The sequence below is a fragment of the Streptomyces sp. AV19 genome, assembly GCF_015999245.1.
Classification (GTDB): domain Bacteria; phylum Actinomycetota; class Actinomycetes; order Streptomycetales; family Streptomycetaceae; genus Streptomyces.
Window position 1 is genome coordinate 237819 of record NZ_JAEAMR010000004.1, and the last position, 55674, is coordinate 293492.

A 55674-nucleotide genomic window follows, 5' to 3' on the forward strand; every position below is an offset into this window, starting at 1 on the left:
GGCGAACGTCCCGCGCCGGGGGCGGCGTCGGGACGTTCGCCGGCGCGCAGGGTGGGTGCCCCGGGAGTGCCCGGATCCGCCGCACCCTCCGGCGTTCCGGGCGTGGGACCGCCCATCCCCCGTACCGCCGCGCGGAGTTCGCCTGTGGCCGCCAGGGGCGCCCGGGCCGCGTCCGTGCCCGGCGCGGCCTCCGGCACGCCGGATTCCCCGGCGCCCGCTGCGGGCGTCCCGGGTATCGCCCGGCCCCGGGCGCCCGCCGAGGGCGCCTCCCCGGGGCCGGGGGCCGTACGCCCCGCACCCTCGGGGGCCGCGCCCGCCCCGGGCGCCTCCGCGTCCAGGACCTCGAAGTACCGCTCCGTCGCCGTCGCCGACTCGTTCGCCACCGCAAGCAGGAAGCCCATCGACTCCACCGGCCAGCGCAGGGCCAGGGCCGTCGAGAGGAAGGCCACCAGGGCGCCGGCCGTCAGCGTCCCGTCGGCGACCTGCCGGACGCCGAGGACCAGCGCCGTGCCGATCGCCAGCTCCGGCAGGATCATGATCAGGGCCCAGAGCACGCCCAGCAGGCCCGCCTTGTGGAGCTCCGTCGCGCGGAGCCGGGCGGTCAGGGCGGCGAAGGCGCGCTCCTGCGCGCGGTGCCGGCCGAAGCCCTTGGTGACGCGGATGCCGAGGACGCTCTCCTCCACCACCGTGGTCAGGTCGCCGAGCCGGTCCTGCGCGGTGCGCGCGGCCCGCGTGTAGCGCTCCTCGAAGGAGTGGCAGAGGATGACCAGGGGGACGACCGGGGCGAGCAGCACCAGGCCCAGCGTCCACCGCTGGAGCAGCAGGATGACGAAACCGACGGTGATCGTCAGCCCGTTGACCACCAGGAACGTCACCACGAAGGCCAGGAATATCCGCAGCAGCATCAGGTCGGTGGTGGCGCGGGAGAGCAACTGGCCGGAGGGCCAGCGGTCGTGGAAGGCGACGGGCAGCCGCTGGAGGTGCCGGTAGAGCGCGGACCGCATGGCCGCCTCGACCTCGGCCAGCGGACGCGCCACCAGCATCCGCCGCAGGCCGAACAGCCCGGCCTCCAGCAGGCCGAGCACCAGGATCGCCAGGCCGCCCAGCCACACCCCCGACGGGTCGCGGTCGGCGATCGGGCCGTCCACGATCTGCTTGAGGGCGAGCGGGATGACCAGGCTCGTCGACGAGGCCACCACGGTCACGGCCAGGCTCGCGGCCAGTCTGCCGCGCGCCGGGCGCACGAACGGCCACAGGCGCAGCAGCGAGCGCACGGGGGAGCGGCGCGCGGCGGATCCGGAGGGTTCACTGTGTGCGGTCATCAGGAGCGAGCGTACGGTTCGCCACTGACACCGCTCACTCGGTTTTCCGTCCTGGTCCGCCGGACGGAGGACCCTCCTCCACCGCCCGTCCCGGCAGCACCTTCCACACCGCAACCGACCGTTCCGGAACGGAAATTGACGTCCCCGCGTCGCATTGTGTCCCCGGCCCGGCGTCCTGCTCCTCCAGGGAGGTGTCGACGAGGAGCTCGTACGCGTCCGCCCACGGCGGGCCCGGCAGGGTGACGTCGATCGGGCGGTCACCGGCGTGCAGGACGACCAGGAAGCTGTCGTCCGTCACGGGCCGGCCGTCCGGCCCGCGCTGCGGGATGTCCCCGCCGGAGAGGTACATGCCGAGCGTGGCGGCGGGCGCGTACCAGTCGGCCTCGGTCATCTCCGTGCCCCGCGCGGTGAACCAGGCCAGGTCCCGCAGCCCGTCCACCGACTGCGGGCGGCCGGAGAAGAAGGTGCGGCTGCGCAGGACGGGGTGGGCGCGGCGCAGGGCCAGCAGCCGGGCGGCGAGGCCGGCGAGGGCGCGCCAGCCCGGGTCGTCCAGGAGCGACCAGTCGACCCAACTCACCGCGCTGTCCTGGCAGTAGGCGTTGTTGTTGCCGCCCTGGGTGCGGCCCATCTCGTCGCCGGCCACCAGCATCGGCACCCCGGTGGACAGCAGGAGCGTGGTCAGCAGGTTGCGGATCTGGCGGCGGCGCAGGGCCAGGACGGCCGGGTCGTCGGCGGGGCCCTCGGCGCCGCAGTTCCAGGATCGGTTGTCGTCGGTGCCGTCCCGGTTGCCCTCGCCGTTGGCCTCGTTGTGCTTGCGCCCGTAGCTGACCAGGTCGCGCAGGGTGAAACCGTCGTGGGCGGTCACGAAGTTGACGGAGGCGTACGGCCGCCGGCCGCCCCAGGCGTAGAGGTCGCTGGAGCCGGAGAGCCGGTAGCCCAGGTCCCGTACGTCCGGCAGGGCGCCGCGCCAGAAGTCGCGGACGGCGTCGCGGTAGCGGTCGTTCCACTCGGTCCACAGCGGGGGGAAGGCCCCCACCTGGTAGCCGCCGGAGCCCACGTCCCAGGGCTCGGCGATGAGCTTGACGCGGCGCAGGACGGGGTCCTGGGCGATGACGGCGAGGAAGGGCGAGAGCATGTCCACGTCGTGCATGGACCGGGCGAGCGCGGCCGCGAGGTCGAAGCGGAAGCCGTCCACGCCCATCTCCGTGACCCAGTAGCGCAGTGAATCGGTGATCAGGCGCAGCACGTTGGGCTGGACGACGTGCAGGGTGTTGCCGCAGCCGGTGTAGTCGGTGTAGCGGCGCGGGTCGTCGGCCAGCCGGTAGTAGCGCCGGTTGTCGATGCCGCGCAGCGACAGGGTCGGTCCGAGCTCGCCGCCCTCGGCGGTGTGGTTGTAGACGACGTCGAGGACGACCTCGATGCCGGCCGCGTGCAGGGCCCGGACCATCCGTTTGAACTCGCCGACCTGCTGCCCCCGGGTCCCGGTGGCCGCGTAGCCGGCGTGCGGCGCGAAGTAGCCGATGGAGTTGTAGCCCCAGTAGTTGCGCAGCCCGCGGCGCAGCAGGTGGTCCTCGTGCGCGAACTGGTGCACCGGCAGCAGTTCGACGGCGGTGACGCCGAGGCGCACCAGGTGCTCGACGGCCGCCGGGTGGGCCAGCCCGGCGTAGGTGCCGCGCAGGTGCTCGGGGACGCCGGGGTGGCGCATGGTGAAGCCGCGCACGTGCAGCTCGTAGATGACGGTGTCGGCCCAGGCGGTCTTGGGCCGGCGGTCGTCGGACCAGTCGTCGTCATCGGCGACGACCACGCCCTTGGGGACGTACGGGGCGGAGTCGCGCTCGTCGCGGACGGTGTCGGCCACGTGCTGCTGGGGCCAGTCGCGGACGTGCCCGTACACCTCCGGCGGGAGCGGGAACTCGCCGTCGACGGCGCGGGCACAGGGGTCGAGGAGGAGCTTGGCGGGGTTCCAGCGGGCGCCGGTCCAGGGGTCCCAGCGGCCGTGGACGCGGTAGCCGTAGCGCTGGCCGGGCCGGACGCCGGGCAGGAAGCCGTGCCATATCCCGTGCGTCAACTCCCCCAGGAAGTACCGGGTTTCGCGCTGGCCCCCGGAGCCGTCGTCGTCGAAGAGGCAGACCTCCACGGCCTCCGCCCCGCCGGCCCACAGGGCGAAGTTGGTCCCGGCGACCCCGCGGGCGTCCACCCGGAACCGGGCGCCCAGCGGCTCGGGGCTGCCCGGCCACACCGCCTGGCGGCGGGCGGCGGGGACCGGGCGGCCGTTGACCGCGGCCGCGGGTGTCGTGGTCCCGTCCCCGAAGTGAACGCCGTATGCCGTCTCTTGCTCGGGTGTGCTCGACACGTGTTCGCCTCCGGCGGCTCTCGGACGGCGCGCCGGGCACCCGGCTTCCCGTTCCCGGTGTCTGGCGGTGCGGCCTCGGCCCTCGTCCGGGGGCCTTGTGGGGTTTCCTTCCCACTCCTGCCCGGTTCCGCGCATGCGCTCACACGTGTGATCGGGGACAGCAAGCGAGTGCCCTGTCGTTTCCCGGGAGGAACCGTGTCGTTGGGACGGGTGTGACAGGATTTGCCCCCTCGTATACCCTCCCGCGTACCCTCCGCGGACTGTGCGCGCTCACCGCCCTCGCCGTGCTCTGCGGGTGTGCCGCGGAGGCCCCGCGGGCCGTCGTCCCCCCGCGTACGACGCCCCGGGACGACCCGCGCCCGGCCGTCGCGCCCGCGCTGATCCGCGTCACCCCGCGCAACGGCGCGCGCGACGTCCGCGCGGCGGACCGGTTCGAGGTGCGGGTGCGGGAGGGCAGGCTGGAGAAGGTGCGCGCGGTGCGGATCCGCGGCGGCGTCCGCAAACCGGTCAGGGGGCGGATCTCCCCGGACGGGCACAGCTGGTACCCCAGGGGCCCGGTCGCGCTCGCCGCCCGCTACAGCGTCGACGCCGTGGCCCGGGACGCGGCGGGCCACCGCACCACCCGGCACAGCGAGTTCAGGACGTACGTGCCGGAGCACCGCTTCACCGCTTCCTTCGTCCCGGCGCCGGGGGCCACGGTCGGCACGGGCATGATCGTCTCGTTCGCGTTCAGCCGCCCGGTGGCCGACCGGGTCGCGGTGGAGCGGGCCGTCCGCATCACCTCGCGGCCGAGCACGGAGATCTCCGGGCACTGGTTCGGCTCCTCGCGGCTGGACTTCCGGCCGCGCCGGCGCTGGGCGCCGGGCAGCGTGGTCACCGTCGACCTGCGCCTGCGCGACGTGCGCGGGGCGCCCGGCGTCTACGGGCTCCAGCGCCGGAAGTCCACCTTCGCCGTGGGCCGGGACCAGGTGAGCACGGTGGACGCCGCGGCGCACACCCTGCGGGTGGTGCGCGGCGGCCGGACGCTGCGGACGCTGCCCGTCACGGCCGGCGGCCCGGGCCGCGAGACCTACGCGGGGGCGATGGTCATCAGCGAGAAGTCCCCGGTGACCCGGATGAACGGCGGCACGGTGGGCTTCGGCGGCGAGTACGACATCACGGACGTGCCGCACGCGATGCGGCTGACCGACAGCGGGACGTTCCTGCACGGCAACTACTGGGCGCCGCCCGCGGTGTTCGGGGTCCGCAACATCAGCCACGGCTGCGTCGGCCTCCCGGACACCGATCCCGGCGGCGCCGCCACCCCGGCGGGCTGGTTCTACGGCGTCTCCCTCGTGGGGGACCTGGTCCGGGTGATCAACTCCGGGCAGCGCCGGGCCCTCGCGGACAACGGGCTCGGTGGCTGGAACCTGACGTGGGAACAGTGGCGCGCGGGCTCCGCGCTGGGGGTGGATTGACCCGGTCGGCACGGTATGACCGGGGCCCGCGCGGCACTTGGAATGCAACGGTGACCATCACGAGGCCGGACGTGTCCGATGCGTATGGTTATCTATCGCCATGCGCGGATGCCGCGCTTCGGGGGCGCCGCGGGGCGGCGGGTGCGATAGGAGAAAACCGTAGTGAACGTGCAGCCGATATCCGGAAGAACCAGGACAAGAGGTCGCCGGAGTGTGCTGTCCGCCGTGCTGCTGGGCACGGTGCTGACCGTCACCACCGCCTGTGGCGGTGACGGAGGATCCGACGCCGACGGCAAGAAGGCCGGCGGGAAGACGGTCCCCGACGGGCCGTCGCAGGCCGTGGTGGCGATCGCCGTCAAGGACGGCGCGACCGAGGTGAGGACGAGCGGCGCGCTCAAGGTCACCGCGGAGAAGGGGAGTCTGACCTCGGTCAAGGTCTCCGACGGCAAGGGCCGGTTCGTCGACGGGAAGATATCCGCCGGCGGCGCCAGCTGGGAGCCCTCCATACACCTGGCCTCCGGCACCAAGTACACGGTGGACGCGATAGCCAAGGACAAGGAAGGCCGCGAGTCCGCCAAGCACGCCAGCTTCACCACCCTCACCCCGCAGAACACCTTCGCCGCCTACTTCACGCCCGAGGACGGCAGCACCGTCGGCGTGGGCATGCCGGTCTCGCTCAACTTCAGCCGGGGCATCACCGACCCCGCGGCCGTCGAGCGCGCGGTCAAGGTGACCGCCGAGCCGGCCGTCGACATCAAGCCCCACTGGTTCGGCAACGACCGCCTCGACTTCCGCCCCGAGAAGTACTGGGCCGCCGGCACCAAGGTGACGCTCCACCTCAACCTCGACGGCGTCCAGGGCCGCCCGGGCGTCTACGGCAAGCAGAACAAGACCGTGAAGTTCACCGTCGGCCGCAGCCAGGTCAGCACCGTGGACGCCAAGTCGCACACCATGAAGGTCGAGCGCGACGGCAAGGTCGTCAGGACCATCCCGATATCGGCCGGCGCCCCCGCCAACCCGACCTACAACGGTCGGATGGTCATCAGCGAGAAGTACGAAGTGACGCGGATGAACGGCGACACGGTCGGCTTCGGCGGCGAGTACGACATCAAGGACGTGCCGCACGCGATGCGCCTGTCCACCTCCGGCACCTTCATCCACGGCAACTACTGGTCGGGCTCGGACACCTTCGGCTCGGCCAACGCCAGCCACGGCTGCGTCGGCCTGGAGGACCGGCGCGGCGGCGGCGACCCGTCGGCGCCCGGCGCCTGGTTCTTCAAGAACTCCCTGATCGGTGACGTCGTCGTGGTCAAGAACTCCAATGACAAAACGATCCAGCCGGGGAACGGCCTCAACGGCTGGAACATGAGCTGGGCGGAGTGGACGAAGAGCAGCTGACGTCCGCGCGGACACCGACGGCCCGATGCGTGTGACCGCACGCACCGGGCCGTCGCCGTTCCCCCGCGCCGCAGGGCCCGTGCCGACCCATCGGACACGCCCTAACCTGGCGCCATGACTGTGCATTGTGAGGTCGCGGAAGGCGTCGGCACCGTCCGGCTCGACCGTCCGCCGATGAACGCGCTGGACATCGCCACCCAGGACCGGCTGCTGGAGCTGGCCGGGGAGCTGACCCGCCGCACGGACGTGCGCGCGGTCGTGATCTGGGGCGGGGAGAAGGTGTTCGCGGCGGGCGCGGACATCAAGGAGATGCGGGACATGGACCACGCGGGCATGATCGCCCGGTCCCGCGCCCTGCAGGACGCCTTCACCGCCGTCGCGCGCATCCCCAAGCCCGTCGTCGCCGCCGTCACCGGCTACGCCCTGGGCGGCGGCTGCGAACTGGCGCTCTGCGCCGACTTCCGCATCGCCGCCGACAACGCCAGGCTCGGCCAGCCGGAGATCCTGCTCGGCCTGATCCCGGGCGCGGGCGGCACCCAGCGCCTCGCCCGGCTCATCGGCCCCTCCAAGGCCAAGGACCTCATCTTCACCGGGCGTCAGGTGAAGGCGGACGAGGCCCTCGCGCTCGGCCTGGTGGACCGCGTCGTCCCCGCCGCCGAGGTGTACGAGCAGGCGCACGCCTGGGCGGCGAAGCTGGCCGCCGGGCCCGCCATCGCGCTGCGGGCCGCGAAGGAAGCGGTGGACGCCGGGCTGGAGACGGACATCGACACCGGACTGGCCATCGAACGCAACTGGTTTGCGGGCTTGTTCGCCACCGAGGACCGGGAGATCGGCATGCGCAGCTTCGTCGAGGACGGCCCCGGCAAGGCCAAGTTCGTCTGAGCCCGCCCCGAAGTGGGGCCGGAAAAGGGTGAATTGGCAGGGGCGGGCGGAGCGTGTCCGGAAGGGCGCGCTCCGCCCGTTGCCTCTTGTGGGGGAATTCCCCGGGAAGCGCCGACCCCTTCGGGCGACCCCTCCGCGACCGCCCGGCGATCAGTGGGTGCTCCGTGGTCGCCGCAGGTCAGTTGGGGTTTGCCAGAGGTGGGGGGGCCGCTGGCATATGTCATCGCGGACCCTCGGAGGGATCTCTTCCGGAAAACCGAATCCGAAGGTTCCACTCCCCGGCGGCTGTTCGGCGGCCATCATGGGGGGCATGGCGGGTCTGGAGGGAACGGAGCAGCCACGGCGCGGGGCGGTCACGGCCGCGGTGCGGTGGGCCCCGGCCGTTGACGACGAACTGGCGCTCAAGGCGCTCGAGCTGTACGGCGATCCCACCCTCGGTGAAGTCCGGCTGCCGTCCTGTCCGGAGTCCACGGTCGCGGCCCGGCGGCTGACGCACTGGGCGGTGGTGAGCCACTGGGGCCTCTCGGCGCAACTGGCCGAGCACGCCGTCCTGCTGGTCTCCGAGCTCGTGGGCAACGCCGTCCGGCACACCGGGGCCCGGCACTTCGGGCTGCGGGCGGTGCGCCGGCGGGGCTGGGTGCGCATGGAGGTGCGCGATCCCTCCCGCGGCCTGCCGTGCCTGCTGCCGGTGCGCGGGACGGACACCAACGGCCGGGGCCTGTTCCTCGTCGACCGGCTCTCCGACCGCTGGGGCGTGGACCTGCTGGCGCGGGGCAAGACGGTGTGGTTCGAGATGCGCGTCGCCGACCGCTGACCCCCGTACGCGCGCCGGCCTCCGGCGCCGGTACGCCAAGAGGCCCCTGTCCGCCGGAGTGCGGCGAGTGGGGGCCTCTTCATGGCGCCGCGGAGGAATGGGGTGTGTTCCGCGGCGGTTCGACGACCGAGCCCGGGTCAATGGGGGTCGTGCCACCGACTATGGCAGACGGGACGACGCGGAGCCAAAGCGGATTTGCGGGCATATTCGGGCAAGCCCCCCGATAACTCAGGGTAATCAAAGGTGAGATGTGCCACTCGCCTTGCATTCCATGAATGAATCCACCGCGCCTCTTATCTTTATGCGCCTTGTGGAGGCAATGGCGCGCCGGTGCTTGCGGGGCGGCCCCGACTGTGAGTGTCATGTCCCCGTCTGAGTGTTCCGACGTCCGGACCCGGGAGGCCCCATGGACGAGACGCCTTTGGACGACACTCCCCCGCACGAGCCCGCTCCCTCGCAGGACACCACTTCGTCCCACGACACCACCGCGCCCTCCCTGCCCCGCCGGCTCGCCATCGGCGGCGCCGTGACCCTGCTCGGCGCCGCGGCCCTGGGCGCGGCCACCGCCTTCAGCATCGGCAGGCCGGCGGCCTCCGCGGAGTCCCGGCCGCCCGGCTCCACCTATCCGCCCACCCACTGGATACCGGCCGACCCCGCCAACTACACGGCCTCCAACAGACCGGCCGCCTATCCCGTCGAGTACGTGGTCATCCACGTCACCCAGGAGACCTTCCCCAACACGGTCAAGATCTTCCAGAACCCCGCGGCCAAGGTCTCCGCGCACTACCTGGTCGCGTCCGCCGACGGCTACATCGGCCAGTTCGTCCGCGAACGGGACGTCGCCTGGCACGCCGGCAACTGGAACTACAACACCCGCAGCATCGGCATCGAGCACGAGGGGTGGGTGGACCGCCCCGAGTACTTCACCGACGCCCTCTACCGCTCCTCCGCCCGCCTCACCGCCGCCGTCTGCGACCACTACGGCATCCCCCGCACCCGCGAGCGCATCATCGGCCACGTCGAGGTGCCGGGATCCACCCACACCGACCCCGGCCCGTACTGGGACTGGGACCGCTACATGCAACTGGTGGCCCATCAGCCCCCGGCCGGACGGGGCCCGCAGGGCCGCTAATCTGTGCCGGACATTCGCACGCGGCGCACACAGCACACAGCACCGGCGCAGCACCACCAGGGGAGGCCCACATGGCTGACATCGAGGAAGCCCGCAGGATATTCGCGCGGTTCGACACCGACGGGGACGGCTTCATCACCGCGGCCGAGTACAAGAGCGCGATGGCCCGGCTCGGCGACCCGTTCGTCACCGAGCCCGTGGCCCAGGCCGTCATCAACGCCAAGGACGCCAACGGCGACGGCCTGATGTCCTTCGACGAGTTCTGGAACGCCCGGAACAAGGGCTGACCGCACCATGGCCGCCGCCCCGGGTCAGCGCGAGCCCCTGCGCTGCGCGCTCGCCCGGCGGCGGCCGTCGTTGCACAGCAGGCAGCGGCCCCAGCCCGGCGGCAGCGGGTCGCGCTTGTCGCCGTAAAGCGGATCCACGGCGCCCCGCGGATGCAGCGAGCAGCCCGTGGCGCCGTGCGCGGCGCCCAGGGCGCGCGCCGCGTCCAGCGCGCGGCGCAGGGCGTCGACGATCTGCGCCGTCTCCTCGGGGGACGGGTCGGACTCCAGGGTGTAGACGATGTCCGAGGCGGTGTTGAGCGCGCTGTGGAGCTCGCGAAGTTCTGCGTAACCCATGCCCGCGAGCGTACGCGGGACCACTGACAACGCCCCGGGAACGGCCTGCGGTACGGTCGGCGCCATGCACGGGACCCCGTACCTCACGGTGATGACCACCGCGCCCGGCGAGGACGTCGCCCGGCGCATCGCCGCGGGCGCCGTCGAGCGCCGGCTCGCCGCCTGCGCCCAGATCGACGGGCCGGTCACCAGCGTCTACCGGTGGCAGGGCCGCGTCGAGACCGACGCCGAGTGGCGCGTGCTGTTCAAGACCACGGGCGAGCGGTACGCGGAGCTCGAGGCCCACATCCGCGAGGGCCACCCCTACGACGTCCCCGAGATCATCGCCACCCCCGTCACCGCGGGCGGCGCCGACTACCTCGCCTGGATCCGCGCGGAGACCGCGCCCTAGCGGCGGGACGGCCCTGGCGGCAGAACGGTCAGACGCCCGACGACTCCCCTCCTTTTGTCGTCGGCCGTGTGACACGAGGGAGCGCGAGCCGGACCCCCGTACCCGCCCGCACTCCGTTTCCGCCCGGTCGAGGACAGCAGCCCCGCGCCCCGGACCGCTCCAGGATGAGACACCGGACGCGCCGGGGCATAGGACGCGGTGTGCCAGCCGTGGCGCATCACGTGCCAGCGTCGTCGAAGATGGGGGCATGGCAGATGCGCACACGGCTTCCGAGAACCCCGGCGAGCAGGACTCGATCGTCCTGTCGAAGTTCCTGCTGACGGCGGCCGGGTCGGACGGGGCCGACCCGAACCGGATAGCCCGCGAGGCCGGGCTGCCGGGCTGGGCCCTCACCGACGACGAGGTGATGATCCCGGCCCGCGTCACCATGCGGGTGTGGGAACTGGTCGAACGGGCCCTGGGCACGCCCGATTCGCCCGTCTCCATCGCGGGCTGGTACGACCTGGGCGCCCTGGGCCTGTTCGACTACCTCTTCGCCAACGCCCGAACCCTGGGCGAGGCGTTCGAGAGCAGCACCCGCTACCTGCACTTCGTCACCACCAACGGCAGACTGGCGACCGTGTCCGAGGACGAGCGGGAGACCACGTTCTCGTTCCACTACCGGGAGGGCGAACCGCGCCAGATGGAGCTGGCCGAGCAGTTCGCCATGGCCGTGCTCTGCTCCCGCGCCCGGGGCGTCACCGGACGGCCGGTGCACCCCCTGCACGTCGGCTTCGCCCAGTCCGCGCCGCGCAACCACGCCACGCTCGCCGAGACCCTCGGCGCGGAACGGGGCATCGACTTCGGCCAGGCCCGCGGCTCCATCACCTTCCGCACCGCCGACCTGCACGCGCCCATCCCCGCCGCCGACCCGCGCCTGGCCGCCATCCTGCGCCGCTACGCCGAACTGCTGCCCCCGCCGCCGGCCGCGGACTGGCGCGAGAAGTTCGAGCGCGAGCTGGACGCCTGCCTCGCCGAGGGCACGCCGGCCCTCGACCACGTCGCCCAGCGGCTGCTGATGAGCCGCCGCACCCTGCAGCGCCGCCTCGCCGAGACCGGCACCACCTGGCGCGCCGAACTGGACGCGGCCCGCCGGCGCCGGGCCGACCGCGTCCGCCGCACCGGCGGCAGCCTCACCTCCGGCCTCGCCGGCCAGCTCGGCTACTCCGACCCGCGCTCGCTGCGCCGCGCCATGCGCCGCTGGTCGGCGGAGGGGGAGGGGCCGGGGCCGGCGTGACGGACCCGGTCCGGGGCCCACAGGTGGTGGACCCTGGCCGGGGGCAGATTGCGCCACACCGTGCCCCGGCCGTGGCCGTAGCGGTGCCCGAACCCGTCGAGCACGGCGACCGCCGCCCGGTGCCGCGCGGCTTCCGCCCGGCCGCCGAACGCGGTGCGCAGCGCCCGGGTGCCGAGGCAGGCGAAGCAGGTCAGGTGCCCGCCGGGGACGAGCGCGGCCATGTACCGCTCCAGGACGGAACGCACCACCTCGGGCTCGAAGTTGGTGAACGGCAGGCAGGAGACGATCACGTCGTAGCCGTGCGGGGCCGGCGGCAGGTCCGTGATCGACCCGGGCACGACCCGGACCCGGCCGGACGCGGCCGACAGCACCGGATCGGTGTCCAGCAGACCGGTCAGGACGCGGACGAACCGCGGGTTGAGCTCGACGGCGTCGAGCCGGTCGGCCGGCCCGAGGCGCCGGGCCAGGGCCCGGGTGACCGTGCCCGTGCCGGCGCCCACCTCCAGCACCCTGCGGGGGCGCCCTCGGCCCGGGGGCACCAGCGGCGCGGCGAGGCGGGCGGCCGGCGGGCCGCCGCTCGGGGCGATCGCCCCGGTGGTCCGCCGGGCGAGGACCGCCTCGCGGAGGAACGCCGGACCGCCGGTCCGGGGCCGGGGCAGGGAGGCGGCGGGGCAGGTCGTGCCGTGCGTCAGATCCATGATGGCGACGCTAGGAACCGGAAACGCCCGGGCCATCGGCCGTGCCGACCCGGCGACCCCCGGCGAAAGGAGGGGGTGGGGGCGGCCAACTCGCCGGGGACGGGCCGGGATTGCTCTCCTACGATGTCGGCATGATCGGGTGGATGGCACGGGCGTGGCCGTGGTGGGCCGAGGCACTGCTGGTGGCGGGCGTCGGCGCGTCCTGCGTGCCGGACGCGTACTTCGCGACGGAGGACGGACTGCTGGGCCCGGGGGTCGGCATCGCCGCCGGCGTCCGCCTGGCGCTGCCGCTGCGGCACTGGTGGCCGCTGCCCACCGCCGCGCTCGTGACGGCGGCCGCGGCCGTGGCCGGGAGCGGACCGCCGCTGCTGGTCGTGCTGTTCTTCCTCGCCTCCCGGGGCCGGACGGTCCCCGGCCTGGTGTGCGCGGCCGGCGCGCTGCTGGGCAACGCCCTGGTGGACCCGCGGCCGGGCCTGTGGGCCGTGCGCGCCTACGGACCCCTGCTGCCCTTCGCGGTGGTCCTGGTCCTGGGCCTGTGGGCGGGCAGCCACCGGCGGCTGGTCGAGGCCCTGGCCGACCGGGTCGCGCACCTGCGCAGGGAGCGCGAACTGCGCGCCGAACAGGCCCGGCTCGCCGAACGCGCCCGGATCGCCGCCGAGATGCACGATGTGCTCGCCCACCGCCTGACGGTGCTCGCCCTGCACACCGGCGCGCTGCAGCGCCGTACGGACGGTCTGCCCGGCCACGTGGCCGACCGCATCGGCCTCCTGCGCACCACCTCCACCGAGGCGCTCGCCGATCTGCAGGCCGTGCTCGGCGTGCTGCGCGACCACGAGGGCCCGCGGCCGGGCGGGTCGGGCGTTCCGGGCCGCAGGGAACTGGAGGAGCTGATCGGCGAGGCGCGCGGGGCCGGCCAGCGCGTCGACGCCTCCGTCGACGGCGACCCCTCCGCCGTCCCGGCCGGTCACCGGCTCGCCGTCCACCGCATCGTCCAGGAATCCCTGACCAACGCCCGCAAACACGCGCCGGACGCGGCCGTGTGCGTCGAAGTGCGCTACGGGACACCGGAGTTGACCGTGACCGTCCACAACACCGCCGCCGCCGGCCCCGCGGAGCGGCCGGCCGGCCGGCGGCTACGGCCTCATCGGCCTGAGCGAGCGGGTCACCGCCCTCGGCGGCCGGCTGGAGCACGGACCGGACGCCTCCGGCGGCTGGCGCGTCGCCGCCCGCATCCCCGTCGGCGGCGGCACCGGGGCGGTGGCCGCGTGATCCGCACGCTCGTCGCCGACGACGACGCCCTGGTGCGCCTCGCCCTCGTCGACATCCTGGACGACGCCCCCGGCATCGACGTCGTGGCCCAGGCGGCCGACGGCGTCGAGGCCGTCGAGCGCGCCGCCGCGCACGGCGTCGACGTGGTGCTGATGGACGTCCGCATGCCCCGGATCGACGGGATCGACGCCACCGAGCGGCTGCGGCGGCTGCCCGACCCGCCGAAGGTCGTCGTGCTGACCACCTTCGACCTGGACGAGTACGTGGACGACGCCCTCGCCGCGGGCGCGGCCGGCTTCCTGCTCAAGGACACCGACCCCGCCGGGATCATCCGCGCCGTCGAGGTCGTCGCGGCCGGGCAGGCCATGCTCCACCCCGCCGCCGCCCGCCGGGTCGTCGACCGCTACCGGCGGACGGCCCGCGCCGGCGCGCGCGCCGCCCGGGCCCGCGTCGACCGGCTCACCCCCCGGGAAACCGACGTGCTGGCGCTGCTCGCCGAAGGCGCGTGCAACGCCGGCATCGCGGCCGGGCTCGGCATGCGGGAGAGCACCGTCAAGGCCCACGTCAGCCGCATCCTCGCCGCGCTGGACGTCACGAACCGGGTCCAGGCGGCACTGTGCGCCCGGGACGCGGGCCTGGCCCGCTGACCCCGGAGGGCCGGCGGGCGGCGGTCAGCACTCGATGACGTTGACCGCGAGGCCGCCGCGGGCCGTCTCCTTGTACTTGACCTTCATGTCCGCGCCGGTCTCCTTCATGGTCTTGATGACCTTGTCGAGGGAGACGTGGTGGCGGCCGTCGCCGCGCAGGGCCATGCGGGCGGCGGTGACCGCCTTGGCGGCGGCCATGCCGTTGCGCTCGATGCACGGGATCTGGACCAGACCGCCGACCGGGTCGCAGGTCAGGCCCAGGTTGTGCTCCATGCCGATCTCGGCCGCGTTCTCCACCTGCTCGGCGGTGCCGCCGAGGACCTCGGCGAGGCCGCCCGAGGCCATCGAGCAGGCCGAGCCGACCTCGCCCTGGCAGCCGACCTCGGCGCCGGAGATCGAGGCGTTCTCCTTGAAGAGCATGCCGATCGCGCCCGCGGCGAGGAGGAAGCGGACGATGCCGTCCTCGTCCGCGCCGGGCACGAAGTTCATGTAGTAGTGCAGCACGGCCGGGATGATGCCCGCGGCGCCGTTGGTGGGAGCGGTGACGACGCGGCCGCCGGCGGCGTTCTCCTCGTTGACCGCCATGGCGTAGACCGTGATCCACTCCATCGCGCGGGCCTGCGGGTCGCCCTCGGCGCGCAGCTGGCGGGCGGTGCTGGCGGCGCGGCGGCGGACACGGAGGCCGCCGGGGAGGATGCCCTCGCGGGACATGCCGCGCGAGACGCACGCCTGCATCACGCGCCAGATCTCCAGCAGCCCCGCGCGGATCTCCTCCTCGGTGCGCCAGGCCTTCTCGTTCTCCAGCATCAGCGCGGAGATCGACAGACCGGTCTCGTGGGAGAGGCGCAGCAGCTCGTCGCCGGTGCGGAACGGGTACTTCAGGACGGTGTCGTCGAGGACGATCCGGTCGGCGCCGACCGCGTCCTCGTCCACGACGAAGCCGCCGCCGACCGAGTAGTAGGTCTTCTCCAGCAGGGGCGCGCCGGTCTCGTCGTAGGCGAAGAGCGTCATGCCGTTGGCGTGGTACGGCAGCGAGCGGCGGCGGTGGAGGATCAGCTGGGTCGACTCGTCGAAGTCGATCTCGTGGGCGTCGCCGATCTCCGCACCCATGAGGCGCAGGCGCTTGGTGGTGCGGATGCGCTGGACCTCGTCGTCGGCGATCTCGACGTCGACCGTGCGCGGGGAGTGGCCCTCCAGGCCGAGGAGGACGGCCTTGGGGGTGCCGTGGCCGTGGCCGGTGGCACCGAGGGAGCCGAAGAGCTCGGCGCGCACGGACGTGGTCTGCGCGAGTACGCCGTCCTTCTTCAGGCGGCCCACGAACATGCGGGCGGCGCGCATCGGGCCGACCGTGTGGGAGCTGGACGGGCCTATGCCGATCGAGAAGAGATCGAAGACGGAGATGGCCACGGTGAGCAGCTCCTTGGGTCGGGGGGTGGTACGAGGGGTGGTGCGGGCGCGAGCCGTCGCGCACGGTCCAGTGTGCGTGATGGTTCGCGCGTACCGGGCGGTACTGTGCGCCCGGTCACGATTGCGGGCCGCTCGGCCGCGGTGGCGGCTCGGTGGGCCCACGTGGTCCGGGGCACCCGCCCACTGTGCAGTGTGCGTGGTGCCCCGGACCGGCGGGTGAAGCGCGTGCTTCGGGCCTACTTCAGGCCGGGGTACAGCGGGTGCTTCGCGGCCAGGGCCGTGACGCGGTCGCGCAGGGCGGCGGCGTCGGCCGCCCCGAAGGGAGAGGGCGCCTTGAGGGCCTCGGCGATGACGTCCGCGACCTCGCGGAAGTCGTCCGCCGTGAAGCCGCGGGTGGCCAGCGCCGGGGTGCCGATCCGCAGGCCCGAGGTGACCATCGGGGGGCGCGGGTCGTTCGGGATGGCGTTGCGGTTGACCGTGATGCCGACCTCGTGGAGGCGGTCCTCGGCCTGCTGGCCGTCCAGCTCGGAGTTGCGCAGGTCCACCAGGACCAGGTGCACGTCCGTGCCGCCGGACAGGACGGAGACGCCGGCCTGCTTGGCGTCGTCCTGCATCAGGCGCTCGGCGAGGATCTTCGCGCCCTCCAGCGTGCGCTGCTGGCGCTCCTTGAACTCCTCGGTCGCCGCGACCTTGAAGGACACCGCCTTGGCCGCGATCACGTGCTCCAGCGGGCCGCCCTGCTGGCCGGGGAAGACCGCCGAGTTGATCTTCTTGGCGAGCTCGGCCGTGGACAGGATCACACCGCCGCGCGGACCGCCGAGGGTCTTGTGCGTGGTGGTGGTCACCACGTGCGCGTGCGGCACCGGGGAGGGGTGCAGCCCGGCGGCGACGAGGCCCGCGAAGTGGGCCATGTCCACCATCAGGTACGCGCCGACCTCGTCGGCGATCCGGCGGAAGGCCGCGAAGTCCAGCTGGCGCGGGTAGGCGGACCAGCCGGCGACGATCAGCTTGGGGCGGTGCTCCTTGGCGAGGCGCTCGACCTCCTCCATGTCGACCAGGTTGGTCTGCTCGTCGACGTGGTAGGCGACCACGTTGTAGAGCTTGCCCGAGAAGTTGATCTTCATGCCGTGGGTGAGGTGACCACCGTGGGCCAGGTTGAGGCCCAGGATGGTGTCGCCCGGCTTCAGCAGCGCGAACATCGCGGCGGCGTTGGCCTGGGCGCCCGAGTGCGGCTGCACGTTGGCGGCCTCGGCGCCGAACAGCGCCTTGATCCGGTCGATGGCGATCTGCTCGACGACGTCCACGTGCTCGCAGCCGCCGTAGTAGCGGCGGCCCGGGTAGCCCTCGGCGTACTTGTTGGTGAGGACCGAGCCCTGGGCCTCCATGACCGCGACCGGAGCGAAGTTCTCCGAGGCGATCATCTCGAGGGTGGACTGCTGGCGGTGGAGTTCGGCGTCGACGGCGGCGGCGACATCGGGGTCGAGCTCATGGAGGGAGCTGTTCAGAAGCGACATGAGTTCTTCCTGGCGAGGGGGGAGGAGGCGGGGTCAGCCGGCGAAGTCGGTGTACGCGGCGGCGGTCAGCAGCTCCGCCGGCTCGTCCGTGATCTTCACCTTGAACAGCCAGCCGCCCTCGAAGGGGGCGGAGTTCACCAGCGAGGGGTCGTCCACGACGTCCTGGTTGGCCTCGACGATCTCGCCCGTGACGGGTGCGAAGAGGTCGCTGACCGACTTGGTGGACTCCAGCTCACCGCAGGTCTCGCCGGCGGTGATGGTGTCACCGGCCGCCGGGAGCTGGGCGTAGACGACATCGCCGAGCGCGTTGGCCGCGAACTCGGTGATACCGACCGTCGCCACACCGTTCTCGTCGGTGGCCGACAGCCACTCGTGCTCCTTGGTGTAGCGCAGCTGCTGGGGGTTGCTCATGGGTCGATTCTCCTGTACGCGGGTCAGTGCTTGTGCAAGGGGTCTTGACAGGTGAGACGGAACGAAGGAACCGAAGGGAAGTGGATCAGCGCTCGCGCTTGTAGAACGGCAGCGCCACGACCTCGTACGCCTCGTGGCTGCCCCGGATGTCCACGGCGACGCCGGGCGTCCCGGGCGCGGCGTGGCCGGCGTCCACGTAGGCGATGGCGATCGGCTTGGCGAGCGTGGGGGAGGGGGCGCCGGAGGTGACCTCGCCGATCACCGTGCCGGAGCCGGCGACGACGACGGGGTAGCCGGCGCGCGGCACCCGGCGGCCGGTGGCCACCAGGCCCACCAGCTTGCGCGGCGGGGCGCTCGCGGCGCGCTCGGCGGCGGCCTCCAGCGCCGCGCGCCCCACGAAGTCGCCCGGCTTGTCGAACTTGACCACCCGGCCGAGCCCGGCGTCGAAGGGCGTGGTGGCCGTGGTCAGCTCGTGCCCGTACAGCGGCATGCCCGCCTCCAGGCGCAGCGTGTCGCGGCAGGAGAGGCCGCAGGGCACCAGGCCTGCGTCCGCGCCCGCCTCGGTGAGCGCCTGCCACAGCCTCGTGGCGTCGGCGGGGGCGACGAACAGCTCGAAGCCGTCCTCGCCGGTGTAACCCGTACGGGCGATCAGGGCGGGGACGCCCGCGACCGTGCCGGGCAGGCCCGCGTAGTACTTGAGGCCGTCCAGGTCGGCGTCGGTGACGGACTTGAGGATGCCCGGGGAGGCCGGGCCCTGGACGGCGAGCAGGGCGTAGTTCTCGTGGTCGTCGCGGACGGCCGTCTCGAAGCCGGCCGCCCGCTCGGTGAGCGCATTCAGCACCACCTGGGCGTTGGAGGCGTTGGCGACCACCATGTACTCCTCGTCGCCCAGCCGGTAGACGATCAGGTCGTCGAGGATGCCGCCGCGCTCGTCGCAGATCATCGTGTACCGCGCGCGGCCGACGGCGAGTGCCGAGAGGTTGCCCACCAGGGCGAAGTCGAGGGCCTGGCCCGCCTGCGGGCCGGTGAGGGTGATCTCGCCCATGTGGGAGAGGTCGAAGAGGCCGGCGCGGGTGCGTACGGCGACGTGCTCGTCGCGCTCGCTCCCGTAGCGCAGCGGCATGTCCCAGCCGGCGAAGTCGGTCATCGTCGCACCGAGGCTGCGGTGCAGCGCGTCGAGCGCGGTCAGGCGGGGTGCGGCGTTCTCAGGGGCTGCGTTTTCTGAAGACATGGCGGCGGAACTCCCGGGCAGGCGGTCGCGAGGCGTCGATACATCAGCCTCCCCATCTGTCATCGGAACCTGAGAGGTTCACCGGGACCCCCTGGAGGGCGCTCGGCTTGCACCTTGGGTGGGACCGCGCGCGGCGGCCCGCTTTTCAGATCTGCCTCGCCCGTGCGGTATCGGGGCCTGAGAGATTCAAGGGAGGAACTTGCTCCTTCGGCGCCCGGCACACCACGTGCCGGAACTCTCCCGCGCGGATTCGAGCGGCCGGTATGCAGTTGGTCGTGCAGTTGGCGCGCACATCATTGCACGTACGGGCGTGCGATGGGCCGTTCGGAGACCATCGCATTGCATTACTTTTCCTTTACCCGCTTCGGGTACACCGACGGCAGCGACGGACGACGAGAGGGCGGGGACTGTGCGAACGGACGTCCAGGCGGGGGTTCCCGGAGCCGCGGGGGAAGCCGGCGTCCCCGTGCGGGACCTGCGCGGAGCGCCCCGCGCCTCCTGGGAGCTGCGCTGCCGGGCCGGCGATCTGCTGGTGGTCTCCGGGCTGCCCGGCAGCGGCAAGTCCACCCTCATCCGGCGGGTGGCGCCCGCGCTGGACGGCCGGGGCGAGCCCGTGCCCTGCCTCGACTCCCAGGACTCCCGCGCCCGCCTGGAGCGCAGACTCCCCGCGCGCCTCCCGTACGGCCTCTACCGCCCCCTCGCCCGGATCGCGCACTACGCGCGGCTGCGCGCCGCCCTGCGCTCCGGCGCGAGCGTCGTCGTGCACGACTGCGGACGGACCGGCTGGGTGCGCCGCTGGCTCGCCCGCGAGGCCCGCCGCCGCGGCACCGGACTGCACGTCCTGCTGCTCGCCGTGGCGCCGGATACCGCGCTCGCCGGCCAGCGGACCCGCGGCCGGACCGTCTCCGCGTCCGCCTTCGGGCGGCACCGCCGCGCGATGGAACGCCTGGTCGCCGCGGCCGCCGACGGCCGGGTGCCGGCCGGCGCCGCCTCGGTCGTCCTCCTGGACCGCGCCGCGGCGGACGCGCTGGGCTCCATCGCCTTCGACCCGGGCCCGTCCTGACGGAGGGGCAGCCGCTAGGGTGCACTGCGGTCGATACGGGACGGCGGTTGGAACGGATGAGCATCCCCGAGCAGTACGGGCACAGTCGGGACGGGCACGGCCAGGACGGGCAGGACTGGCCCGCGAACGAGCTGGAGCGGACCCTCTCCTCCTGCGTGGGCCTCCTCGGGGCCGGCGCCCGCATCGTCGAGGAACTCGGCCGCAGCAGCGTGTGGATACCCCTGCCCAACGGCGGCGGCCCCGGCAGCGCCGACCTCGACCTGCCCACCGTGGAGCTCGACGGCGGCGCGTTCGTCCCCGTCTTCAGCTCCCACGCCGAGTTCCTGCGCTGCGCCGGCGACCGCATGCCGTTCGCCGTCGCCCCCGCCGCCGAGTTCGCCCGCGGACTGCCCCCGCAGGCCGGCATCGTGCTCAACCCCGGCGGGACCGTCGGCGCCCCGCTGCCCCCGGCGGCGGTCGCCGAGCTGTGCCGCGCGGGACAGCTGCGGCTGGAGGGCGAGCCCAGCGGCGGCCGGGTGCGCCTCTTCGAGCCCGACTGGCAGGACGAGCCGACCGCCTTCCTCGCCGCCGCCGGGCTGGAGTTCACCGCCGCGCGCGGCGTCCGCACCGCCCGCCGCGCGCTGGCCAGCGTCGAGGGCGGCGCCCCCGCCCTGTTCGTCGGCGTCGAGCTCGACCTCCCCGACGACGACAGCCGCGCCGCCGCCCTGGACGCCCTCGGCCGCGCCCTCGGCAAGGTGCCCGTGCCCTGGCCCGTGCAGCTCGTCCTCCTCGACGTCGCCCGGGACCCCGTCGTCGACTGGCTGCGCGAGCGCGTCGGACCGTTCTACGACCGTGACCGTTGACTGCTCTCCTGCGGGCCGCCGCGGCCTCGTAAGCTGGTTGGACGACCGTACGGGAGGCGCGACCGCGCCGTGAGGCAAGGGGCGGGCGCGGGGTGCGCGTCGGCCCGCAGAAGGGGCGGGGTCAGGTGAGCGCGGGCGCGGGGAACGGCGTGGAGCAGGTGCTGCGCCAAGTGGCGCCCGGACGCTACGACGTCTACGAGGCGCTGCTGCGCTCGGTCGCCGAGGGACACCTGTGGATGCTGCTGTGGCACGGACAGGCCGGGTCGCCCGACGCGCAGTACGGGAACATGGAGGTCGACGGCCTCGGCTACGCCCCCTGCGTCACCTCCGACCGGGAGCTCGCCGCCAGCGGCTGGAACCGGGCCCACGAGGTCGTCCCCGGGCGCTCGTTGGCCGCCTCCCTCTACCCCGGCCGCTGGGGCCTGTGGCTCAACCCCCACGCGCCCGGCGGCGGCGTCGGCATCCCCTGGCTCGACCTGCGCCGCATCGCCGGCGGCCTGGACCGCCTGCCGGCCGGCCCGCTGCGCATCACCGAACCGGTCCTGGAGATCCCGCAGTTCTACGCGCTGCTCGCGCAGCACGCGGCGCGGACGCCCGCGGTGCGGGCGCTGCGGCGGGCGTGGGTCCAGCCGGCGGTCGGCGCCGCGTATCTGGCGATCGGGCTCGACCTGTACGACACGTCCCAAGCCGCCGTGGAATCGGTGCGGTTGATGATGGGTCAGGTGATCGGCGCCGCACCGGAGGGGCTGCCGGTCTCGACCGTCGCCCTGTCGGACGAGTACGACCCGGTGGGGATGTGGATGCGGGCGCATGCGCGGCCGTTCTACGGGCATGAGGTGGGGCCGCAGGTGCCGTTGGCGGGGTACGGGTACCCGCACTAGGCGGGTTGTTGTTGGGAGGGTGCCCCAGTCCCGCCCTTTCACCGTTTCTTCCGGGGCTGCGCCCCGGGCCCGTAATGCGGCTTCGCCGCGTTGACCGGGGGCTTCGCCCCCTGGGCCCCTGGAACCGCGCTTCGCGCGGTTGTCCTCAAACGCCGGACGGGCTGAAGTGCTCGCTGCCTCGCTGCCTCGCTGCCTCGCTGCCTCGCTGCCTCGCTGCCTCGCTGCTCAAATGGTCGAGTCTATCGGACGGCTCGGAGGAGGGGGTCGGGTGCGGCGGCATGGGATCGATCGTACCCTCGGCCCCACATGCCCCACCGGGCCCACCTGTTCGCGACTACGGCGCCGACCTGCGGACGCGGCCTGTCGCCCGCCGCGCGTCACCGGCTGAACCGCCCCGGGGCGTCCCGGAGTTATCCGAATGCGCCCTGCCGACCGACCGCCTAGGGTGACCGCATGCTTTGACGTCCGCCCGGCAGCCGGGCACCCCCATCGCACTCCTTCGATCGCCGCGTCCCCCCCGACCGACCCCGGCCCCGAAGGAGCCCTTTCCGTGCCCACATCCACGCCCACCTCCACCATCGCCGTCCCCGACGCCTTCGCCGCGTCCTACGGAGCCCACGGCGCCGCCGAACGCGCCTGGCTCGCCGGGCTGCCCGACCTGGCCGCCGAGTTCCTGGACCGCTGGGGCCTGCGGGCCGACGGCCCGTCCGCCCACGGCATGGCCTCGCTCGTCGTACCCGTCGTCGTCCGGCACGACGGCACGCCCGCCGTGCTCAAGCTCCAGCAGCTCCGGGAGGAGACCGCGGGCGCGGCCGCCGGCCTGCGGGCGTGGGACGGCGACGGGATCGTCCGCCTGCTCGACCACGACGAGCCGACCGCCACGCAGCTGCTGGAACGCCTCGACGCGACGCGGCCCTTGTCCTCCCTCGCCGATGACGCCGATGACGACGCGGCCGTGGGCGTCCTGGGCGGACTGCTGGCCCGGCTCACGGCCGTGCCCGCCCCGCCGGGCCTGCGGCGGCTGTCCGACGTCGCCGGGGCGATGCTCGACCGGGTGCCCCGGGCGATGGAGGCGCTCCGGGACCCCGCCGAGCGGGAGTTGGTCCGCACCTGCGCCGCCGCCGTGGCCGAGCTCCTCGACGAACCCGGCGACCGCCTCCTGCACTGGGACCTGCACTACGACAACGTCCTCGCCGGGGACCGCGAGCCCTGGCTCGCCATCGACCCCGAACCGCTGGCCGGCGACCCCGGTTTCGAGCTGCTGCCGGCCCTCGACAACCGGTGGGACGCGGTGGTGGCGACGGGGGACGTCGCACGCGCGGTCCGGCGCCGGTTCGACCTGCTGACCGAGGCGCTGGGGCTGGAGCGCGGGCGGGCCGCCGGGTGGACGCTGGGGCGGGTGCTGCAGAACGTGCTGTGGGACGTCGAGGACGGGAAGGAGGCGCTGGACCCGGTCCAGGCCGCGGTCGCCGGGGCGTTGCCCGTCCGATGACGACGGGTACCCTTCCTCGGTGACCTCCCTCCCCACCGACGCCGAGATCCGCGCCCTGCACGAGAAGTACGCGCCCTCGCGGGCCGCCTTCGAACTCGTCCACACGCACTGCGAGATCGTCCGTGACATCGCCCTCCAGCTCCTGTCCACCGACGGCCGGCACGCGCTCGACGCCGAACTCGTCCGCGTCGGCGCCCTGGTGCACGACATCGGCGTCTACCGGCTCCTCGGCGAGGACGGCTGGCTGGAGGGGGTCCCGTACGTCCGGCACGGCGTGCTCGGGCACGAGATCCTGCGGCAGGAGGGGTTCCCGGAGCGCCTGTGCCGGTTCTGCTCCTGCCACACGGGCGTCGGGATCAGCCGCGAGGACATCCGGCGGCAGGGGCTGGACCTGCCCGCCGCCGACTACCTGGCCGAGACGGGGGAGGAGCAACTGGTGATGTACGCGGACAAGTTCCACACCAAGTCCACTCCTCCCGCGTTCGTGTCGGCGGATGCCTACGCCGCGCAGATCGGCCGCTTCGGCGCGGAGAAGGCCGTCGCCTTCGCGGAGCTGCGCGCGCGGTTCGGGGAGCCCGGGCTGGACGGGATCAGGGAGCGGTACGGATACGCGCCGGCGTGAGGGCGGCCGTCGCCAGGGCGAGGGCCACGAGGAGGGCGGCGGCCCACAGCGGGGAGCGGCCGCCCAGACCCGCGTCGAGGGCGGCGCCGCCCAGCCACGGCCCGGCTGCCGCGCCCGTGTTGAGAGCCGCCGTGGCGAAGGCCCCCGCGAGGGTCGGGGCACCGGCCGCCGCGTAGAGGGCGCGGGCGATCAGGGTGGAGCCGACGGCGAACGCGAGTGTCCCCTGGAGCGGACCGAGGGCGGCTGCTCCAGCTGGAACCCGCCGCCATATCCCCAAACCCCTTCCGTCCGTTCCGTTTTGCTGCGCGCGCCCCGCCGCGACCTCCATGCTGGGTGGCATGTCCGATCACAGTGAGCAAGTGCCGGGTTACCGACAGATCAGGATGACGGTGCCGACCGCCCCGGTAGCGGCCCTGGCCGACGAGGAGGCCTGGCGGGCGCGGGACGGCTACCCGGACATCCTGGGTGCCGGGGGCGCGGTGTTCGGGGTGGCCCGGGAGCGCGGGGCGGGTGGCTGGGAGATCCTCTCCCACCTCGGCGACCACGCCCCGCAGGACGCCAGGGACACCCTCGCCTCGCACTTCCGCAAGCTCGAGCAGGACGCGCGGGCCGCCGGCGACCGCGCCCTGCGCGAGGAGTGCGCCGCCGCGTACGAGCTCCTGGACTGGGAAGCCATCGACGAGTTGACCGTCCACGGCTGCCGCTACCGGGTGGTGCGCGGGGAGCGGTTCATCCGCATGGGGCCCGACGGCCCCGAACCCCCGCGTCCCTCCGACCCGGATCCGGCGAGACCGGGCCACGGTCACCGGGTCCCCGACCCCGTGGACGGCTTCGTCGTCGACACGGTCACGGCCACGGGCATGTCCGAGGGGATCCTCAAGGCGGAGCTGCTCTCCCTGGTGCGCAAGCCCGGCACCGTACCGGCCGACGTCCGCGACGACTCGATGCGGGCCGCGCACACCCACCCCGGAGGGGTGCTGCTGCCCGCCACGTTCATGATCGCGGAGCGGGTGGGCGGCCAGTGGGAGCCGGTCACCAGCGGCAGCAAGAACCCGCAGGCGGCCCGCGACACCCTGACGATGGACCTGCGCGTGATGGCCCCGGTGATGCGGCGGCTGGGCACCCGCGAACGCGCGGAGTACGCCCGGGCCGCCGACCGCCTCGACGCGGACCGGGCCGACGAACTGCGGGTCATGGAGCGCCTGTTCCGGGTCGTCCGCGTCGAACGCCTCGTCCGCGTGGGCCCGGACGGTCCGGAGGGCCCGCGCCCGTCCGACCCCGACCCCCAGCCCCCGGTCCTGGTGCACGACCGGCAGCTGAAGGAGCAGGGCCTGCTCCGGGACGAGGGCGAGGGCGAGGAGGAGGAACCGCCGGAGGAGCTCAAGGAGATGATGGCGCTCGCGGAGCGCGAGCGGGAGCGCCGCCGCCTGCGCGACGAGGCGGGCGGGGCGGACGGGGCGCGGGGCGCGTACTGAGGGTGCGGGCCGCTCCGGCCCGGTGGCGCCGGCGCCCGTCCTCGGCTCCGGGTCCGGGCGCGGCGGCCCCGTGTACCGCCCGTGGCGGCGCGGGCGGGGCCGGGCGGTGAGTGGCATCCTGACCGCAGCAGGCGATCTTCAAGGAGGCAGATCGATGAAGGCGGTACGCATCCACGAACGGGCGGGGGCCGAGGCGCTGGTGGTGGAGGAGGCGCCCTACCCGAAGGCCGCGGAGAACGACGTGATCGTCCGGGTGCACGCGGCCTCGTTCACCCCCGGCGAGCTCGACTGGCCCGGCACCTGGGAGGACCGGGCCGGACGGGACCGCACCCCCGTGATCCCCGGCCACGAGGTCTCCGGCGAGGTGGCCGAACTCGGCTACGGGACCACCGGACTGACGGTAGGTCAGCGAGTGTTCGGCCTCACGGACTGGACCCGGGACGGCACGCTCGCGGAGTACGTGGCCGTCGAGGCGCGCAACCTGGCGCCGCTGCCCGCCGCCGTCGACCACGTCACGGCCGCCGCCCTGCCGATGGCCGGGCTGACGGCCCGTCAGGCCCTGTTCGACCACGGCGGTCTGCGGGCCGGGCAGACGGTGCTGGTGCACGGGGCCGGGGGAGCGGTGGGGCACGTCGCGGTGCAGCTGGCCCGCGAGGCGGGGGCCGTCGTCGTCGGCACGGGACGGGAACGCGACCGTGCCGCGGTCCTGGAGGCCGGCGCGGAGCGCTTCGTCACCCTGGACGGCCGCTTCGAGGAGGAGGTGGGGCAGGTGGACGTCGTCATGGACGTGATCGGCGGGGACATCCTGGACCGTTCGGCGGCGGTCGTACGGGCCGGCGGGACGCTCGTCACCATCTCCGCGCCGCCGAAGGTGCGGCCGGTGGACGGCCGCGCGGTCTTCTTCGTGGTCGAGGCGGACCGGAGGCAGCTGGAGGAGCTGGCGGGGTGGGTGCGGGAGGGGAGGCTGGTGCCGCGGGTGGGGTCGGTGAGGCCGCTGGATGAGACGCGGGACGCCTTCCTCGGCAAGGGGCGGGTGCCCGGGAAGTCGGTGGTGCGGGTGGTGGAGTGAGGGGGTGCCCTCTCTGGGGGAGGGTCGGGGCGCATCTCACCCACGGCTCCGCCGGGGCATACGTCACCCACCCAATAACCCCCGCTCCTCCTCCCCCGAGAAACCCACCGACAACTCCGGCTCCCCCCGCCCCCGATCCCACTCCCGCACATCCCGCACCGTCACCTCCAACGGCGTCGCCGGCAGCCCCGCCGCCCGCGCCCGTGCAGCGCTCCGCTGCTGCGTCGCCCAGCACTCCCGCACCAGCGGGAACATCGGAGGCACCTCCTCCGGAAACACCCGGACGAGGTCCACCTCGGAGGCCGCCACCCGCGCGCACGTCTCGATCAGGCCGCCCAGAGTCACCGGCTCCGCCGGGCCCACCGCCTGGAAGGCGCCGGCCCGGTCGTCGGCGAGCAATCGCACGACCAGACGGGCCAGATCGCGTACGTCCAGCACCTGCACCGGCTGCCGGGGATCCGTCGGCACGGCCACCCGCCCGCCCCGGGCGGCCCGCCGCACCCAGTAGACGAAGGTGCCCATCGGGTCGTACGGCCCGACCACCTTCCCCGGCCGCACGATCGTCGCCCGCTCCCCGTACCGCGCGAGGACGTCGTCCTCGCAGGCCACCTTGAACGGGCCGTACGTCGAGCCGTCGAGGACCTCCGTGTCGCGGACCGGCCGCCGCCGCGGCGCGGATTCGTCCGAGCCGGGCGCCAGCCCCTCCGTCTCGTACACCGCGTGTGCTGGAGACGAACAGATACCGCCCGACCCGGTCGCCGAGCGCGTCCATCGCCTGCCCGACGTGCCGCGGCAGGAAGCCGCTGACGTCGACGACCGCGTCCCAGCGGCCGCTGCCGCGCAGCGCGGCGCAGTCCCCGGCGTCGCGGTCGCCGAGGAGCCTCGGCACCTCGGGGAACAGGCCGGCCCCGGTCCGGCCCCGGTTGAACAGGGTCACCGAGGAGCCGGCCCGCAGGGCCTCCGTCACGACGGCACGGCCCACGAACGAGGTGCCGCCCAGCACGAGCAGTCGCATGGCCGCGACCCTACGCCCGCCCCGGGCGCCCCTGTCCAGGCCCCGGCAGCCAAGATCGTCCGCCCGGTCCGGCGGCGTCTAGGATGCCGATGATCAGCCGATGCCCCGTCGCACCCCGGGAACAGGATGGACGCCGACCTGCGCCGCCTGCACGACTTCATCACCTTCACCGCCCGCCTCCGCGAGGTCGAACGGCGCAACAACGCCACCCCCTCGCGCCGGGAGAGCGTGGCCGAGCACTCCTGGCACCTCGCGATGGTCTGCTGGACCCTGCACGCCCGCTTCGAGCGGGAGTGCGGCCACTCCCTCGACCTCGGCAGGATGATCAAGATGTGCCTGCTGCACGACGTCGTGGAGATCGAGACCGGGGACCCGTCGGCCTGGCACCGGGACGGCGCCGCCGACGCGGACAAGGCGCGCGCCGAGGAGGAGGCGGCCCGGCGCCGCTTCGCCGGCCTCCCCGGCGGGCTCGGCGCCGAGCTGCTCGCCCTGTGGGAGGAGTACGAGCGCGGCGAGACGCCCGAGGCGCGCCTGGTGCGCGGCGCGGACCGGCTCAACCCGGCGCTGATGCGCTGCCTGACCGGTCAGGGCTGGGCGGACGTGGACGCGGACGCCGCCGCGCTCGACCGGCTGCAGCTGCCCCGGGTCGGCGTCAGCGGGACGCTCGCCGCGTTGTACCGCGAGGTACGGGACACCGCCGTGGCGCGCGGGCTGCTCGACGACAACCCACGGCTCGACGGCAACCCACGGCTCAACGACAGCCCACGGCTCGACGGCAACCCACAGTGACGGCAGAGGCACCGGGCGTACGGACTTGGGGGCCCACCCGCTCTCGCGTGTACTTTTTGATGTACGGGCCGCGCCGATCACCGCTCGGGCGCGGCACCGAACTCGTCATTCCGTGCGTGCAGCCGACCAGGCGCCGCCATGCCGATACGAAGGACGCCCCACCCATGCCCTACGTGCGCCACTGGTTGCGCAACTCCGTCCTGTTGTTCGCGGCAGCGATCGTGCTCGGGCTGGTCGCCGCGCACACCTCGCTGATCCAGCCGCACGACCTGGACCTGGACCGCACGATCCAGACCAACACCCGCACCGGCTGGCTGAACGACGTCATGGAGGGGGTCAGCTACCTGGCCTCCCCGGTCGCGGGAGTGATCATCCTCGCGATCTGGTGCGGCTGGCTGCTGTTCGTCCGGCGCCGCCCGATCACGGCCTCCGCCACCTTCCTGGTGGTCGCGGTCGGCTGGAACAGCACCCAGGTCGCCAAGGCCGTCGTCGCCCGGAACCGGCCGCCCCGGCAGTTCATGCTCGACCCCGAGATCGGCTCCAACAGCTTCCCCAGCGGCCACACCGCCTTCACCGTCGCGGTCGCGGTCGCCGTCTACTTTCTCTTCCGCAACTCCCGCCACCGCCGTACCGTCGCCGTCCTCGGCGTGTGCGCCGTGCTGCTGGTCGCCTTCTCCCGGATGTACGTCGGCGCCCACTACCCGACCGACACCTTCGGCTCGGTGCTGGTCGCCGGCTCGGCGATCCTCTTCGTCACCGGCGTGTGGCACGCCTGGCTGCTGCCGCGGCTGGACCGGATCCCGGTGGTGGGCCCGCTGCTGGGCCGCTTCGGGCTGGAGGAGGAGCGGGCCGAGCTCGCCGCGCGGCAGGACGGCGGCGGGTATCCCGGCGTCCCGGGCCCCGGCGGCCCGCGCCGCCCCGGACGCCACCGCAGGCACGCGGCCCGCTGACGCGCCGCCCCCGACGGCCCGCCGACTCCCCGGAGCGGCGGGCCGTCGCCGTTCGCGGGGCCCCGAGGCGTCGCGGGAGGTTCCGGGGACCGCTCGCGCGCCCCCGTGAGCCGCTCCCGTCGCCCTACAAGCGGCTCCGGCGGCCCGCCATACTTGAGGGGGCCGGGGGAGCACGGCGAATCGACGGGGGCGGCGGCGCGAGATGGTGGAGACCAGGCTGATCCAGGGCCGGTACCAGCTGCTCGACCGGATCGGGCGGGGCGGCATGGGCGAGGTCTGGCGCGCCCGCGACGAGTCCCTGGGCCGGCACGTGGCCGTCAAATGCCTCAAACCGCTCGGACCGCAGCACGAGCCGTCCTACCTTCGGGTGCTCCGCGAGCGCTTCCGCCGCGAGGCGCGGGTCGCCGCCTCGCTCCAGCACCGCGGCATCACCGTCGTCCACGACTTCGGCGAGAGCGACGGCGTCCTCTACCTGGTGATGGAGCTCCTCGACGGCCGCAACCTCAGCCAGCTGCTGGAGGACAACAAGCAGCACCCGCTCCCCGTCCCCGAGGTCGTCGAGATCGCCGAACAGGTCGGCGCCGCCCTCGCGTACACCCACCGGCAGGGCATCGTCCACCGCGACCTCAAGCCGGCCAACATCATGCGCGTCACCGACGGCACCGTGAAGATATGCGACTTCGGCATAGCGCGCCTCGGACACGACATCGGCTTCACCGCCCGCCTCACCGGCACCGGCATCGCCATGGGCACCCCGCACTACATGTCGCCCGAGCAGATCGGCGCGGGCAGCATCGACCATCGCAGCGACCTGTACTCGCTGGGCTGCGTGCTGTACGAGATCGCCACCGGCGCGCCGCCGTTCGACATGGACGACGCCTGGGCGGTGCTCGTCGGCCACCGCGACACCGCGCCCCGGCCCCTGCGCGAGCTGCGCCCCGAGCTGCCGGAGGAGTTCGAACGCGTCGTCCTGGACCTGCTGGCCAAGGACCCCGACGACCGGCCGGACGACGCCGGCGAACTGGTGCGCCGCGTCACGGGGAACGGGCCGGGGCACGGGGAGGGCCCGGCGTCGCGGCCCCTGCTGTCGCTGTCGGACGGGCTGCCGCGCCGGCCGCGGGAGACCGTGTCCCGGCCGGAGGGGCAGCCGCGGCTGCCGGCCTGGGCCCGGCACATGACCACCGGCTCCAAGGCCGCGGGCACCGGCCCCGTCCAGGCGCCGCCGGACCCGGCGGCGGCCCTGACCGGCTCGTGGACGACGCCGTGGGGACGGCCGGACGGCCCGGGCGGCGCGGAGGTCCATGCCGCGGAGATCCACGCGTCGAGGCCGGTGCCGGGCGGTCCGGACACCGGCTGGCAGAAGCCCGCGCCGGAACGGCGTACGGCCGTCTCGGCGCGGACGTCCCCCGCCACGGCGACCCGGCGGAAGAGCGGAGCGCCGCACCCCGGCGTGCCCCACCCGGCGCACGCCTCCGATCCGCGCCGCCCCGCACCCCGGCCCGCCGGCGCGGAGCGCCCCCCGCCCGCCCCGGAGCAGCTCGCCGAACTCGCCGCCCGGCACAGCGGCGGCCTCCGCCTGGGCCGCGCGGGCCGCTGGGCCGAGGCCGGCGAGGCGCACCGGGCCGTCGTCGCCGAACGGGAGCGGCTGCTCGGCCCCGACCACCCCGACACCCTGGCCAGCCGCTACGAGGTCGCCTTCTCGCTCAGCCGGCTCGGCCACCCCGAGGAGGCGCTGCGCGAGTTCGTGCGCACCGCCGCCGCCCGCAGCCGGGTGCTGGGCGCCGACCACCCCGACACGCTCGCGGCGCGCCAGGAAACGGCGTACGTCCTGGGGCAGTTGGGGCGCCACTTCGAGGCGCGGGAGGTGTACGCGGACGTGCTGGCCGCCCGCGAGCGCATCATGGGCCCCGACCACCCCGACACCCTGCGCTGCGGGCACAACCTCGCGTTCAGCCTCAGCAGACTGGGGCGGCTGGAGGACTCGTACCGCATGGCGCGCGACGTCGCCGCCGCGCGGGCGCGGGTGCTGGGCCCGGACCACCCCGACACGCTCGTCACGCGCTACGAAGTCGGCTACGCGCTCGGTCAGTTGGACCGCTGGGAGGAGGCGCTGCGCACCTACCGCGAGGTGGCCGTGGCGCGCGGCCGGGTGCTCGGCGCGGACCACCCCGACACGCTCGCCGCCCGCTACGAGGCCGGCATCTGCCTCGGCCGCCTCGGCCGCAGCGCGGAGGCGCTGGAGCTCTACCGCACCCTGATCGAGGACCGTGCCCGGGTCCAGGGCCCGGTCCACCCCGACACCCTGCGCGCCCGGCACGGCCTGGGCGTCAACCTCGGCCGCCTGGGCCGCTGGGAGGAGGCCCTCGCCGAGGCCCGCGACGTGTGTGCGATCCGCGCCCGGGTGCTGGGCGCCGACCACCCCGACACCCTCGTCAGCCGCCGCGAGGTGGCCGTCGGCCTCGGCTGGCTCGGCCGCTGGACCGACGCCCTCGCCGTCTACCGCGACGTCGCCCAGGCCCGCCAGCGGGTGCTCGGCGCCGACCACCCCGACGCGCTCGCCAGCCGCAACGACGAGGCCCACTGCCTGGAGCAGCTCGGCCGCACCGCCGAGGCCGGCGAGCTCTACCGCCAGGTCGCGGCCCTGCGGCAGACCCGGGCCACCCGGGGCGCGGGTCGCTAGCGGTCGCCCTCGAACGCCTGCGCGACGGCGAGGCTGTCCTCATAGACGTGATGCCGTGTCACCAGCCCGCCCTCGACCGTCAGATGCAGCGCGAACCGCGACCGGTAGGCCGCCCGGTCGGCCGCTCGGTCTGCCGTATCTCCCCGGTGACGACGGCGTCGTCCCCGTCCACGAGGATCCGCTCGATCCTCGTCCCCGCCTCTCCGGGCACGTGGTGCGCCGCGATCTCCCGGTAGTGGGCGGCGGCGTCCCGCGAACTCCTGCACCGGATCCAGGGCGTGGCCGCCCGCCCGTGCTCCGCCTCGGGCCGGTTCAGCTTCCAGTCGGCCCCGTCGGCGTACATCTCGGCGATGCGCTCGGGGTCGCCCTCGCCGATGCGGCGGAGCAGTTCTTCGACGGTGGCACGGGTGCTCATGGCGGGTCCTTCGGTTCGGCTGTGGCGGCTGGTGTGGAGGCCCTCATGGTGCAGAGGGCATGCGGGGGACGGCGATTACCTCCGAGGTCATGGCGTCCCGCCCCGCGCCGCCACGGCAGCAGGGCCGCGAGGGCGAGCACCAGCAGGAGCGGGATCACCGGCAGCGCGTGGACGTGGACGCTGTGGACGAACGACGCCCGCGCCGCGTCCGCCAGCTGCCCGCCGAGCGGCTCGGGCAGGCGCCCGGCCTGCGCGAGGGCGGACGCGAGGGTCCCAGTGGCGGACGGCGGGGCGCCGGGCGGAACTTGAGGAGCAGGCCACCTCACCGCCGAGTTGAACGGACCACCCTCGCCCACGCGGGAACCACGCCGACTGCATGCGCACGCCGAGCACGTCCAGCGGACCACCCCCGCCCACGCGGGGACCACACTCCCGAGACAAGTGAACTCTGGGACGAGCGCTGGACCACCCCCGCCCACGCGGGGACCACTCCCGCACAGGACGTGGGCCGGGCGGAGCTCCAGGACCACCCCCGCCCACGCGGGGACCACCCTACTTGACCTGCGGCGCCAGCATGCGCATACGCCGACTTCATTCACTTGCCGTGCGCAGCGCGCCCGCTGGGCGTCAGCACCTCGCCCCTGCCCGTCCCCTGCCCACCCACCAACTCCCTCAATCCCCAACCCGCAGCAGCAACTTCCCCATGCTCGACCTGCTCCCCAGCAGGCGGTGCGCGTCCGACGCGTCCGTCAGGGGGAACTCCGCCGTCACCGGCAGCTTCACCGTGCCGTCCGCGATCGTGCGGAACGCCCGCGTCGTCAACTCGCGCAGCGCGCCGGGCGCGTTCTGGGCCAGGTTGAACAGGGAGAAGCCCGCCACCGAGGCCGTCTGCGGGAACAGCTCCGGCTGGCCGACCCGCCACGGGTCCGACGCGCTCGCGTTGCCGTAGGAGACGATCCGGCCGTACGTCGCCAGGGACGCGAGGCACTGCCGGAAGGAGTCGCCGCCGACCGGGTCGAGGGCCAGGTCGACGCCGCGGCCGCCGGTCGCGTCGCGGACGGCGTCGGCGAACGACGTCCCGGTGAAGACCTCGTCGTAGCCGTAGCGGCGGGCGTAGTCCGCCTTCGCGTCCGAGGAGACGACGCCGTACACGGCCCCCGCCCCCGCCGCCTTCGCCAACTGGCTGACCACCGTGCCGACTCCGCCCGCCGCGCCCTGGACCAGGACCGTGTCCCCGGGGCGGATTCTGCCCACCTCGTGGAGCAGCGCGTGGGCCGTCGGCAGGACCGTCGGGACGGTCGCGGCGACGCGCAAGTGGCCCTCCGGCAGGGCGAAGACGGACGTCGCGTCCGCGACGACGACCTCCGCGTAGGACCCGCCGGGGGTGAACGCGGCGACCGGCTGCCCGGGGTAGAACCCGAGGACGCCCTCGCCGACGGCGCGTACGCGGCCGGACGCCTCCAGGCCCGGCCGGAAGGGCAGGGACGGGACGCGGTAGCCCTCCGTCCGTGCCTTGACGTCCGCGAAGTTCACCCCGGCGTACGCGACGTCGATGCTCACCTGTCCCGGGCCGGGCTTCGGCGGTTCGGCGGTCACCACCCGCAGGACCTCGGGGCCGCCGTACTTCTGGAACTCGATCGCGCGCATGGCCGTGCTCCCCTCCCATGAGTGTTCAATCAAGAGCGAACACTCCGGAGTGTAAGATCGGGATCGAACACTCCGCAAGCCCGCACCAGCAGCCCGCATCGGCCACAGGGGGATCAACGACATGGCGGAACGCACCAGTCACCGTTCGGCGCCCGCGCACACCCACCCCGACGACGTCGCGGTGCAGGCCGCGCTCGCCGCGCTCGCCGACCCGGTACGCCTCCAGCTCGTCCGGGAACTGGCGAAGACGGACGACTGGACGCGCACCTGCGGGAGTTTCGACGTGCCCGTCGGCAAGGCGGCGTGCAGCCACCACTTCGCCGTACTGCGCTCCGCAGGCCTCGTCGAGCAGCGCGACGAGGGGGCGCGGCGGCTCAACCGCCTGCGCCGTGCCGAGTTCGACGCGCGCTTTCCGGGACTGCTCGATCTGGTACTGAGCGAGGAGAGTTGACGGTGCGTCGGGCCCCGGCGGCCAGTGCCAGCAGCGCCAGGACCTCGAAGCCCGCGCCCGCCCACGGCAGTGACCCCAGCCGGCCGGCCCCGGCGAGCAGGCCGCCGACCGCGCCGGCCACCGTCTGCCCCAGGTAGACGGCGCTGTTGTTGAGGGCGAGGAGCATGTCCCCGTCGTCCCCGCCGATGGTCAGCAGCCGGTGCTGGATCAGCGGGAAGCTGCACCAGTGCACCAGCCCCCACACCGCGAGCGCCACCGCCGTGCCCGCCGCGGAGTGCAGGGCGGGGGCGAGCGCCGCCAGGACGACGGCGAGCAGGCCGATCGAGCCGGCCGGCCCCGCGGCCGGGCCGACCCGGTCGGCCAGCCGTCCGCCCGCCATCACCCCGGCGAAGCTGCCCGCCCCGAAGAGCAGGAGCAGCCAGGGCCGTTGGGCGGCGCCGACCTGCCCGGCCCGGTCCAGGGCGGCCCCGAGGTAGGTGTAGACGGTGAACGTGCCGACGACCCACAGCAGCGTCGTCAGCAGCGCCGCGGGCGCCCGCCGGATCCGGACGGCGGCCAGGCGCCGCCGTATCCCCGCCGGTCCCCGTCCGGGTACGGACGGCAGGCTCGGCCACAAGCCCGCGAGCGTGGCCAGCGCCAGCAGCGTGACGAAGCCGAACGCCCAGCGCCAGGAGGCGACTTCACCGATCGCGCTGCCCAGCGGAACGCCGAGCGCGATCGCCGTGGTCATGCCCGCGTAGACGACCGCGAGGGCCCGGCCGCGGCGTTCGGGGGCGGTGACCCCGGCCGCCACCGCCGACGCGGTCGACGCGTACAGCGCGGCGCCCGCGCCCGCCACCACCCGGCTGATCAGCAGCACGGCGTACGACGGCGCCACGGCGGACAGTGCGTTCCCGGCCGCGAAGACGGCCAGGACCGCCACCAGCAGCGTGCGGCGGTCCACCCGTGCCGTGACCCCCGCCAGCACGGGGGCCGCTACGGCGTACGTGATCGCGAAGACGGTCACCGTCTGTCCCGCCGCCGCCGTGGACAGGCCCAACTCGCCCGCCACCGACGGCAGCAGCCCCGAGACGATGAACAGATCCGTCCCGATCGCGAACATCCCCAGCGCCAGCAGCCAGATCCGGGCCATTGCGCCCCCCTAACCAGATGTGTGGTTACCCGAGATCGGTAACCTAACATGGGGTTATGAGTGAGGAGCAAGGTCAGGATCAGGACCAGGACCAGGGCTGGGTCTGGTACGGCGACCGCGTCTGCGTCGACTTCGTCAACACCCGGCGCGACCGCTGGTCGACGGAGGAGAGCCGCGAACTGCTGCGCCGTCCGGAGGACTTGGTCGCGTGGTTCGCGGCCGCCGGGATCGGCAGCAGCTGCCGCGCGGTGGACGACGCGGTGCTCGCGGAGGCGGTGGAGCTGCGGGAGGCGATCGACGCGGGGGTGCGCGCGGTGGTGGCCGGTGAGCCGTTCCCCGGCTCGGCGCAGCGAGTGCTGAACGTCTGGCTCGCGCGGGCCGCCGAGCGGCCGGCCCGGCTGGAGGTGCGGGACGGGGTTCCCGTGCTGGTGCCGGGTGTCCTGCCGCTGGACGGCCGGGGGGCGCTGACGCGGATCGCGGTGGACGCGGCGGAGGTCTTCGGTGGCGACGGGCGTGACCGGCTTCGCATCTGCGGGGGCGAGCGGTGCAGTGCCCGCTTCCTGGACAACTCGGCGGGGCGGCGGCGTCGTTGGTGCCGGATGGCGACGTGCGGGAACCGGGCGAAGGCGGCGCAGCATCGGAGGGCGGCGGCGGGGGGTGCGGGGAGGTAGGCTGCTTGCCCCCGGCCCGCCGGGGCTGCGCCCCTCGGCCCGGCAGCGCGCTCCGCGCGGTGAGCGGGGCTCCGCCCCGGCCCCGAAGCGCCCTCCGGGCGCTGTCTGCGCGAAGCGCAGTTTCGGGGTCCGGGGCGGAGCCCCGGGGGAAACGGTGAAAGGGCGGGCCGGGGGCAAACACAACGAACAACAAGCCCGCACCCCTCACCCCTCCGCCGCCACCGGCACCTCGTACCCCGGCGAAACCGCCCCCTCCCCCTCCGCCAACCCCCGCCCCCTCCCCGCGAAGTAGAACGCCACCTGCTCCCCGGCGCCGTAGCACGGATCCGCCACCCGCAGCCGGTTCAGCCGGACGAAGATGTTCCACTCGTCGTGCGAGCCCCGGCTGAACCCGGCCCCCGCCCGCACCGTGTAGTTGCGCACGAAATCCTTCCGCCGCTCCTCCCAGAGCGCCGCATCCGCCGGATCTCCCAGGTCGAGAGGGCGCACACCGCCCCCGTCCCGCACGGTGCCGAAGTCCGCCCAGAATTCGGGATCGACGGCCGACTTCCGTGCGAAGTACTCCTCCACCCTCCTCACCAGCGACCCCGACCCACCCGCCGGGTCGAAGAACTCGTGCACGTCGTCCGGCCCGAGGAAGTACACCGCGTCGAAGAGCCCGCCGAGCAGGCGTCCCCGCCGCCCCCGCCCCGACGGCGGATCGCTGAGGTAGCCGTCCTCGGTGATCACCCGCGTCCACATGCGCATGTAGTCCCCGCCGCCGGGCTCCGCCTCCGCCTTCAGGGCTTCCAGCGTGATGTCCCGCCCGGTCTCCCGGGCGAGTTCGGAAATATGACGGACAATCAATCCGGTCCCTTCCTTCGACTCCAGCTGGTACGCGGTCGGGTTGAGGACGAAGAAGCGCTCGCCCCACCGGTCGGCCAGCCGGCGGGTGACGAAGTTGGCCACCTCGGTGTTGGTGCGGAAATGACTGCCCCTGCGCGAACTGATCGGGCAGCTGAGGTAGACGACCATGCGGTCCTCGGCCTGGGCGCGGGCGATGTCCGACTGGATCAGGGCCACGTGCTTCTGGAAGATCTCGAACCAGTCGCCCGTGAGCCAGGTGAAGCGGATGACGGGCCGGTCGGGGACCGGGTAGCCGGTCTCGGTGGCGGTCATGGCGTACTCCTCATCAAAATCCGGAATCAAAATCCGGAATCGAAAGCCGGGTCACAGCGCGGCCAGGCTGTACGGCCCGGTCCCCGCCGCGACGAAGCAGAGAGCGACGAAGAACAGGGCGACGTTCTTCAGGGCCGAGCTGTAGTGCGCCATCGCCGCCGACGCCCCCAGGACGGCCAGCGAGGGCCGCAGTCCGGCGGACAGCTCCGGCGCCAGCCTCCCGGCCAGGGCCGTGGCCTCGGCCCGGCCGCGCAGATGGATCAGTGTGGCGGGCACCAGGAACAGCGCCAGCGCCGCACCGCCGATCCGGCCGTACGCGCCCAGCAGGACCGACAGTCCGCCCAGCGCCATCACCGCGATGCCCAGCAGGGCGAGCGGCCCCGCGAACCGGGGGAAGACGACGGCGGTCGCGTCCCGCGTCCACCGGATCGCCGCGCGGTCCTTGCCGCAGGCCCAGGCCGCGTTGAGGAACAGGCCGCCGACGCCGAGCCGCAGCAGCAGCCAGCCGACGGCGGCGAGCGTGCCGTCCATCGTCACCGCCCCCAGCCGGTCGCGCCCAGCAGATTGTTGTTGCGGACCTTGATCCGCTCGGGAACCTGCTGGTTGTAGAAGGCGGCGAAGTCGGTGACGTCCTGGTCCGAACCGGTCTCGTCCATCACCCTCAGCACGGTGAACCAGGTGTTGAGCAGACCGCTGAAGTGCGCGATGCACCAGGTGAGTTCGACGAGCATCGCATTGACGTACGCGTCGAGGTAGCCGTCGGTGCCGATGCCGGGCTGCCCGCCGAGCGGGCCCTCGGCCACGGTCTCCTCGGCGTCGGCACGGAACACCGTCCGCAGCGCGGCGAACTGCTCGTCCGTCACGGAGTGCGGATCGCGCTGGATCGTCTCGGCCAGCCGCAGACAGAGCAATTGCGGCTCGCTGTAGAGGGGTTCGAACCCGTCGGCGCCCGCGAAGCCCTGATGCTCGAAGTCCGGCCGTCCGTTGCAGTCCACCAGGTGGAGCAGCATCTCCTCGGCCCGGCGGGCCCGTTCGGCCGGATCGGCCCCAGGCAGGATGTCGCGGAGCGCCGTGAAGCCGATGGTGGTGTGGTGGGTGATGGAGTACCGGCTGCGGTTGAGCAGGCTCACCAGGTTGATCACCAGCTCCTTGGTGACCCGGTCGATCAGGCCGGTCTGCGGGAAGAGGACCGGATCGCCGTCCGGCCGCGGCACGCTTCCGTACCGCGGCGGGTCGAAGATGAACGAGTTGGCGTAGTCGACCTCCGTGCGGGCGAGCCCGTTGTGCCAGGCCATGGTGCGGAAGAGGTTGTTCGGCCCGCTCCAGGTGCGGGCGGTCTTGTCGAACTCCGTGGCGACGTAGGGATCGGCGTACCCCATGGGCATCGGGGGCACCCGGGTCCCGGGCACGGACGGCTGTATGAGATCGGACATGGCGCTCGGTCCTTCCGGTGGAGCGGCGGGGGCAGGGGCTAGTCGAAGGGGCGGAGCCCGCCCCGCTTGTCGGCCCAGTGGCCGACGAGCCCGGGCCGGCGTTCGACGAGGGCGTGGGCCGCCTCGGTCGCGGCCGGCTTCATCTCCTCGGGCAGCCACAGGTAACCGCCCTGCTCGGGCGGGACCAGGCCGCGGACGAGGTCGCGCACGATCACCCGGTCCTGCCGGGAGTCCGCGCCGGTGTCACCGGGGCGCGAAGGGTCCTCGGAGACGGCGGACGCGTGGCCCCGGGTGGACATCTGGTCGGTCTCCGGCACGAGCCGCCAGAGCTGCTGCGCCTGGTAACTCGTCACGGAACCCGCCAGATTGGCCTCGAGTCCCCGGTAGTGGCAGTAGTCGACGAAGAACCGGATGCCGTCGAGGGGGAGGACGCCCTTGCGCTCCAGTCCGGTGTCCGCGTCGATGTCCAGGGAGTTGAAGTCGGCCATCTGGGGGCTGTGTTCGGTGGCGACGAGGCCCACCCGGGCCGTCTTGAGCAGGATGCTGGTGTCCAGCATGATCGCGTTCCCGCCGGCCCGGGCCGTCGCGTCCACCATGTTGGCGATGACCTGCCGGTCGGTGCGACGGCACGCGGGGTCGGCGGTGAGGCCGTAACGGCCGTGCGGGAAGAGCTCGGTGAGGGCGACGGTGGTGCTCCTCGTCCCCGCGGGCAACGCGCCCTTCTTGAGCAGGGATTCGAGCCCGACCTGACCGGGATCGGTGAACAGCGGGCGGCCGTCCTCGCCGCGCAGCGTGCCGACCGCGTAGTCGGCCAGGTCGAAGACGTCGTCCGCCGCGCCCGGCTCGCAGGGGTGGTACTCGCGCAGGCCCACCAGCGTCCGCCGGATCGCGGGCACCGAACGCCGTTCCTCCCACAGGTCCAGGTCCTGGACGAACAGCACCGACATCACCCGGGCGTGCGGGAAGTGCTCGGTCCGGCGCAGCGTGAGGACGCACTCGCGCAGCACCTCGGTGAGCAGGTCCAGCGGCATGCCGTCCAGCCCCACCTTGACGATGTTGCACGGGTGGACGCGGGTCCCCATGGAGACCGCCACGCCGAGCGCCGCCTGGGCCGCCTTCCCGGCGATCTCGTACGGCGTCTTCTCGATCGCCTGCCCGGTCTCCGAGCGGCGGAAGAGGAGTTGGTCCTCGCCGATGTTGGTGGAGAGCTGGACGTCCAGATCCCGCTGGTAGTCGAGGACCGCGTCGCTGATCGCCATGATCTGCTGGGGTTTGATGTTTCCCAGCGCGCTGCGCGGATCCTCGCTGTCGACGATCCGGGCGCCGCCGAGAACGGCCTCGCGGGCTTCCTGGGGGTTGAACACACTCACCAGTAGCTTGCGATTTCTCGTCCGGTCGGTCATGGGAACCCCCAATCACGGAATGCTCAGGCCATTTCTCCGGCCCTTTCGAATGTCGCAGCGGCTCGCCGAGCCTGTCCAATAGATTCGTTGATAACCTTTTTTCATGGATGTGGATCTGCGTGTTCTGCGGTCCTTCGTCGCGGTCGCGGAGGAGCTGCATTTCACCCGGGCCGCGGAGCGTCTGCTGGTGTCCCAGCCCGCCCTGTCCAAACAGATCGATCAATTGGAACGCCACCTCCGGGTGCGCCTGCTCAGGCGCTCCAGCCGCCAGGTCGCGCTCACCCCGGCCGGCCAGGCGCTGCTGCCCGGCGCGCGCGATCTGCTCGACGCGTGGGACCGGCTGCAGGGCGAGGTCCAGGAGGCGGCCGCGTCCGAGGCCCGGACGCTGCGCGTCGGCTTCATCGCGAACGCGGCGTGCGAGCTGACCCCGCGGATCCTCGCGGAGTTCGCGCGGGCGCGGCCGGACTGGCGGGTGGCCATGCTCCAGGTGCCGTGGACGGACGCGACGGCCGGGCTGGCCGCCGGGGACGTGGACGTGGCGCTGCTGCGACCGCCGTTGCCGGAGGTCGGCGTGCCGATCCGCACCCGGGTGCTCTTCGCGGAGGACCGGTGGCTCGCCCTCGCCGCGTCCCACCCGCTGGCCGGCCAGGACGTCATCCGCTTCGAGCAGCTGCTGGACGAGCCGTTCATCGCCCTGCCGGAGGAGGCGGGCGCCTGGCGCGACTTCTGGCTGGCCCTCGACCACCGGGGCGGGCATCCCGCGGTCATCGGGGCCGAGGTCAAGACCTCGGACGAGTGGATGGAGGCCATCGCGAACAACTTCGGGGTGTGCCTCACGGGGGCTTCGACGGCGCGGTATTACCCACGACCGGGGGTCGTGTACCGGCCGATCGACAGGATCACGCCGAGTGAGGTCGTCGTCGCATGGCGCGCCGACGATCAGAGGCGGATCGTGGGGGATTTCGTGACGGCGTGTACGGAGACGGCGGGGCGGGAGCGGTAGTTGGGTGTTTGGTGGGGGCGCCCCGAACCCGCCCTTTCACCGTTTCTCCCGGGGCAAGCCCCGGCGCCCGCAACGCGGCTGCGCCGCGTTGGCCGGGGGCTTCGCCCCCTGGAACCGCGCTTCGCGCGGTTGTCCTCAAACGCCGGACGGGCTGAAGTGCGCGCCCGGGCATGAATCCAGCCTGTCCGGCGTTTGAGGACGAACGCGGCGCAGCCGCGTTGCCCCCGCGCAGGAGCGCGGCGAGAAACGGGGCACCCCTAGGGGGCTCAGCCCCCACGATCCTCCCTGTTCACGACCGTCCGGCCGACCGGCAGCACATAACGTGACGGAGCGTCAGATCCGCACCCCCGAAAGGCCCCCATGCTCCGCCGCACCACCCCCGTCATGGCCGCCCTCCTCGCCACCGCCACCCTCACCCCCACCGTCACTGCCACCGCCGCGGAACAACCCACCCACGGCACGCAGCTCCAGCACACCCTCGACGCCCTCGTCGCCGCCGGTGCCCCCTCCGCCGTCGCCGAGGTCCGCGACGGCGACACCGTCCACCGCCTCGCGAGCGGCCTCGCCGACCCCGGCGCGCACGACCCCGCCCGCCCCGCCGACCGCTTCCGCGCCGGCAGCGTGACCAAGAGCTTCGTCGCCACCGTCGTCCTCCAGCTCGTCGCCGAGCACAGGATCGGCCTCGACGACCCGATCGGGCGGCACCTCCCCGGCCTCGTCCCGGACGGCACCGACGGCGCGCCCGTCACCGTCCGCCAACTCCTCGACCACACCAGTGGGATCCACAACTACACCGACGAGTACCGGGGCAACCTGGCAACCTCGCTCCGGGGCGCGCAGCGCGACCACCGCACCCCGCGCGAAGTGATCGCCGAGGCGCTGCGCGCGCCCCGCAAGTTCACCCCCGGCGCCCCGGGCGCGTGGGAGTACTCCAACACCAACTACGTCGTCCTCGCCCTCCTGATCGAGAAGGTCACCCACCACTCCCTCGGCCGGGAGATCGACCGTCGCATCGTCCGCCCGCTGCGCCTGCGCGACACCTACGTCCCCACGACCGACCGGCTGACGGGGGGCCGTCATCTGCGCGGGTACGAGGTCTTCCCGAAGGAGACGGCGGCGACGGACTTCACCGACTTCAGCCCCACCTTCTTCTGGGGCCCCGGCAGCATCGTCTCCACCACCGCCGACCTCAACCGCTTCTTCCGCGCGCTCTCCGGCGGCCGGCTCCTCCCTCCGCATCTGTGGCGCGAGATGACCACGTGGCACGAGATGGGCGGCGAGAGGAAGGACCGCCGGTACGGGCTCGGGCTGGAGAGCAACGCCGGGTACTGCCCGGGTGAGGAGCCCGTCCGGGGGCACACCGGCAGCGTCCCCGGCTACAACACCTACAGCTTCACCACCGCCGACGGGCGGCGTCAGGTCACCCTGGCGATCGGCAGGGAGTTCACCAAGCCGGACGACGCCAACGCCGCCGCACGCAAGTTCCTTGCCACGGCGCTCTGTTCGCGGTAGGTCCGGGCCGGCGCGCGTCCTCCGCTCAGCGCCGGCGCACGTCCGTATAACGGAACCTCCTTTCGCACATCACGGTTGCGCATCCTTTGCGGACCAGGGCTGGCGGGTGATCGCAAGCCCGTTGAAGACTCCCGCTCCAAGGACCGCCGGTCCGGTGTACGACCTGCTCCGCTTCCCGTACGCCGAGCGCGTACGTCCCGCACCACTGCGCCACTTTCCCCAGTGATGTCAACCAGCCGCCCGCACGGGCGGCCTGTGCGTGGGCCGGTCCTCCGGCCGAGAGGGGTCCGCAGAGATGACGGCACCACTTCCCGATACGAACGCGGCCGGGGCCGTGACCGTCGTCGCGGACGCCCCCGCACAGGCCATCGAGGGCCGTTCCCCCTGGCGCATCGCCTGGACCCGGCTCAAACGCGACAAGCTGGCGCTCGCCGGCGGCATCGCCGTCGTGCTGCTGATCCTGGTCGCCGTCCTCGCCCCGGTGATCGTGGGCCTGCTGGGGCACCCGCCGAACGAGTACCACGAGGAGCAGATCGACCCGCTGCTCGGCACGCCCAGGGAGGCGTGGGGCGGGATCAGCGGCGACTTCCTCTTCGGCGTCGAGCCCGTCAACGGCCGGGACGTCTTCAGCCGCGTCGTCCACGGCGCCCGCGTCTCGCTGCTCGTCGCCTTCCTCGCCGCCGTCGTGGCCGTGGCGATCGGCACCGTCCTCGGCATCGTGGCCGGCTACTTCGGCGGCTGGGTGGACACCCTGGTCAGCCGGGTCATGGACGCCCTGCTCGCCTTCCCGCAGCTGCTGTTCATCATCGCCCTCGTCTCGGTCGTCCCCAACGAGCTGTGGGGGCTGAGCGGTTCGGGCGTGCGGATGGCCGTGCTCATCGCGGTGATCGGCTTCTTCGGCTGGCCCTACGTCGGCCGCATCGTCCGCGGGCAGACCCTCTCGCTGAGGGAGCGCGAGTACGTCGAGGCGGCGCGCAGCCTTGGCGCCGGGCGCGGCTACATCCTCTTCCGCGAGCTGCTGCCCAACCTGGTCGCGCCGATCACCGTCTACGCCACGCTGATGATCCCGACCAACGTCCTCACCGAGGCGGCGCTGAGCTTCCTCGGGGCCGGCGTCAAGTCGCCGACGTCCTCCTGGGGACAGATGCTCTCCAAGGCCGTCAACACCTATGAGAGCGACCCGATGTTCATGGTGTTCCCCGGCCTCGCCATCTTCGTCACCGTCCTCGCCTTCAACCTCTTCGGCGACGGCGTACGGGACGCGCTGGATCCCAAGGGTTCGCGCTGAGCGCCGCCGCATCCGTCACAGCCCGTCATCGCAGCAACTCCACATCACGGAGGTCGTGACATCTTGGCTACTACGCACAGGACTTCGAGGCGCGGAACGGTCGCCGGCGCGACGCTGGTCGTCGCGGCCCTCGTGGGCGTCACCGCCTGTGGCGGGGGCGGCGGAAGCAAGTCGGGCGGCGGGGGCGGCGGCAAGGGGGCCGGCTTCAACGCCGGCGTCGGGAAGGTCGCCAGCCCGTCCGACAAGAAGGGCGGCGAGCTGAAGTACATCGCCACCCAGGACGCCGACTCCTGGGACCCGCAACGCGGTTACTACGGTTTCGCCTGGGACTTCATGCGCTACTACACGCGCACGCTGGTCACCCCCAAGCCCGGCCCGGGCGCGGAGAGCAGAACCGTCGTGCCGGACCTGGCCACCGACACCGGGAAGCTGTCGGCCGACAAGAAGACCTACACCTTCACCCTGCGCCCCGGCATCACCTGGGAGGACGGCAAGCCCGTCACCAGCCGGGACGTCAAGTACGGCATCGAGCGCACCTGGGCCCAGGACAAGATCTCCGGCGGCCCGACCTGGCTGATGCAGGTGCTGGACCCGGACAAGACGTACAAGGGTCCGTACAAGGACGACAGCAAGGACAAGCTGGGGCTCAAACAGATCGAGACGCCCGACGACAGGACCGTCGTCTTCCACCTGGCCAGGCCCAACGGCGACTTCCTCCAGATGCTGGCCATCCCCGCCGCCGCCCCGGTGCGCCAGGACATGGACAAGGCGGAGAAGTACGCGCTGCGGCCGTTCTCCAACGGCCCGTACAAGTTCGAGTCGTACGACCCCAACAAGAGCCTGGTGCTGGTCCGCAACGACAAGTGGAACAAGGACTCGGACGCCGTCCGCAAGGCGCTGCCGGACAAGGTCTCCATCAAGTTCACCACCAACGCCGACGCGATGGACAGCGACCTGATCGCCGGCAACTACGACCTCGACCTCAACGCCACGGGCATGGGCTCGGCCGGCCGGCAGAAGGCGCTGCAGTCCGCCAAGGGCAACCTGGACAACCCGCAGACGGGCTTCATCCGTTACGCCGCCTTCCCGCAGTCCGTCGCGCCGTTCGACAACGTCCACTGCCGCAAGGCCGTCGTGTACGGCGCCGACCACACCTCGCTGCAGACCGCGCGCGGCGGCCCCGAGGCGGGCGGCGACATCGGCACCGGCATGCTGCCGCCGGCCGTCCAGGGCTTCGAGAAGGGCTTCGACCCGTACGGCATCGCCCAGGGCAAGGCGGACATCGCCAAGGCCAAGGAGGAGCTGAAGGCCTGCGGCCGGCCGAACGGCTTCAGGACCACCATCGCGGTCCGCAACAACAAGCCGCAGGAGATCGCCACGGCGGAATCGCTCCAGGCGTCCCTGAAGAAGATCGGCATCGACGCGCAGGTCGACCCGTACGACGGCGCCCAGGCCTCGACCGTCGTCGGCGCCCCCAAGAACGTCAAGGCCAAGAACTACGGGATCATCGTCTTCGGCTGGGGCTCGGACTTCCCCAGCGGCCAGGGCTTCCTCCAGCCCGTCGTGGACGGCCGGTTCATCCTCGAGTCGGCCAACCAGAACTACCCCGAGATCAAGGACCCCGCGATCAACAAGCTGATCGACGACGCCATCGCGGAGACCGACCCGGTCAAGGCGGGGAAGATCTACCAGGAGGCCAACAAGAAGGTCATGGAGGGCGCCTACTACCTGCCCTTCACCTACGAGAAGAACATCATCTGGCGCAGCTCCCGGCTGACCAACGTCTACACGACCGACGCGTACAACGGCCGCTACGACTACTCCTCCCTCGGCGTCGTCAAGTGACCGTCGAATAAAGGCAATTCCGCTCAGCCGGCGCATCCGCCGTCAGCCCCCGAAGGGCAGGTGAGGGCCGAGCGCGGCGGTCCGGCGGCTCCCCGCGACGGGGGACCGCCGGGCCGCCGCCGGGCCGACCGCAGTGTTCGCTTACCTCGTCAGGCGGCTGTTCGCCGTCATCGTGATGTTGCTCGTGGTCACGCTGGTGACCTTCCTCATCTTCTTCACCATCCCCAAGCTGACCGGCGCCGATCCCGCCGCCATGTACGTCGGCAAGCAGGCGGACCCCGCGACGATCGAGGGCATCCGGGAGAAGCTCGGGCTCAGCGACCCGGTGCTGGTGCAGTTCTGGCACTTCGTCAGCGGCCTGTTCACCGGCCGCGACTACACCGGGGGCGGGACCACCGACCACTGCCCGGCGCCCTGCTTCGGCTACTCCTTCCGCACCGAGCAGCCGGTCTGGCCGATCCTCACGGACCGGCTGCCCCCGACCCTCTCGCTGGCCGGCGGCGCCTGCGTGGTGTGGCTGCTGCTCGGCGTCTCCGCCGGGGTGGTCTCCGCGCTCAAGCGGGGCACCAAGATCGACCGGGCCGCCATGATGACCGCCCTCGCCGGTGTCTCGCTGCCGATCTACTTCACCGCGCTGCTGCTGCTGGCGCTCTTCAAGTTCCGACTCGGCTGGACCACGGCCGAGTACGTGCCCTTCTCCGAGGACCCGGCGGGCTGGTTCGACGGGCTGATCCTGCCGTGGGTCGCGCTGGCCTTCCTCTTCGCGGCGATGTACGCGCGGCTCACCCGGGCCACCATGATGGAGGTCCTCGGCGAGGACTACATCCGCACCGCCCGCGCCAAGGGCCTCACCGAGCGCGTCGTCATCGGCAAACACGCCATGCGCTCGACGATGACCCCCATCGCCACCATCCTCGGCATGGACCTCGGGGCGCTGGTCGGCAGCGCGATCCTCACCGAGAGCGCCTTCAACCTGCCCGGCCTCGGCCAGGCGGCGGTCACCGCCATCAACAACAAGGACCTGCCGGTCATCCTCGGCGTGGTCCTCGTCGCGGCCGCCGCGGTCGTCCTCGCCAACCTCGTGGTGGACCTGCTGTACGCCGTGATCGACCCCCGAGTGAGGCTCTCGTGACTTCCCCCGCGTATCTGGACGTGCGCGACCTGCGCATCCACTTCCCCACCGACGACGGCCTGGTGAAGTCCGTCGACGGGCTCTCCTTCCGGCTGGACAAGGGCCGGACCCTGGGCATCGTGGGGGAGTCCGGCTCCGGCAAGTCCGTCAGCTCGCTGGGGATCATGGGCCTGCACACCGTCGGCCAGTACGGCCGCCGCAAGGCGCGGATCTCCGGCGAGATCTGGCTGGACGGCACCGAACTGCTCTCCGCCGACCCCGAGAAGGTGCGCCGGCTGCGCGGCCGCGAGATGGCGATGATCTTCCAGGACCCGCTGTCCGCCATGCACCCCTACTTCACCGTGGGCGCGCAGATCGCCGAGGCGTACCGCATCCACCACCCCGGCGCCGACAAGAAGACCGCCCGCCGGCGCGCCGTCGAACTGCTCGACCGCGTCGGCATCCCGCAGCCCGGCCGGCGGGTGGACGACTACCCGCACCAGTTCTCCGGCGGCATGCGCCAGCGCGCGATGATCGCCATGGCCCTGGTGAACAACCCCGCCCTGCTGATCGCCGACGAGCCGACCACCGCCCTGGACGTCACCGTCCAGGCGCAGATCCTCGACCTGATCCGCGACCTGCAGAAGGAGTTCGGCTCGGCGGTCGTCATCATCACCCACGACCTGGGCGTCGTCGCCGAACTCGCCGACGACATCCTCGTCATGTACGGCGGGCGGTGCGTCGAGCGCGGGCCGGCCGAGCAGGTCTTCTCCGCGCCGCAACACCCTTACACCTGGGGCCTGCTGGGCTCCATGCCGCGCATCGACCGCGAGCAGACCGAACGGCTCATCCCGGTCAAGGGCTCCCCGCCCAGCCTGATCAACGTGCCGCCCGGCTGTGCCTTCAGCCCCCGCTGCGCCTACGCCGACGTGCCGTCCGGCGGTGTCACCCGTACCGAGCGGCCCGGGCTGCGGCCGGTGGCCGGTGCCGAACGACACGACTCCGCCTGCCACTTGACGCAGGAGGAGCGGACCCGGATCTGGACCGAAGAGATTGCGCCCAAGCTATGACGGCTATGACAGAGACTCTGCTCAAGGTCGAGGGACTGATCAAACACTTCCCCATCACCAAGGGGCTGCTGCGCCGGCAGGCCGGCGCCGTCCGCGCCGTCGACGGCATCAGCTTCGACGTGCGCGCCGGGGAGACGCTCGGCGTCGTCGGCGAGTCCGGCTGCGGCAAGTCCACGATGGGACGGCTGGTGACGCGGCTGCTCGAACCCACGGGCGGGACGATCGAGTTCGAGGGCCGGGACATCTCCCATCTCGGGGTGGCCGGCATGCGGCCGCTCCGCCGCGACGTCCAGATGATCTTCCAGGATCCGTACTCGTCCCTGAACCCCCGGCACACGGTCGGCACGATCGTCGGTGCCCCCTTCCGGCTCCAGGGCATCGCGCCGGACGGCGGTGTGAAGGCGGAGGTGCAGCGGCTGCTGGAGCTCGTCGGGCTCAACCCCGAGCACTACAACCGCTATCCGCACGAGTTCTCCGGCGGGCAGCGGCAGCGCATCGGCATCGCGCGGGCGCTGGCGCTCAAGCCGAAGCTGGTCATCGCGGACGAGCCGGTCTCGGCGCTGGACGTGTCCATCCAGGCGCAGGTGGTCAACCTGCTGGACGACCTCCAGGACGAGCTGGGGCTGACGTATGTCATCATCGCCCACGACCTGTCCGTCATCCGGCACGTCTCGGACCGGATCGCGGTGATGTACCTGGGGAAGCTGGTCGAACTGACCGATCGCGCCTCGTTGTACGCCCGCCCGATGCACCCCTACACGAAGGCGCTGCTGTCGGCGGTGCCGGTGCCCGACCCGGCGCGACGGGCGAAGCGCGAACGGATCCTGCTGAAGGGCGACGTGCCGTCGCCGATCTCCCCGCCGGCGGGGTGCCGCTTCCACACGCGGTGCTGGAAGGCGACGGAGGTGTGCGGGAGGGAGGAGCCGGGGTTGCGGGTGCTGGGGGTGGGGCATGAGGTGGCGTGCCATCACCCGGAGGGGGTGGGCGGGTGAGGGTGCCCCCGGCCCGCCCTTTCACCGTTTCTTGGGGGCAAGCCCCGGGGCCCGGCACCGCGCTCCGCGCGGTGGGGCTCCGCCCCCTGCACCCCGGTCGGGGCTGCGGCCCCGGCCCCCGCTCCGGGGGCTCCGCCCCCGAGCCCCTTTTCGGGGCTCCGCCCCGGGCCCCGCAACCGCGCTTCGCGCGGTTGTCCTCAGGCGCCGGACGGGCTGAATCGGGGCTCCGCCCCGGACCCCGTATCGCGGCTCCGCCGCTCGTCCTCAAACTCCGGACGGGCTGGATTTCGCGCCCGCACTGATTGTCCGGGCCGGACGGGCTGGATCAGCCCGTCCGGCGTTTGAGGACAGCGCCCGAAGGGCGCTTCAGGGGGCCAGGGGGCGCAGCCCCCGGTCAACGCGGCGAAGCCGCGTTGCGGGGTGCAGGGGGCGCAGCCCCCGCCATCACCGCGCGGAGCGCGGTGCCGGGCCCCGGGGCGCAGCCCCGGAGGAAACGGTGAAAGGGCGGGGCGGGGAGAAACGAAACGGGCGCACCCCCGGGGGTGCCGCAGGGGCGCAGCCCCCGCGAGAACGGATCAGGGCGGGGCGGGGGCAAGCCTTCCGACCGGTAAGAATGTCGCGTGCTCACCGACCTGTTCACCCCCTCCGTCCAGCATTGGCTGGACATCGCCGGAATCTTCGTCTTCGCGATCTCCGGCGCCCTCCTCGGCGTCCGCAAGAACTTCGACGTCTTCGGCATGGCCGTGCTGGCGGAGGTCACGGCCCTGGGCGGCGGACTCTTCCGGGACCTGGTCATCGGCGCCGTACCCCCGGCCGCGTTCAGCGACCTCGGCTACTTCCTCACCCCGCTCATCGCCACCCTCCTCGTCTTCTTCCTCCACCCGGAGGTGGAGCGGATCACCACCGCGGTGAACGCCTTCGACGCCGCCGGCCTCGGCCTGTTCTGCGTCACCGGCACGGTCAAGGCGTACGGGCACGGCCTCGGCCTGACCCAGTCCGCCACCCTCGGCCTCGCGACGGCCGTCGGCGGCGGGGTGCTGCGCGACGTCCTGGCGCACGAGGTGCCGTCCCTGCTGCGCTGGGACCGCGACCTGTACGCCGTCCCCGCCATGGCCGGCGCCGCGCTCGCCGCGCTGCTCCTGCGGTACGACGCCCTGCACGGGCCCGCCATCGCGGTCCCGGTGGTCACCGCCTGCGGCCTGCGGCTGCTCGCCATGCGCTACCACTGGCGCGCCCCGCGCGCCTGGCACCGGCGCAGTGCCGCGTCGGAGAACGGCGGGACAACCGAGGCTACCCGTGGGTAACTTCGCGGTGTAGCGTGCGCCCATGGCACAGGCACCCGCACCCGCAAGCACCGGCACCGGCACCGGCGAGTTCGACCGGGACACCGCCGTCCGTCCCCGCCGGGAACCCGGCGTCCATGACGCCCACGTCTCCGCCGGCTGGACGCTCTTCGGCGCCGCCAACGGCGGCTACCTCCTCGCCACCGCGGCCCGCGCGCTGGGCGACACCCTCCCGCACCCGCACCCGTTCACCATCACCGCCCACTACCTGAGCGTCACCCGCCCCGGCCCCGCGGTCGTCCGCAGCGAGCCGGTCCGCACCGGCCGGACGCTCTCCACCGGCCAGGCGAGCCTCTTCCAGACCTCCGAGGACGGCACCGAGGTCGAGCGGCTGCGCGTCCTGGCCACCTACGGGGACCTGGACGCGCTCACCGGCGACGTCCGCACCACGGCCGAACCGCCGTCCATGCCGCCGTACGAGCACTGCGCCGGCAGCCGCCCCGAGGGCTTCGCCGAAGCCGGAAACGGCTTCCTCTCCCGCCTCGACCTGCGGCTCGACCCCGCCACCGCGGGCTGGACGGTGGGCCGGCCGGGCGGCGGGCAGGAGATGCGCGGCTGGTTCGGCTTCGCCGACGGCCGCGAGCCCGACCCGTACTCCCTGCTGCTGGCCGCCGACGCGCTGCCGCCGACCCCCTTCGACCTGGGCATACCCGGCTGGGTGCCCACCGTGGAGCTCACCGTCCACGTCCGCCGGCGCCCCGCCCCCGGCCCGCTGCGGATCTCGGTCGTCACCCGCAACCTGGCGAGCGGCTTCCTGGAGGAGGACGGGGAGATCTGGGACGCGGAGGACCGGCTCGTCGCCCAGTCCCGGCAGCTCGCGCGGCTGCGGGACGGCGCCTGAGCCGGTCCGTACGAAAAGGACCGGCTACTTCACGTCGCGCCCGGTCCGGGCCGCCAGCCGGGTGTGCACGTCCGCGCCCTCGGGGGCGGGCCGCGCCGGCTCGAAGGCGCCCGGCCGGCCCTCGGCCGGGATGGCGGCCTCCGCCGTGGCGAGCGCGAAGGCGGACAGCTCGGGGTCGAGCCCGACCGGCCGGCCCAGGGTCTCGTTGAGGTCCCAGGCGTGCGTGACGGTCTCCAGGACGAAGAAGGCGACCGCTCCGTACCCGGGGGACGAGCCCCACGGGGCGTCGAACGGGGCGGCGAGCCGCGCCTCGTCGTCCCACTCCGCGACGAGCCGGGCACCGGCCCCCGCGAGGACCTCCGCCCACGCGTCGTCCGCCACCTCCGGGAGCCCGGTCGGCGGCCCCGGCTTGAAACCGGCGGTGGCGGCCCCCTCCGCGAACTTGGTCCAGGCGCCGAGGAGATGGCGCAGCAGCGCCCGTACGTCGAAGTCGCCGCACGGCGTCGGCTCGCCGAGCCGCTCCGTCCGCACGCTCGCCACAAGGGTGTTCAGCTGCTCAACGGCGCGCCGCAGCTGGGGGCGCGGGTCGGTGACGGTCCGGGCGTCGGTCACGGGCGGCTCTCCTCGTGGGTGACTGATGGGCGGCCGAAGGAACGGCCGCAGCAGAGCCTGCCTCCGATGGAGGCCCTGTGCCCAGCCGTTTCCGGCCAAATGTCAGGCCGTCCCCCGGGGCGCCCGCACGGGCCGAACCACCGGGTACGGGCGCCCCGCGGCGGCTCGTAGAATCGAGCCCACCATGGCCTACCTCGACCACGCCGCCACCACTCCGATGCTCCCGGAGGCGGTGCAGGCGATGACCGCCCAGTTCGCCGTCGCCGGGAACGCCTCCTCACTGCACGCCGCGGGGCGCCGCGCGCGCCGCGGCGTCGAGGAGTCCCGCGAGGCCCTCGCCGCCTCCCTCGGTGCCCGACCCAGCGAGGTCGTCTTCACCGCGGGCGGCACCGAGGCCGACAACCTCGCGGTCAAGGGGATGTACTGGGCCCGCCGGGCCGCCGACCCCGCGCGCACCCGCGTCCTCGCCAGCCCCGTCGAGCACCACGCCGTCCTCGACGCCGTGGACTGGCTCGCCACGCACGAGGGCGCCACCGTCGAGTACCTGCCGGTGGACGCGTACGGGCGGGTGCACCCCGACGCGCTGCGCGAGGCGATCGCCCGCAACCCCGCCGACGTCGCGCTGGCCACGGTCATGTGGGCCAACAACGAGATCGGCACCGTCATGCCGGTCCGCGAACTCGCCGACGTCGCCGCCGAGTTCGACATTCCGCTGCACGCCGACGCGGTACAGGCCGTCGGCCAGCTGGACGTCGGCTTCGCCGCCTCCGGGCTGGCCGCGATGACCGTGAGCGCCCACAAGATCGGCGGCCCGTACGGCGTCGGCGCCCTGCTGCTGGGCCGCCGCTACGCGCCCGTACCGCTGCTGCACGGCGGCGGCCAGGAGCGGCACGTGCGCTCCGGCACGCTCGACGTCCCCGGCATCGCCGCCTTCGCCGTGGCGGGCACGCTCGCCGCGGAGCGCCGCGAGGACTTCGCCCGCGAGGTCGGAGCCCTCCGCGACCGGCTGATCGCCGGGGTCCTGGCCGCCGTGCCGGACGCGGTCCTCGGCGGCGACCCCGATCCGGCGGGCCGGCTGCCCGCCAACGCCCACTTCTCCTTCCCCGGCTGCGAGGGCGACTCCCTGCTACTGCTCCTGGACGCCCAGGGGATCGAGTGCTCCACCGGCTCCGCCTGCACGGCCGGCGTCGCGCAGCCCAGCCACGTCGTCCTGGCCACCGGCACCGACCCGGAGCTGGCCCGGGGCACGCTGCGCTTCTCCCTCGGGCACACCTCGACGGAGGCGGACGTGACCGCCGTCGTCGAGGCGATCGGACCGGTGGTGGAACGGGCCAGGAGCGCGGGCCTGAGCTGACCCCCGGGCCCGGGGAAACCCGTTTACGGGCGGCGGAGGGATCCCCGTACCCTGGAGGGGCTATGACTGACTTCCCGGGTGCACCCGACCTCAACGCCCCCCGCAAGGGTCTCCGCGTCCTCGCCGCCATGTCCGGCGGCGTCGACTCCGCCGTCGCGGCCGCCCGCGCGGCCGAAGCCGGCCACGACGTGACCGGTGTGCACCTGGCGCTGTCCGCGAACCCGCAGTCCTTCCGCACCGGCGCCCGCGGCTGCTGCACGATCGAGGACTCCCGCGACGCCCGCCGCGCCGCCGACGTCATCGGCATCCCCTTCTACTGCTGGGACCTGGCCGAGCGCTTCCGCGAGGACGTCGTCGAGGACTTCGTCGCCGAGTACGAGGCCGGCCGCACGCCCAACCCCTGCCTGCGCTGCAACGAGAAGATCAAGTTCGCCGCGCTGCTGGACAAGGCCCTCGCCCTCGGCTTCGACGCCGTCTGCACCGGGCACTACGCCACGGTCGTGCTGAACGAGGACGGCACCCGCGAGCTGCACCGCGCGAGCGACATGGCCAAGGACCAGTCGTACGTCCTCGGCGTCCTGGACGAGCGGCAGCTCGCCCACGCCATGTTCCCGCTCGGCGACACGGTCACCACCAAGGACGAGATCCGCGCCGAGGCGGAGCGCCGCGGCCTGGCCGTCGCCAAGAAGCCCGACAGCCACGACATCTGCTTCATCGCCGACGGCGACACCCGCGGCTTCCTCGCCTCCCGCCTCGGCCGGGCCGAGGGCGACATCGTGGACGAGTCGGGCGCCAAGGTCGGCACCCACGAGGGCGCCTACGGCTACACGATCGGCCAGCGCAAGGGCCTGCGCATCGGCCACCCGGCCCCCGACGGCAAGCCGCGCTACGTCCTGGACATCTCCCCGGTGACCAACACGGTGACGGTCGGCCCGGCGGAGGCGCTGGACGTCTCCGCCCTGACCGCGATCAAGCCGCGCTGGTGCGGCGTCGCCCCGTCCGGCCCCGGCCGCTACACGGCCCAGCTCCGCGCCCACGGCGGCGAGACGGAGGTCACGGCGGAGCTGCTCGACGGCCCGGAGCTGCGGGTGCGCTTCGACGAGCCGGTGCGGGGCGTGGCCCCGGGGCAGGCGATCGTCCTCTACGACGGGACGCGGGTCGTGGGATCGGCGACGATCGCGACGACGGAGCGGGCGGTGGCCGCGCGGTAGGACGCGGTAGGACACCGCCCGGCCCGCTCAGGCGGTCGTGCGCACCACGTCCGTGACCTCGCACCGGCCGCTCCCCGCCGGGGCGCCCGGCTTGGGGACGTACGGGGTGGAGACGTCCTGCGTGCTCGTCCTGCCCGGGCCGACGAGGATGATCGACGGGTTGCGCGTCGTCCGGGTGCCGTCTGGGGCGGTGAACCTCATCGTGAGGCGGTAGTTGTACGTGAGGGTGGCGCTGCTGTTGGTGGCGCTCAGCTTGGCGGTGATGCCGAAGCGGTCCGAGTAGTCGCAGCCCAGGATCTTGATGTCGCGCATCGCGCTGTTGCGGCTGCTGCCGTGGGAGCCGCCGATGGTGGTGGTGCCGCCGTTGGTGGTGGTCGAGTCACCGGTGGTGCCGGTGGTGCCCGTCGTCGTCCCGCCGCTGGTGGTCGTGGTGCCGCCCGAGGTGTCGCCGGAGGTGCCGCCCGAGGTGGTGCTCGACCCTCCGGAGCCGCTGCCGTGGTGGCTGGATCCGCCTCCTCCGCAGCTTCCGCCGTGGCTGCCGCGGGCTCCGGTCAGAGCGACGACGGCGATGCCGAAGGCGGCCGTCGCCCGAACGTGACGCATCTTCATTTGTGTGGAACTCCCCCGATAAATGGTGTGCTTGAGTGCCCGTTTGACGAGCGCACGACAGGCTAACAACGCCCATACAAGTGCCAAAATCTCTGCGGGATCTGTGACACGGGCGCTACCGAACCGGTCCCGAACCGGGACGGAGGGTGGCTGAAAACGGGCTATATGCCGTGGGTGCCCGGCTCATGCCCCGTGGCCACGTCGATGTGGGCCACCGACGGAATTCGCCGACCCGGTGGAACGCGGCTCTTGTCGTGTGGGGATGCCGTGTTGATGTGCGGAGATTCCCGGTGACCTCCAGCCCGCCGGCGTCGAGGTCCACAACCCCCGACCTGGTTCTGACCACCCTCAACGCCAAGGGCAGACCGGAGATCGAGCCGACCGTCGGACGCGGTCGCGGCCATGTCTCCGCCGTGCGGAGCGCACAGAGGGGCTTCGACGGCGCATACTGGCCCCATATGACGAAACGATCCGCGCCCCGGCGCCACCTGTCCACGAGCCCCTTCAAGGCCCCGGTTGCTCCGCCGGCAAAGCACTTTGCCCTAGGAGAACGGGTCTCACACGACCGGTATGGCCTGGGCAAGGTCATCGGTGTCGAGGACGAGACCGCGATGCTCGTCGACTTCGGCTCGCACGAAGTCCGAATCGCCAGCCCGTACACGGGGCTGCACAAGCTATGACCTCATGATCCGGCCTGTTCACCGATCAAGATCCGATGCGACCGCGCGACCTCAATGAGACGGGATGCCCGCGCCCAGGCACCACCGGGCCTCCGGGCTCCGGCGCATTCCGTCACTGGGCTCGGCCGCGGTTCGCCGGTCGGCGATCAGGGGATCAGGGCGCCGGATCGTCCGCGACGCCGGCCTTGAGGCC

The 55674-nt window shown here is 73.3% G+C and carries 53 protein-coding genes, 2 pseudogenes, 1 CRISPR repeat array and 1 riboswitch (1 of these 57 cut by a window edge); of the genes and pseudogenes, 34 read left to right on the plus strand and 21 right to left on the minus strand.

The window, feature by feature from the left end:
• Nucleotides 1–1322 (minus strand): ABC transporter ATP-binding protein (locus tag I5Q34_RS05825; RefSeq protein WP_267911914.1); only part of this gene is annotated, 1322 nt, incomplete at its 3' end.
• 34 nt (nt 1323–1356) lie between these two features.
• Nucleotides 1357–3675: a glycogen debranching protein GlgX gene (gene glgX / locus I5Q34_RS05830; protein WP_199891068.1), complete on the minus strand. Its 2319-nt coding sequence runs from the start codon at nt 3673–3675 to the stop codon at nt 1357–1359.
• A gap of 212 nt (nt 3676–3887) precedes the next feature.
• Here glgX and I5Q34_RS05835 point away from each other — a divergent pair, with 212 nt between their 5' ends.
• The 6 genes from I5Q34_RS05835 to I5Q34_RS05860 all read left to right on the plus strand — a co-directional run bounded on the left by I5Q34_RS05835 (nt 3888) and on the right by I5Q34_RS05860 (nt 9645).
• The gene (locus tag I5Q34_RS05835) at nt 3888–5132 is read left to right on the plus strand and encodes an Ig-like domain-containing protein (protein WP_277965639.1); all 1245 of its coding nucleotides are present in this window, start codon (nt 3888–3890) and stop codon (nt 5130–5132) included.
• A gap of 213 nt (nt 5133–5345) precedes the next feature.
• On the plus strand, nt 5346–6530 hold the full coding sequence (locus I5Q34_RS05840) for an Ig-like domain-containing protein (RefSeq protein ID WP_277965638.1): 1185 nt from the start codon (nt 5346–5348) through the stop codon (nt 6528–6530).
• Nucleotides 6531–6644: 114 nt separating this feature from the next.
• Complete coding sequence (locus I5Q34_RS05845) at nt 6645–7412, plus strand: enoyl-CoA hydratase/isomerase family protein (protein ID WP_199891071.1); 768 nt, start codon at nt 6645–6647, stop codon at nt 7410–7412.
• Between the two features lie 310 nt (nt 7413–7722).
• Entirely contained in the window at nt 7723–8226 is a 504-nt protein-coding gene (locus I5Q34_RS05850) for an ATP-binding protein (RefSeq protein ID WP_199891072.1), read from the plus strand.
• 406 nt (nt 8227–8632) lie between these two features.
• Nucleotides 8633–9358 carry an N-acetylmuramoyl-L-alanine amidase gene (locus tag I5Q34_RS05855; protein WP_199891073.1) on the plus strand — a complete coding sequence of 242 codons (726 nt, stop codon included), beginning with the start codon at nt 8633–8635 and terminating at the stop codon, nt 9356–9358.
• A gap of 71 nt (nt 9359–9429) precedes the next feature.
• The gene (locus I5Q34_RS05860) at nt 9430–9645 is read left to right on the plus strand and encodes an EF-hand domain-containing protein (RefSeq protein WP_199891074.1); all 216 of its coding nucleotides are present in this window, start codon (nt 9430–9432) and stop codon (nt 9643–9645) included.
• Nucleotides 9646–9669: 24 nt separating this feature from the next.
• Here I5Q34_RS05860 and I5Q34_RS05865 read toward each other — a convergent pair whose 3' ends face one another.
• Nucleotides 9670–9978, minus strand: a complete 309-nt coding sequence (locus I5Q34_RS05865; protein ID WP_199891075.1) for a hypothetical protein — start codon at nt 9976–9978, stop codon at nt 9670–9672.
• A 64-nt stretch (nt 9979–10042) separates the two neighbouring features.
• Here I5Q34_RS05865 and cutA point away from each other — a divergent pair, with 64 nt between their 5' ends.
• Both cutA and I5Q34_RS05875 read left to right on the plus strand, forming a co-directional pair.
• Entirely contained in the window at nt 10043–10369 is a 327-nt protein-coding gene (cutA, locus tag I5Q34_RS05870) for a divalent-cation tolerance protein CutA (protein WP_199891076.1), read from the plus strand.
• A gap of 247 nt (nt 10370–10616) precedes the next feature.
• A complete protein-coding gene (locus I5Q34_RS05875; RefSeq protein ID WP_199891077.1) occupies nt 10617–11645 on the plus strand; it encodes an AraC family transcriptional regulator ligand-binding domain-containing protein in 1029 nt (342 codons plus the stop codon).
• Here I5Q34_RS05875 and I5Q34_RS05880 read toward each other — a convergent pair.
• Nucleotides 11570–12343 carry a class I SAM-dependent methyltransferase gene (locus I5Q34_RS05880; RefSeq protein WP_199891078.1) on the minus strand — a complete coding sequence of 258 codons (774 nt, stop codon included), beginning with the start codon at nt 12341–12343 and terminating at the stop codon, nt 11570–11572. The genes I5Q34_RS05875 and I5Q34_RS05880 overlap by 76 nt on opposite strands.
• A 659-nt stretch (nt 12344–13002) precedes the next feature.
• Between I5Q34_RS05880 and I5Q34_RS34395 the strand changes: the two are divergent.
• Nucleotides 13003–13116: pseudogene (locus I5Q34_RS34395) on the plus strand (histidine kinase); the annotation flags it as partial.
• A 492-nt stretch (nt 13117–13608) separates the two neighbouring features.
• On the plus strand, nt 13609–14259 hold the full coding sequence (locus I5Q34_RS05890; protein WP_199891079.1) for a response regulator transcription factor: 651 nt from the start codon (nt 13609–13611) through the stop codon (nt 14257–14259).
• Between the two features lie 24 nt (nt 14260–14283).
• On the opposite strand, the gene I5Q34_RS05895 is transcribed toward I5Q34_RS05890, so the two are convergent.
• The 4 genes from I5Q34_RS05895 to gcvT form a co-directional block, all read right to left on the minus strand.
• Entirely contained in the window at nt 14284–15666 is a 1383-nt protein-coding gene (locus I5Q34_RS05895) for an L-serine ammonia-lyase (protein WP_199891080.1), read from the minus strand.
• Between the two features lie 236 nt (nt 15667–15902).
• Nucleotides 15903–17180: a serine hydroxymethyltransferase gene (gene glyA / locus I5Q34_RS05900; protein WP_199891081.1), complete on the minus strand. Its 1278-nt coding sequence runs from the start codon at nt 17178–17180 to the stop codon at nt 15903–15905.
• Nucleotides 17181–17213: 33 nt separating this feature from the next.
• On the minus strand, nt 17214–17591 hold the full coding sequence (gene gcvH, locus I5Q34_RS05905) for a glycine cleavage system protein GcvH (RefSeq protein ID WP_199891082.1): 378 nt from the start codon (nt 17589–17591) through the stop codon (nt 17214–17216).
• Nucleotides 17592–17676: 85 nt separating this feature from the next.
• A complete protein-coding gene (gene gcvT, locus I5Q34_RS05910) occupies nt 17677–18822 on the minus strand; it encodes a glycine cleavage system aminomethyltransferase GcvT (RefSeq protein WP_199891083.1) in 1146 nt (381 codons plus the stop codon).
• 155 nt (nt 18823–18977) lie between these two features.
• Nucleotides 18978–19075: riboswitch (glycine riboswitch) on the minus strand.
• A 156-nt stretch (nt 19076–19231) separates the two neighbouring features.
• On the opposite strand from gcvT, the gene I5Q34_RS05915 reads away from it, so the two are divergent.
• From I5Q34_RS05915 to I5Q34_RS05935, 5 genes are all read left to right on the plus strand, one after another.
• Nucleotides 19232–19885, plus strand: coding sequence for an AAA family ATPase (locus tag I5Q34_RS05915; RefSeq protein WP_199891084.1), 654 nt, complete (start codon nt 19232–19234; stop codon nt 19883–19885).
• 56 nt (nt 19886–19941) lie between these two features.
• Nucleotides 19942–20727 (plus strand): enhanced serine sensitivity protein SseB, encoded by a 786-nt coding sequence (locus tag I5Q34_RS05920; protein ID WP_199891085.1) that lies wholly within the window; start codon nt 19942–19944, stop codon nt 20725–20727.
• Nucleotides 20728–20852: 125 nt separating this feature from the next.
• Nucleotides 20853–21608, plus strand: a complete 756-nt coding sequence (locus tag I5Q34_RS05925) for an enhanced serine sensitivity protein SseB C-terminal domain-containing protein (RefSeq protein WP_277965637.1) — start codon at nt 20853–20855, stop codon at nt 21606–21608.
• A gap of 577 nt (nt 21609–22185) precedes the next feature.
• Nucleotides 22186–23100 carry an aminoglycoside phosphotransferase family protein gene (locus tag I5Q34_RS05930; RefSeq protein ID WP_277965511.1) on the plus strand — a complete coding sequence of 305 codons (915 nt, stop codon included), beginning with the start codon at nt 22186–22188 and terminating at the stop codon, nt 23098–23100.
• Nucleotides 23101–23119: 19 nt separating this feature from the next.
• Nucleotides 23120–23722: an HD domain-containing protein gene (locus tag I5Q34_RS05935; protein ID WP_199891087.1), complete on the plus strand. Its 603-nt coding sequence runs from the start codon at nt 23120–23122 to the stop codon at nt 23720–23722.
• On the opposite strand, the gene I5Q34_RS05940 is transcribed toward I5Q34_RS05935, so the two are convergent.
• Nucleotides 23691–23999 (minus strand): hypothetical protein, encoded by a 309-nt coding sequence (locus I5Q34_RS05940; protein WP_307811644.1) that lies wholly within the window; start codon nt 23997–23999, stop codon nt 23691–23693. The genes I5Q34_RS05935 and I5Q34_RS05940 overlap by 32 nt on opposite strands.
• A 61-nt stretch (nt 24000–24060) precedes the next feature.
• On the opposite strand from I5Q34_RS05940, the gene I5Q34_RS05945 reads away from it, so the two are divergent.
• Nucleotides 24061–25197 (plus strand): DUF5954 family protein, encoded by a 1137-nt coding sequence (locus I5Q34_RS05945; protein ID WP_199891088.1) that lies wholly within the window; start codon nt 24061–24063, stop codon nt 25195–25197.
• A gap of 154 nt (nt 25198–25351) precedes the next feature.
• Nucleotides 25352–26266, plus strand: coding sequence for an NADP-dependent oxidoreductase (locus I5Q34_RS05950; protein ID WP_199891089.1), 915 nt, complete (start codon nt 25352–25354; stop codon nt 26264–26266).
• 63 nt (nt 26267–26329) lie between these two features.
• On the opposite strand, the gene I5Q34_RS05955 is transcribed toward I5Q34_RS05950, so the two are convergent.
• Nucleotides 26330–26983, minus strand: a complete 654-nt coding sequence (locus tag I5Q34_RS05955; protein WP_277965406.1) for an NAD-dependent epimerase/dehydratase family protein — start codon at nt 26981–26983, stop codon at nt 26330–26332.
• Between the two features lie 424 nt (nt 26984–27407).
• Between I5Q34_RS05955 and I5Q34_RS05960 the strand changes: the two genes are divergently transcribed.
• The 3 genes from I5Q34_RS05960 to I5Q34_RS05970 all read left to right on the plus strand — a co-directional run bounded on the left by I5Q34_RS05960 (nt 27408) and on the right by I5Q34_RS05970 (nt 31700).
• A complete protein-coding gene (locus I5Q34_RS05960) occupies nt 27408–28070 on the plus strand; it encodes an HD family hydrolase (RefSeq protein ID WP_199891090.1) in 663 nt (220 codons plus the stop codon).
• 164 nt (nt 28071–28234) lie between these two features.
• Nucleotides 28235–29020 carry a phosphatase PAP2 family protein gene (locus tag I5Q34_RS05965; RefSeq protein WP_199891091.1) on the plus strand — a complete coding sequence of 262 codons (786 nt, stop codon included), beginning with the start codon at nt 28235–28237 and terminating at the stop codon, nt 29018–29020.
• A gap of 202 nt (nt 29021–29222) precedes the next feature.
• Nucleotides 29223–31700: a serine/threonine-protein kinase gene (locus tag I5Q34_RS05970; RefSeq protein WP_199891092.1), complete on the plus strand. Its 2478-nt coding sequence runs from the start codon at nt 29223–29225 to the stop codon at nt 31698–31700.
• On the opposite strand, the pseudogene I5Q34_RS05975 reads toward I5Q34_RS05970, so the two are convergent.
• From I5Q34_RS05975 to I5Q34_RS05985, 3 genes and pseudogenes are all read right to left on the minus strand, one after another.
• A pseudogene (locus I5Q34_RS05975) lies at nt 31697–32115 on the minus strand (nuclear transport factor 2 family protein). The gene I5Q34_RS05970 and the pseudogene I5Q34_RS05975 sit on opposite strands and share 4 nt — an antisense overlap.
• Nucleotides 32112–32441 carry a hypothetical protein gene (locus I5Q34_RS05980; RefSeq protein ID WP_199891093.1) on the minus strand — a complete coding sequence of 110 codons (330 nt, stop codon included), beginning with the start codon at nt 32439–32441 and terminating at the stop codon, nt 32112–32114. The pseudogene I5Q34_RS05975 and the gene I5Q34_RS05980 overlap by 4 nt, the downstream one beginning before the upstream one ends.
• A 13-nt stretch (nt 32442–32454) precedes the next feature.
• Nucleotides 32455–32666: direct repeats of the CRISPR family, unit length 28 nt; unit sequence GGACCACCCCCGCCCACGCGGGGACCAC.
• Nucleotides 32667–32787: 121 nt separating this feature from the next.
• A complete protein-coding gene (locus I5Q34_RS05985) occupies nt 32788–33762 on the minus strand; it encodes a zinc-binding dehydrogenase (protein WP_199891094.1) in 975 nt (324 codons plus the stop codon).
• Between the two features lie 121 nt (nt 33763–33883).
• On the opposite strand from I5Q34_RS05985, the gene I5Q34_RS05990 reads away from it, so the two are divergent.
• On the plus strand, nt 33884–34213 hold the full coding sequence (locus I5Q34_RS05990; RefSeq protein WP_199891095.1) for a helix-turn-helix transcriptional regulator: 330 nt from the start codon (nt 33884–33886) through the stop codon (nt 34211–34213).
• On the opposite strand, the gene I5Q34_RS05995 is transcribed toward I5Q34_RS05990, so the two are convergent.
• Complete coding sequence (locus I5Q34_RS05995) at nt 34137–35345, minus strand: MFS transporter (protein ID WP_199891096.1); 1209 nt, start codon at nt 35343–35345, stop codon at nt 34137–34139. The genes I5Q34_RS05990 and I5Q34_RS05995 overlap by 77 nt on opposite strands.
• A 56-nt stretch (nt 35346–35401) precedes the next feature.
• Between I5Q34_RS05995 and I5Q34_RS06000 the strand changes: the two genes are divergently transcribed.
• Complete coding sequence (locus I5Q34_RS06000) at nt 35402–36016, plus strand: ABATE domain-containing protein (protein WP_199891097.1); 615 nt, start codon at nt 35402–35404, stop codon at nt 36014–36016.
• Nucleotides 36017–36220: 204 nt separating this feature from the next.
• Here I5Q34_RS06000 and I5Q34_RS06005 read toward each other — a convergent pair whose 3' ends face one another.
• From I5Q34_RS06005 to I5Q34_RS06020, 4 genes are read right to left on the minus strand one after another with little or no spacing between them, the layout of a single operon-like run.
• Nucleotides 36221–37174, minus strand: coding sequence for a hypothetical protein (locus I5Q34_RS06005; RefSeq protein ID WP_199891098.1), 954 nt, complete (start codon nt 37172–37174; stop codon nt 36221–36223).
• Nucleotides 37175–37225: 51 nt separating this feature from the next.
• Entirely contained in the window at nt 37226–37705 is a 480-nt protein-coding gene (locus tag I5Q34_RS06010; RefSeq protein ID WP_199891099.1) for a hypothetical protein, read from the minus strand.
• Between the two features lie 2 nt (nt 37706–37707).
• Nucleotides 37708–38607: a hypothetical protein gene (locus I5Q34_RS06015; protein WP_199891100.1), complete on the minus strand. Its 900-nt coding sequence runs from the start codon at nt 38605–38607 to the stop codon at nt 37708–37710.
• 38 nt (nt 38608–38645) lie between these two features.
• Nucleotides 38646–40010, minus strand: a complete 1365-nt coding sequence (locus I5Q34_RS06020; RefSeq protein ID WP_199891101.1) for a (5-formylfuran-3-yl)methyl phosphate synthase — start codon at nt 40008–40010, stop codon at nt 38646–38648.
• Nucleotides 40011–40113: 103 nt separating this feature from the next.
• On the opposite strand from I5Q34_RS06020, the gene I5Q34_RS06025 reads away from it, so the two are divergent.
• The 9 genes from I5Q34_RS06025 to I5Q34_RS06065 all read left to right on the plus strand — a co-directional run bounded on the left by I5Q34_RS06025 (nt 40114) and on the right by I5Q34_RS06065 (nt 51015).
• Nucleotides 40114–41013, plus strand: coding sequence for a LysR family transcriptional regulator (locus I5Q34_RS06025; RefSeq protein WP_199891102.1), 900 nt, complete (start codon nt 40114–40116; stop codon nt 41011–41013).
• Nucleotides 41014–41373: 360 nt separating this feature from the next.
• Nucleotides 41374–42525 (plus strand): serine hydrolase, encoded by a 1152-nt coding sequence (locus tag I5Q34_RS06030; protein ID WP_199891103.1) that lies wholly within the window; start codon nt 41374–41376, stop codon nt 42523–42525.
• A 295-nt stretch (nt 42526–42820) separates the two neighbouring features.
• A complete protein-coding gene (locus tag I5Q34_RS06035; RefSeq protein WP_199891104.1) occupies nt 42821–43813 on the plus strand; it encodes an ABC transporter permease in 993 nt (330 codons plus the stop codon).
• 63 nt (nt 43814–43876) lie between these two features.
• Nucleotides 43877–45658, plus strand: coding sequence for an ABC transporter substrate-binding protein (locus I5Q34_RS06040; RefSeq protein WP_199891105.1), 1782 nt, complete (start codon nt 43877–43879; stop codon nt 45656–45658).
• A gap of 133 nt (nt 45659–45791) precedes the next feature.
• The gene (locus I5Q34_RS06045; RefSeq protein WP_199891106.1) at nt 45792–46790 is read left to right on the plus strand and encodes an ABC transporter permease; all 999 of its coding nucleotides are present in this window, start codon (nt 45792–45794) and stop codon (nt 46788–46790) included.
• Nucleotides 46787–47839 (plus strand): ABC transporter ATP-binding protein, encoded by a 1053-nt coding sequence (locus I5Q34_RS06050; protein ID WP_199891107.1) that lies wholly within the window; start codon nt 46787–46789, stop codon nt 47837–47839. The genes I5Q34_RS06045 and I5Q34_RS06050 overlap by 4 nt, the downstream gene beginning before the upstream one ends.
• Nucleotides 47836–48831 (plus strand): ABC transporter ATP-binding protein, encoded by a 996-nt coding sequence (locus I5Q34_RS06055; RefSeq protein WP_234428450.1) that lies wholly within the window; start codon nt 47836–47838, stop codon nt 48829–48831. The genes I5Q34_RS06050 and I5Q34_RS06055 overlap by 4 nt, the downstream gene beginning before the upstream one ends.
• A 620-nt stretch (nt 48832–49451) precedes the next feature.
• Complete coding sequence (locus tag I5Q34_RS06060; protein WP_199891108.1) at nt 49452–50135, plus strand: trimeric intracellular cation channel family protein; 684 nt, start codon at nt 49452–49454, stop codon at nt 50133–50135.
• A gap of 22 nt (nt 50136–50157) precedes the next feature.
• Nucleotides 50158–51015, plus strand: coding sequence for a thioesterase family protein (locus I5Q34_RS06065; RefSeq protein WP_199891109.1), 858 nt, complete (start codon nt 50158–50160; stop codon nt 51013–51015).
• Between the two features lie 24 nt (nt 51016–51039).
• Here the strand turns inward: I5Q34_RS06065 and I5Q34_RS06070 are convergent, their stop codons facing one another.
• Entirely contained in the window at nt 51040–51627 is a 588-nt protein-coding gene (locus tag I5Q34_RS06070; RefSeq protein ID WP_199891110.1) for a TIGR03086 family metal-binding protein, read from the minus strand.
• Nucleotides 51628–51811: 184 nt separating this feature from the next.
• Here I5Q34_RS06070 and I5Q34_RS06075 point away from each other — a divergent pair, with 184 nt between their 5' ends.
• Entirely contained in the window at nt 51812–52981 is a 1170-nt protein-coding gene (locus I5Q34_RS06075; protein WP_199891111.1) for a cysteine desulfurase family protein, read from the plus strand.
• Nucleotides 52982–53043: 62 nt separating this feature from the next.
• Nucleotides 53044–54192 carry a tRNA 2-thiouridine(34) synthase MnmA gene (mnmA, locus tag I5Q34_RS06080; RefSeq protein WP_234428451.1) on the plus strand — a complete coding sequence of 383 codons (1149 nt, stop codon included), beginning with the start codon at nt 53044–53046 and terminating at the stop codon, nt 54190–54192.
• Between the two features lie 27 nt (nt 54193–54219).
• Here the strand turns inward: mnmA and I5Q34_RS06085 are convergent, their stop codons facing one another.
• Entirely contained in the window at nt 54220–54795 is a 576-nt protein-coding gene (locus I5Q34_RS06085; RefSeq protein WP_199891112.1) for a hypothetical protein, read from the minus strand.
• 464 nt (nt 54796–55259) lie between these two features.
• Here I5Q34_RS06085 and I5Q34_RS06090 point away from each other — a divergent pair, with 464 nt between their 5' ends.
• Complete coding sequence (locus I5Q34_RS06090; RefSeq protein ID WP_199891328.1) at nt 55260–55481, plus strand: hypothetical protein; 222 nt, start codon at nt 55260–55262, stop codon at nt 55479–55481.
• Nucleotides 55482–55635: 154 nt separating this feature from the next.
• Here I5Q34_RS06090 and I5Q34_RS06095 read toward each other — a convergent pair whose 3' ends face one another.
• Nucleotides 55636–55674 carry the 3' end of a DUF397 domain-containing protein gene (locus I5Q34_RS06095; RefSeq protein WP_199891113.1) on the minus strand. It continues 162 nt past the right edge of the window, so only the last 39 of its 201 coding nucleotides appear in the window; its start codon lies beyond the right edge, outside the window; the stop codon is at nt 55636–55638.

Excerpts from the sequence above, each read along its gene's own strand:
- I5Q34_RS06020 (WP_199891101.1), bottom strand. The coding sequence starts at position 40,010 with ATGACCGACCGGACGAGAAATCGCAAGCTACTGGTGAGTGTGTTCAAC.
- gcvT (WP_199891083.1), bottom strand. The coding sequence starts at position 18,822 with ATGTCTTCAGAAAACGCAGCCCCTGAGAACGCCGCACCCCGCCTGACC.
- I5Q34_RS06065 (WP_199891109.1), top strand. The coding sequence starts at position 50,158 with ATGGCACAGGCACCCGCACCCGCAAGCACCGGCACCGGCACCGGCGAG.
- I5Q34_RS05960 (WP_199891090.1), top strand. The coding sequence starts at position 27,408 with ATGGACGCCGACCTGCGCCGCCTGCACGACTTCATCACCTTCACCGCC.
- I5Q34_RS06030 (WP_199891103.1), top strand. The coding sequence starts at position 41,374 with ATGCTCCGCCGCACCACCCCCGTCATGGCCGCCCTCCTCGCCACCGCC.
- gcvH (WP_199891082.1), bottom strand. The coding sequence starts at position 17,591 with ATGAGCAACCCCCAGCAGCTGCGCTACACCAAGGAGCACGAGTGGCTG.
- I5Q34_RS05990 (WP_199891095.1), top strand. The coding sequence starts at position 33,884 with ATGGCGGAACGCACCAGTCACCGTTCGGCGCCCGCGCACACCCACCCC.
- I5Q34_RS06025 (WP_199891102.1), top strand. The coding sequence starts at position 40,114 with ATGGATGTGGATCTGCGTGTTCTGCGGTCCTTCGTCGCGGTCGCGGAG.
- I5Q34_RS05880 (WP_199891078.1), bottom strand. The coding sequence starts at position 12,343 with ATGGATCTGACGCACGGCACGACCTGCCCCGCCGCCTCCCTGCCCCGG.
- I5Q34_RS06000 (WP_199891097.1), top strand. The coding sequence starts at position 35,402 with ATGAGTGAGGAGCAAGGTCAGGATCAGGACCAGGACCAGGGCTGGGTC.
- I5Q34_RS05865 (WP_199891075.1), bottom strand. The coding sequence starts at position 9,978 with ATGGGTTACGCAGAACTTCGCGAGCTCCACAGCGCGCTCAACACCGCC.
- I5Q34_RS05920 (WP_199891085.1), top strand. The coding sequence starts at position 19,942 with ATGAGCATCCCCGAGCAGTACGGGCACAGTCGGGACGGGCACGGCCAG.
- I5Q34_RS05855 (WP_199891073.1), top strand. The coding sequence starts at position 8,633 with ATGGACGAGACGCCTTTGGACGACACTCCCCCGCACGAGCCCGCTCCC.
- I5Q34_RS05965 (WP_199891091.1), top strand. The coding sequence starts at position 28,235 with ATGCCCTACGTGCGCCACTGGTTGCGCAACTCCGTCCTGTTGTTCGCG.
- I5Q34_RS05985 (WP_199891094.1), bottom strand. The coding sequence starts at position 33,762 with ATGCGCGCGATCGAGTTCCAGAAGTACGGCGGCCCCGAGGTCCTGCGG.
- I5Q34_RS05950 (WP_199891089.1), top strand. The coding sequence starts at position 25,352 with ATGAAGGCGGTACGCATCCACGAACGGGCGGGGGCCGAGGCGCTGGTG.
- I5Q34_RS05945 (WP_199891088.1), top strand. The coding sequence starts at position 24,061 with ATGTCCGATCACAGTGAGCAAGTGCCGGGTTACCGACAGATCAGGATG.
- I5Q34_RS05970 (WP_199891092.1), top strand. The coding sequence starts at position 29,223 with ATGGTGGAGACCAGGCTGATCCAGGGCCGGTACCAGCTGCTCGACCGG.
- I5Q34_RS05995 (WP_199891096.1), bottom strand. The coding sequence starts at position 35,345 with ATGGCCCGGATCTGGCTGCTGGCGCTGGGGATGTTCGCGATCGGGACG.
- I5Q34_RS05850 (WP_199891072.1), top strand. The coding sequence starts at position 7,723 with ATGGCGGGTCTGGAGGGAACGGAGCAGCCACGGCGCGGGGCGGTCACG.
- I5Q34_RS06015 (WP_199891100.1), bottom strand. The coding sequence starts at position 38,607 with ATGTCCGATCTCATACAGCCGTCCGTGCCCGGGACCCGGGTGCCCCCG.
- I5Q34_RS05845 (WP_199891071.1), top strand. The coding sequence starts at position 6,645 with ATGACTGTGCATTGTGAGGTCGCGGAAGGCGTCGGCACCGTCCGGCTC.
- I5Q34_RS06055 (WP_234428450.1), top strand. The coding sequence starts at position 47,836 with ATGACGGCTATGACAGAGACTCTGCTCAAGGTCGAGGGACTGATCAAA.
- I5Q34_RS05860 (WP_199891074.1), top strand. The coding sequence starts at position 9,430 with ATGGCTGACATCGAGGAAGCCCGCAGGATATTCGCGCGGTTCGACACC.
- I5Q34_RS05875 (WP_199891077.1), top strand. The coding sequence starts at position 10,617 with ATGGCAGATGCGCACACGGCTTCCGAGAACCCCGGCGAGCAGGACTCG.
- I5Q34_RS06005 (WP_199891098.1), bottom strand. The coding sequence starts at position 37,174 with ATGACCGCCACCGAGACCGGCTACCCGGTCCCCGACCGGCCCGTCATC.
- I5Q34_RS06085 (WP_199891112.1), bottom strand. The coding sequence starts at position 54,795 with ATGCGTCACGTTCGGGCGACGGCCGCCTTCGGCATCGCCGTCGTCGCT.
- I5Q34_RS06035 (WP_199891104.1), top strand. The coding sequence starts at position 42,821 with ATGACGGCACCACTTCCCGATACGAACGCGGCCGGGGCCGTGACCGTC.
- I5Q34_RS06010 (WP_199891099.1), bottom strand. The coding sequence starts at position 37,705 with ATGGACGGCACGCTCGCCGCCGTCGGCTGGCTGCTGCTGCGGCTCGGC.
- glyA (WP_199891081.1), bottom strand. The coding sequence starts at position 17,180 with ATGTCGCTTCTGAACAGCTCCCTCCATGAGCTCGACCCCGATGTCGCC.
- cutA (WP_199891076.1), top strand. The coding sequence starts at position 10,043 with ATGCACGGGACCCCGTACCTCACGGTGATGACCACCGCGCCCGGCGAG.
- I5Q34_RS06090 (WP_199891328.1), top strand. The coding sequence starts at position 55,260 with ATGACGAAACGATCCGCGCCCCGGCGCCACCTGTCCACGAGCCCCTTC.
- mnmA (WP_234428451.1), top strand. The coding sequence starts at position 53,044 with ATGACTGACTTCCCGGGTGCACCCGACCTCAACGCCCCCCGCAAGGGT.
- I5Q34_RS06075 (WP_199891111.1), top strand. The coding sequence starts at position 51,812 with ATGGCCTACCTCGACCACGCCGCCACCACTCCGATGCTCCCGGAGGCG.